54 protein-coding genes, 1 other RNA gene, 1 pseudogene and 1 other annotated feature (2 of these 57 running past the window's edge) are annotated in these 56,148 nt (G+C 56.7%); of the genes and pseudogenes, 29 read left to right on the top strand and 27 right to left on the bottom strand.

Annotated features, from left to right (window positions below):
* Positions 1-1,032: the 5' portion of a PLP-dependent cysteine synthase family protein gene (locus tag V6942_RS04550; protein WP_219906271.1), read on the bottom strand. The gene continues 21 nt to the left of window position 1, outside the view; 1,032 of the gene's 1,053 nt are visible here — the first part of the coding sequence; it begins with the start codon at positions 1,030-1,032; its stop codon lies off the left edge, out of view.
* Between the two features lie 113 nt (positions 1,033-1,145).
* Here V6942_RS04550 and V6942_RS04545 point away from each other — a divergent pair, with 113 nt between their 5' ends.
* The 5 genes from V6942_RS04545 to amtB all read left to right on the top strand — a co-directional run bounded on the left by V6942_RS04545 (position 1,146) and on the right by amtB (position 7,041).
* Positions 1,146-1,604 carry an Lrp/AsnC family transcriptional regulator gene (locus V6942_RS04545; protein WP_106927961.1) on the top strand — a complete coding sequence of 153 codons (459 nt, stop codon included), beginning with the start codon at positions 1,146-1,148 and terminating at the stop codon, positions 1,602-1,604.
* Positions 1,605-1,627: 23 nt separating this feature from the next.
* A complete protein-coding gene (locus V6942_RS04540) occupies positions 1,628-3,403 on the top strand; it encodes a SmdA family multidrug ABC transporter permease/ATP-binding protein (RefSeq protein WP_182965986.1) in 1,776 nt (591 codons plus the stop codon).
* Positions 3,396-5,174, top strand: a complete 1,779-nt coding sequence (locus V6942_RS04535; RefSeq protein ID WP_333500854.1) for a SmdB family multidrug efflux ABC transporter permease/ATP-binding protein — start codon at positions 3,396-3,398, stop codon at positions 5,172-5,174. The genes V6942_RS04540 and V6942_RS04535 overlap by 8 nt, the downstream gene beginning before the upstream one ends.
* Before the next feature lie 208 nt (positions 5,175-5,382).
* The gene (gene glnK / locus V6942_RS04530) at positions 5,383-5,721 is read left to right on the top strand and encodes a P-II family nitrogen regulator (protein ID WP_004858743.1); all 339 of its coding nucleotides are present in this window, start codon (positions 5,383-5,385) and stop codon (positions 5,719-5,721) included.
* Between the two features lie 33 nt (positions 5,722-5,754).
* Complete coding sequence (amtB, locus tag V6942_RS04525) at positions 5,755-7,041, top strand: ammonium transporter AmtB (protein WP_106928191.1); 1,287 nt, start codon at positions 5,755-5,757, stop codon at positions 7,039-7,041.
* Between the two features lie 141 nt (positions 7,042-7,182).
* On the opposite strand, the gene tesB is transcribed toward amtB, so the two are convergent.
* A complete protein-coding gene (tesB, locus tag V6942_RS04520) occupies positions 7,183-8,043 on the bottom strand; it encodes an acyl-CoA thioesterase II (protein WP_106927955.1) in 861 nt (286 codons plus the stop codon).
* 217 nt (positions 8,044-8,260) lie between these two features.
* On the opposite strand from tesB, the gene V6942_RS04515 reads away from it, so the two are divergent.
* Positions 8,261-8,761, top strand: a complete 501-nt coding sequence (locus V6942_RS04515; RefSeq protein WP_106927953.1) for a YbaY family lipoprotein — start codon at positions 8,261-8,263, stop codon at positions 8,759-8,761.
* 56 nt (positions 8,762-8,817) lie between these two features.
* Here the strand turns inward: V6942_RS04515 and V6942_RS04510 are convergent.
* Positions 8,818-9,203, bottom strand: a pseudogene (locus V6942_RS04510) (MGMT family protein).
* Positions 9,204-9,294: 91 nt separating this feature from the next.
* On the opposite strand from V6942_RS04510, the gene ffs reads away from it, so the two are divergent.
* The 3 genes from ffs to V6942_RS04495 all read left to right on the top strand — a co-directional run bounded on the left by ffs (position 9,295) and on the right by V6942_RS04495 (position 10,162).
* An RNA gene (gene ffs, locus V6942_RS04505) (signal recognition particle sRNA small type) lies at positions 9,295-9,391 on the top strand.
* A gap of 310 nt (positions 9,392-9,701) precedes the next feature.
* The gene (locus V6942_RS04500) at positions 9,702-9,950 is read left to right on the top strand and encodes a hypothetical protein (RefSeq protein WP_106927950.1); all 249 of its coding nucleotides are present in this window, start codon (positions 9,702-9,704) and stop codon (positions 9,948-9,950) included.
* Positions 9,947-10,162 carry a hypothetical protein gene (locus V6942_RS04495; protein WP_106927948.1) on the top strand — a complete coding sequence of 72 codons (216 nt, stop codon included), beginning with the start codon at positions 9,947-9,949 and terminating at the stop codon, positions 10,160-10,162. The genes V6942_RS04500 and V6942_RS04495 overlap by 4 nt, the downstream gene beginning before the upstream one ends.
* Before the next feature lie 89 nt (positions 10,163-10,251).
* Here the strand turns inward: V6942_RS04495 and V6942_RS04490 are convergent, their stop codons facing one another.
* Positions 10,252-11,676 (bottom strand): PLP-dependent aminotransferase family protein, encoded by a 1,425-nt coding sequence (locus tag V6942_RS04490; RefSeq protein ID WP_182929380.1) that lies wholly within the window; start codon positions 11,674-11,676, stop codon positions 10,252-10,254.
* Between the two features lie 88 nt (positions 11,677-11,764).
* Between V6942_RS04490 and V6942_RS04485 the strand changes: the two genes are divergently transcribed.
* Entirely contained in the window at positions 11,765-12,379 is a 615-nt protein-coding gene (locus V6942_RS04485; RefSeq protein WP_106927946.1) for a YczE/YyaS/YitT family protein, read from the top strand.
* Positions 12,380-12,390: 11 nt separating this feature from the next.
* On the opposite strand, the gene V6942_RS04480 is transcribed toward V6942_RS04485, so the two are convergent.
* Positions 12,391-13,224 (bottom strand): nickel/cobalt efflux protein RcnA, encoded by an 834-nt coding sequence (locus V6942_RS04480; protein WP_333500853.1) that lies wholly within the window; start codon positions 13,222-13,224, stop codon positions 12,391-12,393.
* 135 nt (positions 13,225-13,359) lie between these two features.
* On the opposite strand from V6942_RS04480, the gene V6942_RS04475 reads away from it, so the two are divergent.
* Positions 13,360-13,632 (top strand): metal/formaldehyde-sensitive transcriptional repressor, encoded by a 273-nt coding sequence (locus tag V6942_RS04475; protein ID WP_106927942.1) that lies wholly within the window; start codon positions 13,360-13,362, stop codon positions 13,630-13,632.
* Here V6942_RS04475 and V6942_RS04470 read toward each other — a convergent pair.
* The 5 genes from V6942_RS04470 to V6942_RS04450 all read right to left on the bottom strand — a co-directional run bounded on the left by V6942_RS04470 (position 13,601) and on the right by V6942_RS04450 (position 18,594).
* Positions 13,601-15,190: an EAL domain-containing protein gene (locus tag V6942_RS04470; RefSeq protein ID WP_106927940.1), complete on the bottom strand. Its 1,590-nt coding sequence runs from the start codon at positions 15,188-15,190 to the stop codon at positions 13,601-13,603. The two genes, V6942_RS04475 and V6942_RS04470, sit on opposite strands and share 32 nt — an antisense overlap.
* Positions 15,191-15,287: 97 nt before the next feature.
* Positions 15,288-15,947: a methionine ABC transporter permease gene (locus tag V6942_RS04465; RefSeq protein WP_181358018.1), complete on the bottom strand. Its 660-nt coding sequence runs from the start codon at positions 15,945-15,947 to the stop codon at positions 15,288-15,290.
* Entirely contained in the window at positions 15,944-16,735 is a 792-nt protein-coding gene (locus V6942_RS04460) for a methionine ABC transporter ATP-binding protein (RefSeq protein ID WP_182929377.1), read from the bottom strand. The genes V6942_RS04465 and V6942_RS04460 overlap by 4 nt, the downstream gene beginning before the upstream one ends.
* On the bottom strand, positions 16,732-17,538 hold the full coding sequence (locus tag V6942_RS04455; RefSeq protein ID WP_106927936.1) for a MetQ/NlpA family ABC transporter substrate-binding protein: 807 nt from the start codon (positions 17,536-17,538) through the stop codon (positions 16,732-16,734). Before V6942_RS04455 ends, V6942_RS04460 begins: the two co-directional genes overlap by 4 nt.
* Positions 17,539-17,562: 24 nt before the next feature.
* The gene (locus V6942_RS04450) at positions 17,563-18,594 is read right to left on the bottom strand and encodes an isopenicillin N synthase family dioxygenase (protein ID WP_106927934.1); all 1,032 of its coding nucleotides are present in this window, start codon (positions 18,592-18,594) and stop codon (positions 17,563-17,565) included.
* 334 nt (positions 18,595-18,928) lie between these two features.
* Here V6942_RS04450 and V6942_RS04445 point away from each other — a divergent pair, with 334 nt between their 5' ends.
* Both V6942_RS04445 and ykgO read left to right on the top strand, forming a co-directional pair.
* Positions 18,929-19,192 (top strand): type B 50S ribosomal protein L31, encoded by a 264-nt coding sequence (locus tag V6942_RS04445; RefSeq protein WP_106927932.1) that lies wholly within the window; start codon positions 18,929-18,931, stop codon positions 19,190-19,192.
* A complete protein-coding gene (gene ykgO / locus V6942_RS04440; RefSeq protein WP_163330438.1) occupies positions 19,192-19,332 on the top strand; it encodes a type B 50S ribosomal protein L36 in 141 nt (46 codons plus the stop codon). The genes V6942_RS04445 and ykgO overlap by 1 nt, the downstream gene beginning before the upstream one ends.
* Here the strand turns inward: ykgO and V6942_RS04435 are convergent.
* Positions 19,329-20,027: a GNAT family N-acetyltransferase gene (locus V6942_RS04435; protein WP_106927930.1), complete on the bottom strand. Its 699-nt coding sequence runs from the start codon at positions 20,025-20,027 to the stop codon at positions 19,329-19,331. The two genes, ykgO and V6942_RS04435, sit on opposite strands and share 4 nt — an antisense overlap.
* 104 nt (positions 20,028-20,131) lie before the next feature.
* On the opposite strand from V6942_RS04435, the gene V6942_RS04430 reads away from it, so the two are divergent.
* Positions 20,132-21,589: a PLP-dependent aminotransferase family protein gene (locus tag V6942_RS04430; protein WP_106927928.1), complete on the top strand. Its 1,458-nt coding sequence runs from the start codon at positions 20,132-20,134 to the stop codon at positions 21,587-21,589.
* On the opposite strand, the gene V6942_RS04425 is transcribed toward V6942_RS04430, so the two are convergent.
* From V6942_RS04425 to acrA, 6 genes are all read right to left on the bottom strand, one after another.
* Complete coding sequence (locus V6942_RS04425; protein ID WP_106927926.1) at positions 21,558-22,028, bottom strand: YlaC family protein; 471 nt, start codon at positions 22,026-22,028, stop codon at positions 21,558-21,560. The two genes, V6942_RS04430 and V6942_RS04425, sit on opposite strands and share 32 nt — an antisense overlap.
* 102 nt (positions 22,029-22,130) lie before the next feature.
* Positions 22,131-22,688 carry a maltose O-acetyltransferase gene (gene maa / locus V6942_RS04420; protein ID WP_333500852.1) on the bottom strand — a complete coding sequence of 186 codons (558 nt, stop codon included), beginning with the start codon at positions 22,686-22,688 and terminating at the stop codon, positions 22,131-22,133.
* Positions 22,689-22,820: 132 nt separating this feature from the next.
* Positions 22,821-23,039, bottom strand: a complete 219-nt coding sequence (locus tag V6942_RS04415) for an HHA domain-containing protein (protein WP_064547995.1) — start codon at positions 23,037-23,039, stop codon at positions 22,821-22,823.
* A 25-nt stretch (positions 23,040-23,064) separates the two neighbouring features.
* A complete protein-coding gene (gene tomB / locus V6942_RS04410) occupies positions 23,065-23,439 on the bottom strand; it encodes an Hha toxicity modulator TomB (protein WP_106927922.1) in 375 nt (124 codons plus the stop codon).
* 534 nt (positions 23,440-23,973) lie between these two features.
* Positions 23,974-27,120 carry a multidrug efflux RND transporter permease subunit AcrB gene (gene acrB / locus V6942_RS04405; RefSeq protein WP_182929375.1) on the bottom strand — a complete coding sequence of 1,049 codons (3,147 nt, stop codon included), beginning with the start codon at positions 27,118-27,120 and terminating at the stop codon, positions 23,974-23,976.
* A 22-nt stretch (positions 27,121-27,142) separates the two neighbouring features.
* A complete protein-coding gene (acrA, locus tag V6942_RS04400) occupies positions 27,143-28,339 on the bottom strand; it encodes a multidrug efflux RND transporter periplasmic adaptor subunit AcrA (RefSeq protein WP_106930570.1) in 1,197 nt (398 codons plus the stop codon).
* Between the two features lie 141 nt (positions 28,340-28,480).
* Between acrA and acrR the strand changes: the two genes are divergently transcribed.
* Together acrR and mscK are read left to right on the top strand one after the other, a co-directional pair.
* Positions 28,481-29,125: a multidrug efflux transporter transcriptional repressor AcrR gene (gene acrR, locus V6942_RS04395; RefSeq protein ID WP_106930568.1), complete on the top strand. Its 645-nt coding sequence runs from the start codon at positions 28,481-28,483 to the stop codon at positions 29,123-29,125.
* Positions 29,126-29,251: 126 nt separating this feature from the next.
* Positions 29,252-32,602, top strand: a complete 3,351-nt coding sequence (gene mscK / locus V6942_RS04390) for a mechanosensitive channel MscK (protein WP_106930566.1) — start codon at positions 29,252-29,254, stop codon at positions 32,600-32,602.
* 122 nt (positions 32,603-32,724) lie between these two features.
* Here the strand turns inward: mscK and rsmS are convergent, their stop codons facing one another.
* Positions 32,725-32,886: a pleiotropic regulatory protein RsmS gene (gene rsmS, locus V6942_RS04385; protein WP_106930564.1), complete on the bottom strand. Its 162-nt coding sequence runs from the start codon at positions 32,884-32,886 to the stop codon at positions 32,725-32,727.
* Positions 32,887-32,896: 10 nt separating this feature from the next.
* Positions 32,897-33,424, bottom strand: coding sequence for a primosomal replication protein N'' (gene priC / locus V6942_RS04380; protein WP_106930562.1), 528 nt, complete (start codon positions 33,422-33,424; stop codon positions 32,897-32,899).
* 67 nt (positions 33,425-33,491) lie between these two features.
* Between priC and V6942_RS04375 the strand changes: the two genes are divergently transcribed.
* The 9 genes from V6942_RS04375 (at position 33,492) to V6942_RS04335 (ending at position 42,958) form a co-directional block, all read left to right on the top strand.
* The gene (locus V6942_RS04375) at positions 33,492-33,869 is read left to right on the top strand and encodes a DUF454 family protein (RefSeq protein ID WP_106930560.1); all 378 of its coding nucleotides are present in this window, start codon (positions 33,492-33,494) and stop codon (positions 33,867-33,869) included.
* Between the two features lie 149 nt (positions 33,870-34,018).
* Positions 34,019-34,570, top strand: coding sequence for an adenine phosphoribosyltransferase (gene apt, locus V6942_RS04370; protein ID WP_052283817.1), 552 nt, complete (start codon positions 34,019-34,021; stop codon positions 34,568-34,570).
* Between the two features lie 92 nt (positions 34,571-34,662).
* Positions 34,663-36,600 (top strand): DNA polymerase III subunit gamma/tau, encoded by a 1,938-nt coding sequence (dnaX, locus tag V6942_RS04365; RefSeq protein ID WP_333500851.1) that lies wholly within the window; start codon positions 34,663-34,665, stop codon positions 36,598-36,600.
* Positions 35,930-35,994: a sequence feature (DnaX frameshifting element), on the top strand. It overlaps the preceding gene by 65 nt.
* Positions 36,601-36,657: 57 nt before the next feature.
* Entirely contained in the window at positions 36,658-36,987 is a 330-nt protein-coding gene (locus V6942_RS04360; protein ID WP_064548013.1) for a YbaB/EbfC family nucleoid-associated protein, read from the top strand.
* On the top strand, positions 36,987-37,592 hold the full coding sequence (recR, locus tag V6942_RS04355; protein WP_106930556.1) for a recombination mediator RecR: 606 nt from the start codon (positions 36,987-36,989) through the stop codon (positions 37,590-37,592). Before V6942_RS04360 ends, recR begins: the two co-directional genes overlap by 1 nt.
* A gap of 107 nt (positions 37,593-37,699) precedes the next feature.
* Positions 37,700-39,574 carry a molecular chaperone HtpG gene (htpG, locus tag V6942_RS04350; protein WP_182929371.1) on the top strand — a complete coding sequence of 625 codons (1,875 nt, stop codon included), beginning with the start codon at positions 37,700-37,702 and terminating at the stop codon, positions 39,572-39,574.
* A gap of 231 nt (positions 39,575-39,805) precedes the next feature.
* The gene (gene adk, locus V6942_RS04345) at positions 39,806-40,450 is read left to right on the top strand and encodes an adenylate kinase (protein ID WP_106930550.1); all 645 of its coding nucleotides are present in this window, start codon (positions 39,806-39,808) and stop codon (positions 40,448-40,450) included.
* A gap of 177 nt (positions 40,451-40,627) precedes the next feature.
* Positions 40,628-41,590 (top strand): ferrochelatase, encoded by a 963-nt coding sequence (gene hemH / locus V6942_RS04340; RefSeq protein ID WP_333500850.1) that lies wholly within the window; start codon positions 40,628-40,630, stop codon positions 41,588-41,590.
* A 63-nt stretch (positions 41,591-41,653) separates the two neighbouring features.
* The gene (locus V6942_RS04335) at positions 41,654-42,958 is read left to right on the top strand and encodes an inosine/guanosine kinase (RefSeq protein ID WP_106930546.1); all 1,305 of its coding nucleotides are present in this window, start codon (positions 41,654-41,656) and stop codon (positions 42,956-42,958) included.
* 114 nt (positions 42,959-43,072) lie between these two features.
* Here V6942_RS04335 and ybaL read toward each other — a convergent pair whose 3' ends face one another.
* Together ybaL and V6942_RS04325 are read right to left on the bottom strand one after the other, a co-directional pair.
* Positions 43,073-44,749 (bottom strand): YbaL family putative K(+) efflux transporter, encoded by a 1,677-nt coding sequence (ybaL, locus tag V6942_RS04330; protein WP_106930544.1) that lies wholly within the window; start codon positions 44,747-44,749, stop codon positions 43,073-43,075.
* 256 nt (positions 44,750-45,005) lie between these two features.
* Complete coding sequence (locus V6942_RS04325; RefSeq protein WP_182929369.1) at positions 45,006-46,226, bottom strand: MFS transporter; 1,221 nt, start codon at positions 46,224-46,226, stop codon at positions 45,006-45,008.
* A 174-nt stretch (positions 46,227-46,400) separates the two neighbouring features.
* Between V6942_RS04325 and ushA the strand changes: the two genes are divergently transcribed.
* Complete coding sequence (gene ushA / locus V6942_RS04320) at positions 46,401-48,053, top strand: bifunctional UDP-sugar hydrolase/5'-nucleotidase UshA (protein ID WP_106930541.1); 1,653 nt, start codon at positions 46,401-46,403, stop codon at positions 48,051-48,053.
* 174 nt (positions 48,054-48,227) lie between these two features.
* Here ushA and ybaK read toward each other — a convergent pair whose 3' ends face one another.
* From ybaK to copA, 3 genes are all read right to left on the bottom strand, one after another.
* Positions 48,228-48,707 carry a Cys-tRNA(Pro)/Cys-tRNA(Cys) deacylase YbaK gene (gene ybaK / locus V6942_RS04315; protein ID WP_333500849.1) on the bottom strand — a complete coding sequence of 160 codons (480 nt, stop codon included), beginning with the start codon at positions 48,705-48,707 and terminating at the stop codon, positions 48,228-48,230.
* A 201-nt stretch (positions 48,708-48,908) separates the two neighbouring features.
* Entirely contained in the window at positions 48,909-49,703 is a 795-nt protein-coding gene (locus tag V6942_RS04310) for a TraB/GumN family protein (protein WP_182929368.1), read from the bottom strand.
* A gap of 89 nt (positions 49,704-49,792) precedes the next feature.
* Positions 49,793-52,294, bottom strand: a complete 2,502-nt coding sequence (copA, locus tag V6942_RS04305; protein WP_106930533.1) for a copper-exporting P-type ATPase CopA — start codon at positions 52,292-52,294, stop codon at positions 49,793-49,795.
* 95 nt (positions 52,295-52,389) lie between these two features.
* Between copA and cueR the strand changes: the two genes are divergently transcribed.
* Positions 52,390-52,800, top strand: a complete 411-nt coding sequence (cueR, locus tag V6942_RS04300) for a Cu(I)-responsive transcriptional regulator (RefSeq protein ID WP_106930531.1) — start codon at positions 52,390-52,392, stop codon at positions 52,798-52,800.
* Between the two features lie 3 nt (positions 52,801-52,803).
* Here the strand turns inward: cueR and V6942_RS04295 are convergent, their stop codons facing one another.
* Both V6942_RS04295 and V6942_RS04290 read right to left on the bottom strand, forming a co-directional pair.
* On the bottom strand, positions 52,804-53,265 hold the full coding sequence (locus V6942_RS04295) for an NfeD family protein (RefSeq protein WP_106930529.1): 462 nt from the start codon (positions 53,263-53,265) through the stop codon (positions 52,804-52,806).
* Positions 53,262-54,179, bottom strand: a complete 918-nt coding sequence (locus tag V6942_RS04290; protein WP_106930527.1) for an SPFH domain-containing protein — start codon at positions 54,177-54,179, stop codon at positions 53,262-53,264. The genes V6942_RS04295 and V6942_RS04290 overlap by 4 nt, the downstream gene beginning before the upstream one ends.
* A gap of 127 nt (positions 54,180-54,306) precedes the next feature.
* Here V6942_RS04290 and fetA point away from each other — a divergent pair, with 127 nt between their 5' ends.
* The gene (gene fetA, locus V6942_RS04285) at positions 54,307-54,978 is read left to right on the top strand and encodes an iron efflux ABC transporter ATP-binding subunit FetA (RefSeq protein WP_333500848.1); all 672 of its coding nucleotides are present in this window, start codon (positions 54,307-54,309) and stop codon (positions 54,976-54,978) included.
* Positions 54,971-55,756: an iron efflux ABC transporter permease subunit FetB gene (fetB, locus tag V6942_RS04280; RefSeq protein WP_333500847.1), complete on the top strand. Its 786-nt coding sequence runs from the start codon at positions 54,971-54,973 to the stop codon at positions 55,754-55,756. The genes fetA and fetB overlap by 8 nt, the downstream gene beginning before the upstream one ends.
* A 146-nt stretch (positions 55,757-55,902) precedes the next feature.
* On the opposite strand, the gene V6942_RS04275 is transcribed toward fetB, so the two are convergent.
* A protein-coding gene (locus V6942_RS04275; RefSeq protein WP_333500846.1) for a co-chaperone YbbN crosses the window boundary here: on the bottom strand, positions 55,903-56,148 show its end. 609 nt of this gene lie beyond the right edge of the window; only the last 246 of its 855 coding nucleotides appear in the window; the start codon falls outside the window, past its right edge; its stop codon occupies positions 55,903-55,905.

Genomic DNA, 56,148 nt, shown 5'->3' with positions numbered 1-56,148 from the left:
AATCTCACGGCGCCACGGCGTTGTATCACCAATATTGTTCGCTACCCATTGCGCGTTGTAATAGGTGTCGAGATAGCGCTCGCCGCTGTCGCACAGCAGCGTGACGATTGAACCGCTTTTCCCTTCGGTGCGCATCTGCGCGGCCAGCTGTAATGCGCCCCACATATTGGTGCCGGTTGAAGCTCCGACCTTGCGGCCTAGCTGGGTTTCCAGCCAGTGTGCGGTGGCAACGCTGGCGGCATCCGGCACTCGCAGCATGTTATCGACCACGTCGGGAATAAAGGACGGTTCCACGCGCGGGCGGCCGATCCCCTCAATTTTACTGCCGATGCTGCCGCGCAGGCTGGCGTCCCGGTTTTGCCAGTAGTCGAGGAACACCGAATTTTCCGGATCGACCACCATCAGCTGCGTTTCATAGCCCTGGCAGCGAATATAGCGACCGATGGTGGCGGAAGTCCCGCCGGTACCGGCGCTCATCACCACCCAGGACGGCACCGGGTGAGGTTCATGGGACATCTGGCGGAAGATGCTGTCGGCGATGTTGTTGTTACCGCGCCAGTCGGTTGCGCGTTCGGCGTAGGTAAACTGATCCATATAATGGCCGTTCAGCTCGCGTGCCAGCGTTTCCGACGCGGCGTAGATTTCGCAGGCGCTGTTCACGAAGTGGCAGCGGCCGCCGTAAAACTCAATCTGTTCGATTTTACGTTTCGCGGTGCAGGCGGGCATAACCGCAATAAACGGCAGGCCCAGCAGGCGGGCGAAATAGGCTTCAGAAACCGCCGTTGACCCCGAAGAGGATTCAATGATAGTCGTCCCTTCCTGAATCCAACCGTTGCACAGCCCGTAGAGGAACAGCGAGCGCGCCAGCCGGTGCTTCAGGCTACCCGTTGGGTGGGTGCTTTCGTCTTTCAGGTACAGCTGAATGCCGGGGAACGCGGGCAGCGACAAACGAATCAGGTGCGTATCGGCGCTGCGTTGATAGTCGGCGTTAATTTCGCTTATCGCATTTTTGACCCAGGTGCTATTCATCATCATTTTTCCGTTTGTCATTTTGTGCCCAGCTTAGCGAAAACGGCAGAAAAAATTGTTGCCATCTGGCCTTTAAAATAGGATGAAGAGAGAAAAACTTTCTCCTGGTGGGTTAAATGTTAGATAAAATTGACCGCAAGCTGCTGTCCCTGCTGCAAAATGACTGCACGCTCTCTTTGCAGGCGTTAGCGGATGCCGTTAATCTGACCACCACGCCGTGCTGGAAACGGCTAAAACGGCTGGAAGATGACGGCGTGCTGCTCGGGCGCGTGGCGCTCCTCGACGCGGAAAAGCTCGGATTAGGGCTGACGGCGTTTGTGCTGATTAAAACCCAGCACCACAGCAGTGACTGGTACAGCCTGTTTGTCAGCGAAGTGACGCAAATGCCTGAAGTGCTTGGCTTCTGGCGCATGGCCGGGGAATATGATTACCTGATGCGCGTGCAGGTTGCGGACATGAAACGCTACGATGATTTTTATAAAAGCCTGGTGAATCGCGTCCCCGGACTGTCGGACGTCACCTCAAGCTTTGCGATGGAACAGATTAAATACACCACAGCGCTTCCCATCGAATAACTCTATCTCTGGAATTTTACTGCGTGCGATTATTTGCTCAACTTAGCTGGTACTTCCGTCGGGAATGGCGTCGCTATCTCGGCGCCGTGGCCCTGCTAATCATTATTGCCATTCTGCAGCTGATCCCGCCGAAAGTGGTGGGCATCGTGGTGGACGGCGTGACGCAACGCCACTTCAGCGCCGGGACGGTGATGATGTGGATAGGCACTATGGTCCTGATTGCCGTGGTGGTTTACCTGCTGCGTTACGTCTGGCGCGTGCTGCTGTTTGGCGCCTCTTACCAGTTGGCCGTTGAGCTGCGTGAAGATTTTTACCGTCAGCTGAGCCGCCAGCATCCGGAGTTTTATCTGCGCCACCGTACCGGCGACCTGATGGCCCGCGCGACGAACGACGTTGACCGCGTGGTCTTCGCCGCCGGGGAAGGGGTGCTGACGCTGGTGGACTCGCTGGTAATGGGCTGCGCGGTGCTGATTGTCATGTCGACCCAATTGAGCTGGCAGCTGACGCTACTGGCGCTGGTGCCGATGCCTATTATGGCGCTGGTTATCCACCGCTATGGCAATCTGCTCCATGAACGCTTCAAAGTGGCGCAGGCAGCGTTTTCCAGCCTGAATGACCGTACCCAGGAGAGCCTGACGAGTATCCGCATGATTAAGGCCTTTGGTCTTGAGGATCGCCAGTCCGCGCAGTTTGCGGCCGACGCGGCAGATACCGGGGTGAAGAATATGCGCGTGGCGCGCATCGACGCCCGCTTTGATCCGACGATTTATATCGCCATCGGCATGGCGAACCTGCTGGCGATTGCCGGCGGTAGCTGGATGGTGATGCAGGGTGAGCTGACCCTTGGTCAGTTGACCAGCTTTATGATGTACCTTGGCCTGATGATTTGGCCAATGCTGGCGCTGGCGTGGATGTTTAACATCGTTGAGCGCGGCAGTGCCGCCTATAGCCGCATCCGTACTCTGCTGGCGGAGGCACCGGTAGTGAACGATGGTTTTCAGCCGGTACCAGCGGGGCGCGGGGCGCTTGAGCTGGCAATTCATCGTTTTTACTACCCGCAAACCGACAAACCGGCGCTGGAAGAGGTTAACATCACGCTGCGGCCGGGCAATATGCTGGGGATATGCGGGCCGACGGGGGCGGGGAAATCGACCCTATTGTCGCTTATTCAGCGCCATTTCGACGTCAGCGAAGGCGACATCTGCTTCCATGATATCCCGCTGCGTCAGCTCCAGCTGGATGCCTGGCGCGGACGCCTGGCGGTCGTTAGCCAGACGCCGTTCCTGTTTTCTGACACTGTAGCCAACAACATTGCGCTAGGGTGCCCCAGCGCAACGCAGGAAGAGATTGAACGTGCGGCGAAGCTTGCCTGCGTGCATGAGGATATCCTGCGTCTGCCGCAGGGCTATGACACGGAAGTGGGCGAGCGCGGCGTGATGCTCTCCGGCGGGCAGAAACAGCGTATTTCCATCGCACGTGCGCTGCTGCTGGATGCGGAAATCCTGATCCTCGACGATTCGCTGTCGGCGGTTGACGGCCGTACCGAGCATCAAATTTTGCATAATCTGCGCCAGTGGGGCGAAGGGCGGACGGTCATTATCAGCGCCCACCGCCTCTCGGCATTGACCGACGCCAGTGAAATTATCGTGATGCAGCACGGGCATATCGTGCAGCGCGGGCAGCATGAGCAACTGGCGGCGCAGGCAGGCTGGTATCGCGACATGTACCGCTATCAACAGCTGGAAGCCGCGCTGAATGACGCGCCGGAAGAAGAAAAGCCGGAGGTGGCAGATGCGTAGTTTCGGACAACTGTGGCCTACGTTAAAGCGGCTGCTGGCCTACGGTTCGCCGTGGCGCAGGCCGCTGTCGATTGCGGTCGTCATGTTATGGATCGCCGCCGCCGCGGAGGTGAGCGGACCGTTGTTGATAAGCTACTTTATCGACAACATGGTGGCGAAGGATATTCTGCCCTTGGGCAAGGTGGCCGGGCTGGCGGCGGCCTACGTCGGCCTTCAGCTGCTGGCGGCCACGCTGCACTATAGCCAGTCGCTGCTGTTCAACCGCGCGGCGGTCGGCGTGGTGCAACAGCTGCGCAGCGACGTCATGGATGCGGCGCTGCGACAGCCCCTGAGCGAGTTTGATACTCAGCCGGTCGGCCAACTGATTTCGCGGGTCACCAACGACACTGAAGTGATCCGTGACCTGTACGTGACCGTCGTCGCTACGGTGCTGCGCAGCGCGGCGCTGATTGGTGCCATGCTGGTGGCGATGTTTAGCCTTGACTGGCGCATGGCGCTGGTGGCGATCGCTATCTTCCCGGCAGTATTGACGGTGATGGTGATTTACCAGCGTTACAGCACGCCGATCGTGCGCCGCGTGCGCGCCTATCTGGCCGATATTAACGATGGCTTTAATGAAGTGATCAACGGCATGAGCGTGATCCAGCAGTTCCGTCAGCAGGTGCGCTTTGGCGAACGTATCGGCGAGGTTAGCCGCTCGCACTATCTGGCGCGGATGCAAACCCTGCGGCTGGACGGTTTCTTGCTGCGGCCGCTGCTCAGTCTGTTCTCCTCCCTGATTCTGTGCGGGCTGCTGATGCTGTTTGGCTTTAGCACGCAGGGCTCCATCGAGGTGGGTGTTCTGTACGCATTTATCAGCTACCTTGGGCGGCTCAATGAGCCGTTGATCGAGCTGACGACCCAGCAGTCGATGCTGCAACAGGCGGTGGTTGCCGGCGAGCGCGTCTTTGAATTAATGGATCGCCCGCGCCAGCAGTACGGCGACGATATTGCTCCACTCACCAGCGGCGATATTGATATTGATAATGTGTCGTTCGCCTATCGCGATGACAAAATGGTGCTGCAAAATATCTCTCTGTCGATTCCGGCGCGCAGCTTCGTTGCGCTGGTCGGGCATACCGGCAGCGGGAAGAGCACGCTGGCCAGCCTGCTGATGGGCTACTACCCGCCAAATAGCGGCGAAATTCGCCTTGGCGGTCGTCCGCTGCCCAGCCTCAGTCACCAGGTGCTGCGTCAGGGCATCGCCGTGGTGCAGCAGGATCCTGTCGTGCTGGCGGACTCCTTTTTTGCCAACGTTACGCTGGGGCGCGACATCAGCGAAGCGCAGGTCTGGCAGGTGCTGGAAACGGTGCAGCTGGCCTCGTTGGCGCGTGAAATGAGCGACGGCATCTATACCCATCTGGGCGAGCAGGGCAATAACCTGTCGGTTGGTCAGAAGCAGCTGTTGGCGCTGGCCCGCGTGTTGGTTGATACCCCGCAGGTGCTGATTCTTGATGAGGCCACCGCCAATATTGACTCCGGCACCGAGCGCGCGATTCAGCAGGCGCTGGCCGCAGTGCGCCAGCACACGACGCTGGTGGTGATTGCCCACCGGCTGTCGACCATCGTTGAGGCAGACACCATTATGGTGCTGCACCGTGGTCAGGCGGTAGAGCAGGGGACACATCAGCAACTGCTTGAAGCCAAAGGGCGTTACTGGCAGATGTATCAACTCCAGTTGGCAGGTGAAGAGTTGGCGGCGTCGGGTCAGGATGACGCGCTGACCGCGTGATGCACCAGCGTTAAGCATTTTTCTAACAGAATGCATTTGTGACACGCATCATGCACCCGCATGGTGCGTTTTTCTTTTCAACGCCACCTTATTGCGCCCGTCGCCCCCGATTTTTCCCGCCTGCGCATCATTTTTCATTTCTGGCACGCCCCTTGCTTTATCTCTTCTGTGTTCGCAGCCACTACCGAATTCTGACTGGAGGGGATCTATGAAGCTGGTTACCGTGGTAATCAAACCATTCAAACTCGAAGACGTTCGCGAAGCGCTGTCTTCAATTGGCATTCAGGGCTTAACGGTGACGGAAGTGAAAGGCTTCGGTCGTCAGAAGGGTCATGCAGAGCTTTACCGCGGTGCGGAGTACAGCGTCAACTTCCTGCCCAAAGTAAAGATTGATGTGGCGATCGCCGACGATCAACTTGATGAAGTCGTTGATGTGATCAGCAAAGCCGCTTACACCGGAAAAATTGGCGACGGTAAGATTTTTGTCGCCGAACTGCAGCGCGTGATCCGTATTCGTACCGGCGAAGCCGACGAAGCGGCGCTGTAATTCCCAGCCAGCACAGTGATAGGGATCGAGATGATGAAAAAAACAATGGTAAAAACGGGGTTGAGCGCGCTGGCGCTGTTGCCGGGTCTGGCAATGGCGGCACCGGCGGCGGTAGATAAAGCCGATAACGCCTTTATGATGATTTGTACCGCGCTGGTGCTGTTTATGACCATTCCGGGGATTGCGCTGTTCTACGGCGGCCTGATTCGCGGTAAAAACGTGCTCTCCATGCTGACGCAGGTGGCGGTGACGTTTGCGCTGGTGTGCGTTCTGTGGGTGGTCTACGGCTATTCGCTGGCCTTTGGCACTGGCGGCAGCTTCTTTGGCAGCTTCGACTGGCTGATGCTGAAGAATATCAAAATTACCGATCTGATGGGCTCGTTCTATCAGTACATCCACGTGGCCTTCCAGGGCTCCTTTGCCTGCATTACCGTTGGCCTTATCGTCGGCGCGCTGGCCGAGCGTATCCGCTTCTCTGCGGTGCTGATTTTCGTGGTGATTTGGTTGACGCTTTCTTACATCCCGATTGCCCATATGGTCTGGGGCGGCGGCCTGCTGGCGAGCCACGGCGCGCTCGACTTTGCGGGCGGCACGGTGGTGCACATTAACGCCGCGGTGGCGGGCCTGGTTGGGGCATACCTGATTGGTAAACGCGTGGGCTTCGGCAAAGAAGCGTTTAAACCGCACAACCTGCCGATGGTGTTTATTGGTACGGCGATCCTCTATTTTGGCTGGTTTGGCTTCAACGCGGGCTCCGCGAGCGCAGCCAATGAGATCGCTGGTCTGGCCTTCGTTAACACGGTGGTTGCTACGGCGGCCGCTATCCTCGGCTGGGTCTTCGGCGAATGGGCGCTGCGCGGTAAACCGTCACTGCTGGGTGCCTGCTCCGGTGCCATTGCGGGGCTGGTGGGGATTACCCCAGCTTGCGGCTACATTGGCGTAGGCGGTGCGTTGATTCTGGGTATCATTGCCGGTCTGGCTGGTCTGTGGGGCGTGACCTCGTTGAAACGCTGGCTGCGTGTTGATGACCCGTGTGACGTCTTCGGCGTACATGGTGTGTGCGGCATCGTTGGCTGTATTCTGACCGGTATCTTTGCTTCTACCGCACTGGGCGGTGTGGGCTACGCAGAAGGCGTCACCATGGGCCATCAGGTGCTGGTACAGCTGGAAAGTATCGCCATCACTATCGTCTGGTCGGGTATTGTGGCTTATGTTGGCTATAAAGTGGCGGATCTGACGGTTGGCCTGCGCGTGCCGGAAGATCAGGAACGTGAAGGTCTGGACGTCAACAGCCACGGCGAAAACGCCTACAACGCCTGATCGTGATGACCGCCCGGCCGCGCATGGCAACGCCGGGCGTTGCCGAAACGAAGTTTGCGCCTCGTTCTGGCAGAAAGCGGGTTATCTCCAAAGCCAAAAAAGCCTCCCAATGGGAGGCTTTTTTGTGCCTTGGAACGAGGTCTAGCCGCGGTTACGCATCACGCCTTCCTGCACCGTAGAGGCGACCAGCACGCCGTCCTGGGTGTAGAATTCGCCGCGCACAAAACCACGCGCGCTGGAGGCCGATGTGCTTTCCACGCTGTACAGCAGCCATTCGTTCATATTGAACGGGCGGTGGAACCACATGGAATGATCGATGGTCGCTACCTGCATGCCCGGCTCCAGGAAGCCGACGCCGTGCGGCTGTAGCGCCACCGGCAGGAAATTAAAGTCGGAAGCATAGCCCAACAGGTACTGGTGAATATGCAGCGAGTCCGGCACGGCGCCGTTGGCGCGGATCCAGACCTGGCGGCGCGGTTCGGCGACATGGCCTTTCAGCGGGTTATGGAATTCGACCGGGCGAATTTCTAACGGTTTATCACAGAGAAACTTTTCTTTCGCCTGCGGCGGCAGCAGATGCGCCAGCGAACGGGCGATGTCGGTTTCCGACGGCAGACCTTCCGGCGACGGTGCGGCCGGCATGGTCTTCTGGTGTTCATAGCCCGGCTCAGGTGCCTGGAATGATGCGGTCATGTAGAAGATCGGTTTGCCGTTCTGAATAGCCGCTACGCGGCGCGCGCTAAAGCTGTTGCCGTCGCGCAGCACTTCAACGTCGTAAACAATCGGCTTCTGACTGTCTCCGGGACGCAGGAAGTAGCTGTGGAATGAATGCACCAGACGGTCGCTGGGGACAGTCTCTTTTGCCGCATACAGCGCCTGGCCGACAACCTGTCCGCCAAAGACCTGACGCAGGCCAAGATCTTCGCTCTGTCCGCGGAACAGCCCTTCTTCAATTTTTTCCAGATTTAATAACGTCAGCAGATTCGATAGCGCCTGGCTCATTGATACCCTCTATATTTTACTGTCACAGCGTCAGGTGAATGTTTCCATTATAACGCAGTTTCGCCAGTGGTCCGATGGGTTCAATTGTCTGAATAATGGTTCGTTTGCAGGTATTAATGTGAATTATGTGCCACACTTAAGCGGTAAAATTTGTTAAGGCGTTGTCACTCAAATGAGAAAACAGCCTTAATTTGAGTGAGCGAAAAGGAGAATGCTAATGAAACTCGTGCCGATCTTAAGTGGTTTGGCGGTTGCACTGACCCTCGCGGGCTGTGCCCAGACTCACCAGCAAAGTCAGAATCAGTCACCTGCGCCAGAAGCAGCAGCCCAGGCCGCGGCAATCACGGGGCCGAACGTCTCCGGTACCGTATGGATTCGCCAGAAAGTGGCGCTGCCGCCGGATGCGGTTCTGACGGTCACCTTGTCCGATGCTTCACTGGCTGATGCGCCGTCTCGCGTACTGTCGCAGAAAGTCACGCGTACGGAAGGTAAGCAGGCGCCGTTTAGCTTCGTTCTGCCGTACAACCCGGCCGACATTCAGCCGAACGCGCGCATTCTGTTAAGCGCCGCGGTGACGCAAAACGGCAAGCTGCTGTTTATCACCGATACCATCCAGGAAGTTATCAACCACGGCGGCACTAAAGCCGATGTGACGCTGGTTCCGGTACAGCAAACCGCGGTGCCGGTGCAGGACACCGCCCCGGTTCAGGTCCCGTAACCCTCAATGCCCTCCACGTGAGGGCATTTTTTTGCCCGATGGCTGGCGATAGCCAGCTAGTACCGCCAGCGATATTTCTGCATATCAATCTGCCCACTTCCTGAAACCTGTACGCCTTCAGCCAGTAGCGCCTGACGCTGGCGCTGGAGATCGGGGCCGGTCAGTGAGATTGCACCGTGGCGGTTCACCACCCGATGCCAGGGCAGGGTTGAGCCTTCCGGCAGTCGTCTGAGCACACCGCCCACCTGACGTGCCGCGCGCGGCGAGCCCGCAAGCCTGGCAACGTCACCGTAGGTGGTCACAGAGCCTTGCGGAATAGAGGCGACGATTTGCCAAACGCGGTGGGGAAAAGTATCAAAAGCGTCCATAGTCGGTTCCTGAGGGCAGAACTTTCAGCATAATCAGCTCGATGGCCGCTGTGAAGGGGCAATTGCGCAAGAATCCAGCAGGCAGAAGCAGATAGCTTGCAATTGCCTGCTTCAGCAGGGATAATGCGCCAGCGCGTTGGGTAACAACGCTCTCAATGGGGGCCCTGTTGGTTCTCCCGCAACGCTACTCTGTTTACCAGGTCAGGTCCGGAAGGAAGCAGCCAAGGCAGATGACGCGTGTGCCGGGATGTAGCTGGCAGGGCCCCCACCCATTTGTGCCTCTCTTCTTTTCGCGATCCCCGCTTTTGTACCCCTTAAATAGTCAGGCCTTTTGCGCTTAACGTTCTGATGTTTAAAATAAACTTCATCTAATTGTAATAAACTTGTCATATATGTGTCATAAATTGCATTTAAATTAATATTGGGTGTTTATATTACCCTGTGTGTTAAAAATATATTTGTGGAATGTGTTGTTAACTTGATGTATTAGTTATTACAGAAATAATACAAACAAGCCGCTGTGAAGCGCTAACACACATTCGCGTCCTGGATGACGCGTGGCGAGGATAAACATGACCATTGCAGTGCTGAACGTAAAAATTGATGAAAGCGTTAAAGAGAAACTTCGCCACTACGCGGAGGCTAATGGCCTGACGTTAGGCGCGGCGGCGGAAAAGCTGCTGCTGCTGGGTTTTGCGGCGGAAGAAGAGGCGGGCGTATGTGAAGATGACATCGACAGCCAGCATACGGAAGAAGATGTCGCACCATTTACACCTAAAGAAATCAAGGCGTTACGTAAAATTCTGAAGAAGAGAAAATGAAACAGCCACCGACCATAGCCTGTAATTACAGTGAAGCCTGCGATTTGTTACGCTCGGGCTACGTAAAGCATGTTCTTCTCAACTGGAACGTGGGTAGCGATGAATTCTTTCGTATTGCCTCCGACTGGTGCGATACCGGGGCGAAGATTAAAAAAGAGGGAGAATCTTTCGTTATTTCGCTAAAAGGTTTTCCGATCCCTCCGCAGCACTAATATATTCTTTGGTTTCATTTTATTTTTATAAAGAATATATCAGCGCCAGGCCCATTCTGTTATTGCGCGCGGCAATGCATCGCGCGCGATTAAATAATTTTCCGCACTTTATTCCCGCTGTGCTGGCCCGCTAATGCGGTCCATACGGGCTGCAAAGTCATAAACGCTTGCCGCAGGGTGTTATCATCCAGCGTGAAGGGAATACGCAGGTTCCGCTCACCGCCACCGGCCAGGCCAAAGCGCGTTCCGACGCCAATATGAATTCCAACCGCCTCCGCGCGGGCGGCAAAACGCGTGGCCATCATGTCCGGTAGCGTCACCCAGAACGATAGCCCTCCCTCCGGCAGCACAAATTTCCACTGCGGAAAGTACTCTTGCATCAGCGTCGCACACATATCACGACGGGCTTTCAGCAGGCGGCGCCTTTCGGGCAGCAGGGTGCGTTCATTTTCCAGCAGCCAGCAGGTGGCCAGCTGTTCCAGCAGCGGAGAACCTAAATCCAGCGTATCGCGAGTCTGAATGAGCGCGGCGATGGTTGTGGTCGACGCGCGAATCCACCCCAGCCGCAGGCCGCCCCAGAAGCTTTTGCCGGTCGAGCCGACGGTAATAATCGGCGCCTCGTGATTGAAGGCCGCCAGCGGTGGCGGTGGCGGGGCGTTGTACCACAAATCGACCATCGTTTCGTCAACCACCAGCGTCGTGCAGGTTCGCGCCGCCAGATCGGCAATGGTTTGACGCGTCGCGCTGTCCATACATTGGCCGGTCGGATTTTGAAAATCGGGCATCAGATAGGCCAGACGCGGCGCGGTTTGGGCGATGATAGCGGCCAGACCATCGGTGTCCCAGCCTTTTTCCGGCAGCGGCAGGGCCACCGGACGGCAGGAGGCGCCTTCGATGGCGGAAATGGCGAGAGGATAGGTCGGGGTCTCTACAACCACGCGATCGCCCGGTCCTGTCAGGTAGCGCAGGATCAGCGCCAGCCCGCTGACCGCGCCGTTAACCAGCATAATTTCGTCGGCGTGTGTTGGCAGGCCGCGCGCGCAGTAGCGCCGGGCGATGGCATCCCGCAGCGTGGGAAGACCGTGCTGATCGTAGCCGGTATTTGCCAGATGTTCCGGTAGTGCCGCCAACGCGTGGCTGTACGCATGATGAATTTCAGCGCCCGCCGCCAGCGCAGCGGTAGAAAGATCTAGCGTGGGGGCGGCATTGGTACGCGGCGCCCGCGGATGACTATTTCCCGCTAGGGTTACCGTGGAGCCGCTTCCCTGGCGGCTTTGCACATAGCCTTCATCGCGTAGCTGCGCTAGCGCGCTGGCGATAGTGGTACGGCTGACACCCAGCGCGCTGGCAAATTCACGCTCGCCAGGCAGACGGGTCCCCAGCGGCAGCCGGCCATCGAGGATCAACAGCCGCAGTGCATCGGTGAGCTGTCGCCACAGCGGTGTGGATGAGGGGCTCTCCTGCCATTGGCCGAGCAGGCGAACTAACGATTGGGTCGCAGAGCGTCGAATCATAGAGCAGTCCACTTCTTTAAAACTGGTCATTAATCATAATGCCATTTTTATCGATGATGAAAGCCTCACATAACAGGCAGAGGTAGTGATGTTACGCCGACTGATTCAACTTTATATTGGGTTAATACTCTACGGCGTTTCAACTGCCGTATACGTCCGCGCCAACCTGGGTGCCGATCCTTGGAACGTATTTCACCTTGGGGTGGCCGGGCTTGCGTCGCTGGATATTGGCCTGGTGATGATCCTCACCGGCGCGGCGGTGCTGCTGCTGTGGATCCCGCTGCGTCAGCGGCCGGGGTTGGGCACCATCAGCAACGTTATCGTGCTGGGGCTGGCGGCTGATGCGACGCTGTCGATCCTGCCACCGCTGGAATCGCTGTGGCTGCGCAGCGCGCTTTTGCTGCTGGCGGTGGTGCTGAACGCGCTGGCGACCGGGATGTACATCGGCGCAGGATTCGGCGCTGGCCCCCGCGATGGGCTGATGACCGGCATTCATGCCCGAACCGGCTGGCCGATTCGACGCATTCGTACCACGATTGAAATCTCAGTGCTGCTGATTGGCGTACTGCTGGGCGGCGCGTTTGGTATTGGTACGGTGCTGTACGCGCTGGCAATTGGCCCACTGATTCAAATATGCCTGCCGTGGTTCCAGCTACCGCGCGTCGCTCAGCGCAAACCGCTAAAAGCCGAACTGCCGTCCTGATCCCGATGACATCAGGATAATCCGCTGATGCCGTGCCCCATCATGTAAAGCCCTACCAGAATGATCAGCGCGCCGGAAAACCACGGAGCCCGGCGTGACAGTTCGCCAAAGCCGCGCCAGCGTGTGCTGACGTGTTTAAGGCCAATGGCGGCGATGGCACCGGAAGCGACTAACGTCAGCGCGAGCCCGACGCTAAAGCTCAGCACCAGCGTTGCGCCCAGCGCGACGTGCTTTAGCTGAAGACAGATCAGCAAAATAGTGATGGATGCCGGGCAGGGGATCAGCCCACCGGTCAGGCCAAACATGACGATCTGCCCGGTCGTGACCTCCTGCCCGGTGAAGCGTCGGTTGATCTCTTCGGCATGCGCGCGCTGGTGGGCATCTTGCTCGTCGACGTCCACCAGATGGTCGTGGTGATGATGAGCGTGAGACGGGTGGTCATGCCCATGTGCGTGGCCATGATCATGGTCATGAGAGTGGTGATGATGATGGTGATGCGCACCGTGCGACTCGCGCCAGGTTCGCCACAGCATCCATAGGGCGATAGCAATAATGATGATACCGGACAGCAGTTGAAACCACGGCTCGGCCGTCTGCGCGTTCCAGCCGCGGCCAAACCACATTCCCGCCATGGCGATAATCCAGACTACCGCCGTGTGCGATAGCGTGGCAGCGAGTCCCAGAAACACGGCCTGCTTGAGGGTACCGCGAATGGCGACGATAAACGCGGCCATCATGGTTTTGGAGTGTCCTGGTTCCAGGCCGTGCAGGGCGCCAAGCGCAATCGCACCGGGGATAAAGAACCAGGCATTGCCCTGTTGTAAGAGCGTGGTGAAGTCGGTCATTGCCGTGAAGATCCTTGTCAAAAAGTGCGCACACTATACTCCTACCCAGTATTTATATACTACCCCCTAGTACAAAAATACGCAGAAAAGGCGGTGCATGGTATGCTTGCGCAGGTGTAGAGAAAGGAACCCGCTATGTCACATACCGTTCGTCACAAGAAGATGTTATTGACCCGCCTGAAGAAAATTCAGGGGCAGAGCGCTGCGCTGGAAAAAATGCTGAACCGCGAGCACGAGTGCGCCGAGGTGCTACAGCAGTTGGCGGCTATTCGCGGTGCGGTTAACGGTATGATGATGCAGGTGATTCAGGGCCATCTCACCGATCACGTGGTGAAAGAGCCCGATGAAACGCAGCGTGAAGCCGACCTGGAGGTGGTCATGCAGGTGATGAAGTCTTACCTGAAGTAGCGTGCGTGCGCAGATTGTTTTCCGACCAGATAATAAAGGCCTCTTTGGGTAAGGCTTTGCTGTAGAGCCAGCCTTGCCCGAACTGCACACCATGTTCGTGTAACCACTTGGCCTGACATGGGGTTTCAATCCCTTCCGCCACCACGTTGAGCTGAAGGGTTTTCGCCATCTCAATGATGTACGGCGTGACCTGCGCATATTCCAGTGCGTCAACGAAAGATTTATCCAGCTTTAAGGTATCAACCTCTAAATCCTGTAGGTAGCTCAGGCTCGAGTAGCCGGTGCCGAAATCGTCGATATAGATGGCGTGCCCGGCCTTACGGTAGGCTTTAATTGCCGGTAGCGTGGTTTTTGGGTCGGCGAAGCCGCGTTCGGTTAGCTCAAGCGCCACCTGCTGCGGCCGCACATTCCAGATACGCAGCTGCTGGTGCAGCAGGGTTTGCAGCACGACCGACTGAAAATCAGCCACCGACAGGTTAATTGAGACGTGCACATCCGGATGCAGGCTTAACCATTTGCCAAGATCGTGGAAGACCGTCTTCACCACGCTTTCCGTCAGGTGCGTAATCAGGCCGGTTTGCTCGGCGAGCGGGATAAAAATTTCCGGCGAGAGGTAGCTCCCGTCGGCTTGCTTCCAGCGGGCCAGCGCTTCGCAGCCCATCACTTTCCCGTCGCTGATTGAGACAATGGGCTGATAGTAAACGGAAATATCGGCGTTGTTCAACGCGTCCAGCATCCGCTGGCGCGGGGACTGCAGGTGTTTCAGAACCCGGATAATCAGCCAGCATGCCAGCAGGCTGAGCAGCACGCCCGCAGGGACCCAGATCATGAGCTGGTGGCGCAAACGCGCCGTCAGGGGCAGCGTGGAGGACCAGGTCATGATCGCCACCTGCAGGTCGGGGAACTGGCGGACGGTATAGACAACGTTGTCGCGGGTCAGGGTCTCGAGATGCTCTTGTTGAATACGCTGCCAGGCTTGCTGATCCAGCGAAGCGCTACTGGCCAGGACGCGGTTGTTATGCGTACTGATTAACGCCACCTGAGTGGTGGAATTGGTAAACGGAATCACGTCGATAAACGAGATAGGGTCGATAATCACCATGTGGTGATCGGAAGCGAAGGCCGCCATATAGCGACGAATACCAAGATCGTTTTGATCGGTGTACCAGGCCCGGTAGCCAGCGGGGATAATGCGGTCGGGTTTCGGGAAGGTAAAATGGGTGCTGTTGCTTTCCAGCGATGAACATTTAACGGTTAAACCGTCGAGGAACAGTACTTCCTGGATATAGCGCCAGGAGTAGGAAAGGCGGCGCATGGCCTGCAGATGCTCCGGGCCGCATCCCGATACCTGCATGGCGTCCATTTCACGCAGCGCGCCTTTCGCCTGGTTCATTACCTGCTCGGTGCGAACAAGCACTCGGGAGGCGTAAGTCTCCTGCTCATCAATAAACTGCTTATGCGCTTCACGCTGGGCGAGCCAGATACTGAGCAGTATGGGTAAAAAAATCGCCATGATAAGCACGCCGGTTATCAGGCCGACCAGATGTCGAGTTGTCACTGCCAGTCCTTATCCAGGGCAAACTACGACAAGTATACCTGACAATCCAGGCGCTTATTATGCGAAATCGCTTTGGCCTACCCGAATTGTCAGGAAACTAGCGCCGGTGTGCCAGCGAACGCACCAGCCGGTCACCGCCCATTTGTACACCTTGTACCATCAGCACCAGAATCAACACCGTTCCTACCATAATTTGATCGTTAAATCGCTGATAGCCATAGCGAATCGCTAAATCCCCCAGTCCGCCGCCGCCGATGACGCCGGCCATTGACGAGAAACCGATCAGCATGACGATGGTCAGCGTGGTGGCGGCCAGCAGCGCGGGCAGGGCCTCCGGCAGCAGCGCTTTGCCGATGACGTGCCAGGCGTTACCGCCCATTGACAGCACGGCCTCGATGCGTCCGTACTCCACTTCATCGAGCGCGCTTTCGGTCAGGCGCGCGAAGAAGGGGATGGCGCCGAGCGTAATCGGTACAATCGCCGCGGTGCTGCCGAGCGTGGTCCCCACCAGTAGCCGGGTAAAGGGGATAAGCGCAATCAGTAGTACGATAAACGGTAGCGAACGGCCGGTGTTAATGACCGCCCCCAGCACGGCGTTAAGATGCGGCATCGGCACCAGCCCCTGACGGCGCGAAATAAACAGCAGTACGCCCAGCGGCAGACCAATGAGTACGGTAAACAGGGCCGCCAGTCCGACCATATACACGGTTTCCAGCGTGCCATCGACCAGCAGCGGCCATAATTCTTCCCAGCTCATGCGACTATGCATAGCGGCCTCCCGTCCAGACCATGACGAGCCAGGAAGCGGCGTTCTTCGTCGCCGTCACCCAGCAAGATATCCCGCAGACGCGACCAGGGCGAGACCAGCAGATCGGCAATTTTACCGCTCTCCTGCAGTTCTCCGCCTTCCAGCAGCGCCACGTGGTCACACAGATTTTTAACGACCTCCAACTGATGGGTGATCAGCACAATCGTCAGCCCCAGTTGGCGGTTAATGCTTTCCAGCAGCGCCAGTACGCTGGCGGTCGTTTCGGCGTCCAGCGCGCTGGTGGCCTCGTCACACAGCAGCACATCCGGCTCGGCGGCCAGCGCGCGGGCAATGCCCACGCGCTGCTTCTGCCCACCGGACAGCTGAGAAGGAAAGGCGTCCGCTTTGTTGCTCAGTCCCACCAGCGCCAGCAGTTCGGCGACGCGTTTTTGCCGCTGCGCCTTGGGTACGCCGGCAATCTCCAGCGGCACCGCCACGTTGTCGGCGACGCTGCGGGCGTGCAGCAGGTTGAAGTGCTGGAAGATCATGCCGGTGCGCAGGCGATGTGCGCGCAGCTGCGCTTTGTCATAGTGCGCAATATCCTCGCCGTTGAACAAGATGCGGCCCGCGCTGGGCCGCTCCAGTAAGTTCAGGCAGCGAATCAGCGTGCTTTTGCCCGCGCCGCTGCGCCCCAGGATGCCGTAAATCGCCCCCTGCGGAACGCTAAACGACACGTTATTCAGCGCCGGTTGGCCTCCTCCGGCATAGTGCTTACTCAGCCCTTCAATGACGATCATGACTGCGGCGCGCTGACCGGGATGACCGAACCGTTGTAATGCTGGCGAATAAATTCCGCCACCTGAGGTGACGTTAAATCTTTTGCCAGCGCTTTAATCCGTGGGTCATTCGCCAGCTGCGGATTGGTGACCAGGATATTGGCGTACGGGTTATGCTCGGCGCTCTCCAGCCCCAGCGCATCTTTGGCTGGCGTAAGTCCGGCTTCCAGGGCGTAGTTGCCGTTGATCACCGCCAGGTCGACGTCATCCAGCGAGCGGGGGATTTGCGGTGATTCCACTTCAAGGATCTTCAGCTTGTGCGGGTTCTCGACAATATCTTTTGGCGTCGCCAGCGTGGTTGCCGGGTCGGTAAACTTGGCCGCCAGCTTGATCAGGCCTTTGCTTTGCAGCAGGAACAGGGCGCGGCTCAGGTTGGTGGTGTTATTCGGCACCGCGACGGTCGCCCCTTCCGGCAGCGATTGCAGATCCTTGTGTTTGTGCGAGTAGATGCCCAGCGGCTCAATATGTACTGTGGCGGCCACGGCGAAGGTTTTACCCAGCGCTTTTTCCTGATCTTTCAGGTACGGCACGTGCTGGAAATAGTTGGCGTCGACATCGCCATTCGCCAGCAGCTCATTGGCATTTACGCCGCTGGTCAACTCGACGATTTTCAGATCGAGCTTTGGATCTTGCTTCTGAATGAACTTCAGAATTTCGGCGTGCGGAACCGGGTCGGCAGCGACGCGCAGCGGCTCGGCGGAAGCGTTCCAGGCCAGAGCGAGAGACAGTGCAACCCCTGCCAGTTTAAAAGCAGCATATTTCATGGTGTGTTTCCTTATTGTTTTAGGTCAGGCAATGAGTTGTTCGCTGCGCGCACGCAGCACGTCACGGTAATAGCGTTCCGCCACGTCTGGATGGGAGCGCAGGCGGCCTTTGAGATAATTCCAACCCACATCCCGCAGCAGCGGATTTTGCGGATCGCTTTGCGGCCCGTTGGCTTCCCGCGCCAGCGCCTCCGGCAGCGAGTACACCGGGACGACGGCATCCAACTGGGCGCCGAGGAAAAAGGCAATCGACAATCGCTGGCTGTTAGCCGGCGGGGTGATCACCCGGTGCACGGTCGCGCGCAGGTAACCGTTGGTCGCCAGCTCAAGCAGTTCGCCGATGTTCACAACAAAGCTGCCTGGCAGCGGCGCGGCGTCGATCCACTGGCCGTCGCTGACCTCGACCTGCAGGCCCTTTTGTTCGTCCTGCAGCAGAAAGCTTAGAAAACCGGAGTCTTTGTGGGCACCGACGCCCTGAGTGCTGTTTTGCGTATCCTGCTGACCCGGATATCGGATCAGCTTGATGTGTTCGTTGGGCTTTTCGCCATACAGGGTGTCAAATGCTTCACGCGGCAGGTGCAGGGCCTCAGCAAAGGCGCGCAGCAGCGTCATGGCCATATCGGTCATCGCATGCTGCCATTGCAGCAACACCGGGCGCAGGGTGGGCAGCGCTTCCGGCCACAGATTGGGCCCTTGTAGCTGCAGCCAGCGCGGATCGTGCTCGCGTAAAGTGATGGCCTGGCGCTCAGCGCCGACATCAAACTGTTCCCGCCAGTCAGGCTGCCCGCGCGTCAGCTCGGCGGCGCTGCGGTTATAGCCGCGAAAGTGCGGGGAGTGGATCATCGCAACCTGCTGTTTTTGTTCGTCGGACAGGGCGAAAAAACGGCGGGACTCTGACTGTAGCGCACGCTGTAGGGCATCGTCGATGCCGTGATCGGTCAGATAGAAAAAGCCGACGTCGCGGGCGGCGTGGCGAAGCTGTTGCAGAAATTCAGCGCGCTCAGACGGCCGGTGGTAGTGCGCCAGGCTGAGGACGGGCAGGGTGGTCAGACTCATTGTGTTCTCCGTATTGCCAATTAATGCCGTGATGTTCAGGTGGTGCGAATGCGGGATGACAACAACAGCGCTGCATGGGATATCTCCTTCGGGTTGATGGAGACAGCCTGCCAGAGGGCAATTCATGCGACCAATAACGTTATTGTCTAATTTATATTCGCGGACGGGTCTGAGCTTTTGCGAAAAATCGCTAAGGTGTGCAGCATCGGGCTCGAGCGCCAGGAGAGAGGTGCTCGGCGGGGAAAACGGTTATACCTGCAAACGGTGGGGTTGCATTACGCTTTCTGACGGCGTATTTTAATTGTTATGTTATAACATATCTATTGAGGTCGAGATGAAAGCGAATATCCATCCCCATTACCGTACCGTGGTATTCCACGACACCAGTGCCAATGAGTACTTTAAAGTGGGTTCTACCATTAAAACGGAGCGCGAGATTACGCTGGAAGGCGTGACATATCCGTATGTCACCATTGATGTGTCGTCCAAATCGCATCCGTACTACACCGGCAAGCAGAGAAGCGTGTCGGCGGAAGGCAGCGTTGCCCGCTTTACCCAGCGCTTTGGCCGCTTTGTTGATATAAAAAGAGGTGAATGATGCAGGTACTGAACTCGCTGCGCAGCGCAAAACAGCGCCACCCTGACTGCCAGGTTGTTAAACGCAAGGGGCGTCTGTACGTCATCTGCAAGTCAAACCCCCGCTTTAAAGCCGTGCAGGGGCGTAAGAAACGCCGCTAACGTAAAGACGCCAGGGACCGGCGTTGCTTGCCGTCGGTGGTAAAGTTATCGGCGGCAAGCCAGGCGCGGAAGGCGCTATCCAGCGCTGGCCACTCGCCGTCAATGATGGAAAACCAGTCGGTATCACGGTTGTGCCCTTTAATCACCAGCGCTTGACGAAAGCGCCCTTCAAACTGGAAGCCTAAGCGCAGCGCCGCCTGGCGCGACGGTTCATTCAGGCTGTTGCACTTCCACTCATAGCGACGATAGCCGAGCGTATCAAAGGCGTAGCGCATCAGCAGCCACTGCGCTTCGGTGGCCGCCGGTGTGCGGCTAAGCCGTGGCGAAAAGTGCACATGGCCGACTTCCACCACGCCATTTTTGGGGTCTATGCGCATCAATGCCAGCGAGCCAACGGGCTGCTGGCTGTGCGCATCTATTACCGCAAAATGCATCGGATCCTGCAGCGTTTCAACGCTGGCGATCCACTGACGATAAGCTTCCGGCGAATCATCCGGCTCGCGCAGTAGCCACGTCCAACTGCGGGTATCCGCGGCCTGCTGATGCGCGGCGAAGAGCGCCTCAGCGTGCTGTTGTTGCAACGGCTCCAGACGACAAAAACGCCCCTCAAGTACCGTACGCTGTGGGTGTGCGCGCGGCTGCCAGTCCGGCAGCGCATCGCCAATTAATTGACCAAATTGATTGAGCTGACTCATAACCTCTCCTTCGGGAAAAAAAGCAATGCCCCGAGCGTAGGCGTTTACTGGTTCCATAAAAAGTGCCACCAGGCTATCTTTTGATGGTGCCACAAGGAGCCGTAATGAATATTCCCGACGATCCCTTTTTTGCCTTGCTGTCTACCGCGCTGAGCGCACGCGGCGAGGAAACGCTGCAACGAAGCCTGTACGCTACGCTCAGAGATGCCATTCTGCAGGGGCAGCTGCGCGCAGAGAGCTGGCTGCCCGGATCGCGTACCGTGGCCCTGCGGCTGGGGATTTCACGCAATACCGTCAATGCCGCGCTGGAGCAGCTGGCGATGGAAGGCTACCTGCGCCGCGATCGCCGCGGCTCGCGCGTGGCGCGATTGCCGCAGACGGCGGCCGATGAAGGGCCGGTTGAGGTACCGATCGCGCTCTCGGCACGTCTTTCCGCCCTGCCACAGGTGCTGCCGCGTGATCATCCGCCGCTGTTATTTACGCCCGGTACTCCGGCGATCAACTATTTTCCTTTGCCGCTCTGGCGGCGTCTGCTCGATCGCGTGCTGCGCGAAGAGGGCAGTAGCCTGCTGGGCTATGGTGACTCGGCAGGCGAGTGGCCGCTGCGAACGGCAATTGCCCGCCATCTGGCGCTGTCGCGCGGGATTGACTGCGACGCGCGACAGATAGTCATCACCGAAGGGGCGCTGGAAGGCGTGAATTTGTGCACCCATCTGCTGAGCGAGCCTGGGCAGTCGGCATGGGTTGAAGAGCCTGGCTATTTCGGTGCCAAAAGCGCATTTCTGACCGCCGGGCTAAAGCTGGAGGGGGTGGCGGTGGATCGAGAGGGCATGAAGATTGACGCCGGGTTAGCGCCACCGAGGCTGATTTTTACGTCACCTTCTCACCAGTATCCCACCGGCAGCGTGCTCAGCGCGGCGCGACGTCTGGCGCTGCTGGAATATGCTCGTCAGCACGGTTGCTGGATCGTGGAGGATGATTACGACAGCGAGTTTCGCTTTAGCGGCGAGCCGATTCCCGCGATGCGCGGCATGGCCCCTAACGCGCCGGTGGTCTATCTTGGCACCTTTAGCAAAACCTTATTTCCGTCGCTGCGCCTCGGATTTATGGTGCTACCCTCAATGCTGGTGGAAAGCGCCCAGCCGGCTATCCGTGCGCTGCTGCGCGGCGGTCATCGTGCAGAGCAGCGCGCGCTGGCCTGTTTTATTGAGGAGGGACATTACGCTCGCCATCTGGCGGCGATGCGGCGTTTGTACCGTAAACGGCAGATACAGCTGTGTGAGGTACTGGAACAAGAACTGATCGTGCCGCACGAGTTGATGGCGGGCGAGGGCGGGCTGCATATGACGGTGGCGATTGACGGCATTGATGATGTGACGCTGGTTCGCCAACTGCGCGCGCACCAGATGGCGCCTGGTGCGCTGAGTAGCTTTTACCTTAACCGTCAGCACGCGCGTTCAGGGCTGGTACTGGGCTATGGCAATACGTCCGCATCGCAGTTTGCACCGGCGATACGGACTTTACAGCGGCTTATTGCGCCGCTTCGGCGCGGGCGAGAGTGAAAACGTCGTAGAACGACAGTTCGCCTTTGGTGGTGACCATTTTTTGCAGCTGAGTTTTGTACTGACCGTCGACGCGGCTGGAGTGCAGAATTTTTTCAATCAGCTGCGGTGGGACGAAGCGGGTGTTGTACCACTCGCCGTTGTAGCACACGCGGAAATCCAGGACGTCGATATCTTCGTAGCGGTAGCGCGGGTAGACGTCGAAAAAGAAAAAGCCGTTCAACAGCGCGAACAGCAGCCACAGTAGCCAGACGGAGTCGGCCAGCGTCTCTGAGCGCATCATCACCACCAGGGTGGCGAAGAAGGCAAGGTACATGGCGACAAACAGTCCGGGATGGTTGCGGATAAAGCTGATGCTAAAGCGCGGCCGGTTGTCGCGCTTTTCACGGGCGTTCAGTTCATCAATGGTTTGCGTGAGTAATCGCTGGATCTCTGACATCTTTTGCTCGGCAACGTAGGGCGGAATAGCCTATTGTATGTTGCGTTAATCCATGCAAAAAGTAACAGATCGGTTGCAAAAAACCATAACAGTCTGCCGCTGTTATTTTGATAACATTTTAATGATGCGCGCCGGGTTGCCGCCGACAACGGCGTTAGCCGGGACATCTTTGACGACTACCGCGCCTGAAGCGATGACGGCATTATCACCGATGGTCACACCGGGGTTGACGATCGCTCGTCCGCCGATCCATACGTTGTGGCCGATGGTGACCGGTTTGCCGAACTCCACGCCGCTGTTACGTTCGTCGGCATCCAGCGGATGCGTGGCAGTGTAGATATGCACACCCGGCGCCAGCATACAGTTGTCGCCGATGTGAATCGGGCAGACATCCAACATCACACAGTCAAAGTTGGCGTAGAAGTTAGCGCCAAGGTGAATATTGTAGCCATAATCGCAGCGGAAGGTGGGTTCAATATAGGCGCCATCCCCTTTACCGAGCAGCGCTTTCAGTAACGCTGTGCGTTCGGCTTTTTCATCCGGTGCCGTATGGTTATAACGGTGGATAAGCTGCCTGGCGTGAATCCGGTCCGTTCTTAGCGTTTCATCTCCCGGACGATAGGGTTCGCCGGCAATCATTTTGCGTTTTTCATCACTCATCGGTGCCTCCTGTTAGCGGAGCCACCACCTTAAAAGGTGATACATGATTTGGGAACGTTCCCAGATCATCGCTGTGACGTTATTCACAGAATCTAATCGTATCCAGAGGAGAGTCGCGCACGAAAAAAGAAATTAGCGAATGTACTTCCACACGGTTGAAGGGATCTTATCGTAGAGTTTATTCATGGTCAGTTCAGCCAGACGATGATCGGCCGCTGAGTAAAATACCGCCAGTTCATTGTCGGACAGCTCATATTTATTTTTTTCAATTACGCGTTCGAGCGTGTCAATAGACTGGCAGCGTCGCAGGCGCATCAAATAATCAGTTTTAGTTAGTGGTTTATCAGACATAATTCACCCATTGATTGTAATAATTTTAACAAGAAAGACTGACGGGGTTTGCGCGGCTCGCATTGACAAAACAACGGAAGAGTTTGTTCCCTGACTTCCGCCATTTTTGCAGGTCGACGCTATTAATGCCGTAGTTACTGAATAACATAAAAGTATCATCCAGATATTCGTCAATCTGTGCAATCAGTTTATTATCTTCGTCGTACTTAATTTTATAATTAAGTGCGAACGTTGCTATATGTTCTATCAGCTCATTAAGCTGCAGGTTAACCGCCGAGGTGGGATCGTTCACCCAGCCATGGTTACTCTCTTCGAGCGTGGCAAGACAATCATGATACAGGGTTTCGCAGAGAAACTTAAGCTGTGCGATATCATGTCTTTTTGGTGAGTATTCGTCCATAACGCATCCCCCTGTTCGTAGTACAGACAACGAGTAACAAATACCGGTGCGGGATGGTACTGCTGGCAAACCTGAAACATGCACGTGTTCCCGATCTGTTGTAACTATAATCCACTGCGCAAAAGATTTCATCGCGCTATTACGAAAAATTACAATTAAATCTCAGAGGGTTAAATTTTTTCTGCTCTCACCCATAAGACTGAACATAAAAGCTAACATCTTGTTTCTGCATAGAAACGGCGGGTGAAAAATGCAGGTTTCATAGCTTTGACCGCGGTGATGTGTGGAAAGTTCTTAGGCTTGACTAGGAATAATCCTAAAATCATTGAGTAAATACTCATTAAGAAAATGATGCAAAATAAATTAAAGAAAAATCTTAATTCTAGTATTGGCGTGGTTAAGGCTATTTTTATTATCAAAGGGAAGTAATGATTTCATTTATTAATAAATGATTAAATAGTAATCAATCGATGGCGGCGGGTGATGGCGATATAAAAAAAGGGCCGCATGTGCGGCCCTTGAGGTAAGACGTTTTTAGTGATGCTCAACCTTGTGGCTGTGCTCAATGTCTTCGTTCTTACGGCTGAAACGACGACGAACCACGACGAAGAACACCGGGACAAAGAAGATAGCCAGCACGGTCGCTGTTACCATTCCGCCCATTACGCCGGTACCTACGGCGTTCTGCGCACCGGAGCCCGCGCCAGAGCTGATAACCAGCGGCATAACGCCGAGGATAAAGGCCAGCGAGGTCATCAGGATAGGACGCAGACGCATACGTACGGCTTCCAGCGTTGCTTCGATAAGCCCTTTACCTTCTTTATCCATCAGGTCTTTGGCGAACTCGACGATCAAGATGGCGTTTTTCGCCGAGAGACCGATGGTGGTCAACAGGCCTACCTGGAAGTACACGTCGTTGGTCAGACCGCGCAGCGTTGCGGCCAGCAGCGCACCGACAACCCCCAGCGGAACCACCAGCATGACCGAGAACGGAATAGACCAGCTCTCATACAGTGCGGCCAGACACAGGAAGACGACGATCAGCGAAATCGCGTACAGGGCAGGGGCCTGGTTGCCGGAGAGGCGTTCCTGATAGGACATGCCCGTCCAGTCGTAGCCGATACCCGCGGGCAGTTTACCCGCCAGCTCTTCCATCAGGCTCATTGCCTCACCGGTACTCTTACCTTCGGCTGCCTGGCCCAGGATTTCCATGGACGGCAGACCGTTGTAACGTTCCAGACGCGGCGAACCGTATTCCCAGCGCGAGCTGGAGAAGGCCGAGAACGGCACCATCTGACCATCGCTGCCGCGAACGTACCACTTACCAATATCTTCTGGCAGCATACGGTATTTCGCTTCGGACATCAGATACACCTTCTTCACACGACCGCGGTCGATGAAGTCGTTGACGTAGCTACCGCCCCAGGCCGTGCCCAGCGTGGTATTGATGTCACTGATAGAAACACCCAGCGCCTGGGCTTTTTCCTGATCGATGTCGATTTTGAACTGCGGCGTATCTTCCAGACCGTTAGGACGCACGCCGGTCAGCACGTCAGGGTGCTGGGCAATCATGCCGAACAGTTGGTTACGCGCCTGCGTCAGTTTTTCGTGACCCAGACCCGCCTGATCAATCAGCTGGAAGTCAAAGCCGGTTGCCGTACCCAGTTCTACAATCGCCGGCAGGTTAAAGGCGAACACCATCGCATCTTTAATCTGTGAGAAGTAGCCCATTGCACGGCCGGTGATCGCTTCCACTTTGTTCTCGGCGCCCGGACGTTGACTCCAGTCCTTCAGCGAGACGAACGCGATACCGGTGTTCTGGCCGCGACCCGCGAAACCGAAGCCGTTTACGGCGAAGACGGACTCAACGTTGTCTTTCTCTTTGGTGAGATAGTAGTTGGTCATCTCATCCAGCACTTTCTGCGTACGTTCCTGGGTCGCACCGGCAGGCAGCTGCGCCATGCTCAGGAATACGCCCTGGTCTTCGTCCGGCAGGAAGGAGCTTGGCAGACGTACAAACAAAAACGCCATGCCGACGACGATGATCAGATACAGCAGCAAATAACGACCGGTGCTGCGCAGAATATTGCCTACGCTATCGGTGTAGTGGTGCGTGCTCTTCTCAAACATCCGGTTGAACCAGCCGAAGAACCCGGTGGTTGCGCCGTGGCTGCCTTTTTCGATTGGCTTCAGCATGGTGGCGCAGAGCGCCGGCGTCAGGATCAACGCAACCAGTACCGACAGCGCCATCGCGGACACGATAGTGATGGAGAACTGGCGATAGATTGCCCCGGTAGAACCGCCGAAGAAGGCCATCGGGATGAACACCGCGGACAGGACCATCGCGATACCAACCAGCGCCCCCTGAATCTGGCCCATTGATTTACGCGTCGCTTCTTTTGGCGGCAGACCTTCTTCCGCCATGACGCGCTCGACGTTCTCTACGACGACGATGGCGTCATCCACCAACAGGCCGATGGCAAGCACCATCCCGAACATGGTCAGCGTGTTTATCGAGAAGCCGAATGCCGCCAGCACCGCAAAGGTCCCGAGCAGTACCACCGGCACCGCGATCGTTGGGATAAGCGTCGCGCGGAAGTTCTGCAGGAACAGATACATCACCAGGAACACCAGAATGATCGCTTCGACCAGCGTTTTCACCACTTCGTGAATTGAGATCTTAACGAACGGGGTGGTGTCATACGGATAAACGATTTTCATCCCTGACGGGAAGAACGGCTCCATTTTTGCCAGTTCAGCGCGAATGGCGCTCGCGGTGTCCAGGGCGTTGGCGCCGGTCGCCAGTTTAATCCCCAGGCCGGAAGCCGGCTGGCCGTTAAACTTCGCGATAACGTCGTAGCTCTCGCCGCCGAGCTCAATCTTGGCGACGTCGCGCAGGCGAACCTGCGAGCCGTCCTGGTTCACCTTCAGCAGGATGTTGCCAAACTGCTCGGTGTTGGTCAGACGGGTTTGCGCCACGATAGAGGCGTTCAGCTGCTGGCCTTTCACCGGCGGCGTACCGCCTAACTGACCGGCCGCCACCTGGGCGTTCTGTGCTTTCAGCGCGGCGATCACGTCAACCGGCGTCAGCTGGAAGTTGTTCAGTTTGTTCGGGTCCATCCAGATACGCATCGCGTACTGGGAACCAAACAGCTGAACGTCGCCCACGCCGCTGGTACGGCTAATGGCGTCCTTCATGTTCGCTGCCACGTAGTCCGAGATATCGTCCTGGTTCATGGTGCCGTTGGTGTTGATAACACCGACAACCATTAGGAAGCTGCTGGACGCTTTCTCAACGCTAATACCCTGCTGCTGAACTTCTTGCGGCAGCAGTGGAGTGGCCAGCGCGAGTTTGTTCTGCACCTGAACCTGCGCGATATCCGGATCGGTACCGGATTCGAAGGTCAGGGTAATGGTTGCGGTACCGGTGGAGTCGCCGTTGGAGGACATGTACATCAGGTGATCGATACCGTTCATGTTCTGTTCGATAACCTGAGTTACTGTGTTCTGCACCGTTTCGGCGTCAGCACCGGGGTACATGGCCGTGATCGAAATTGCTGGCGGCGCAATCGTCGGATATTGCGCTACCGGCAACTTGAGGATCGATAGCCCCCCTGCCAGCATGATAATGATGGCGATCACCCACGCAAATATGGGGCGATCGATAAAGAAATTAGGCATGTCTTAACGGCTCCTGTTTAAGTTAAGACTTGGTTTGTTCTGACTGAGCAGCGCCCGCTGCGGCTTGCTGTTTGTCGTCAGAAGTGACTTCCTGCGCTTTGACCTGCACGCCCGGTTTCACTTTTTGCAGACCGGTAATAATGACGCGATCGCCATCCTTCAGGCCCTCGGTGACCAGCCATTTGTCGCCAATGGCCTGTGCGGCAACAATCTGGCGGGTTTCGACTTTATCGTCAGCGCCAACAACCAGCGCGCTCGCATCGCCGCGCGGCGTACGGGTCACGCCCTGTTGCGGAACCAGCAGCGCGTTCGGGTTGGTCCCTTCTTCCAGACGTGCGCGAACGAACATGCCCGGCAGCAGCGTATGGTCTGGGTTCGGGAAAATAGCGCGCAGCGTGATAGAACCGGTGGTCTGATCAACGGTCACGTCAGAAAACTCTAAGGTGCCGCTCTGCGGATATTTGATGCCGTCATTGGTCACCAGATCCACTTTCGCTTTGCCGTTTTCCTGTTTCAGCTTGCCGTCCGCCAGCTCCTGCTTAAGGCGCAGGAAGTCGTTGCTGGACTGGGTAACGTCAACATAGATAGGGTCCAACTGCTGAACGGTTGCCAGCGCGGTGGCTTGCCCGTTCTGCACCAGCGCGCCCTCGGTAACCGAAGATTTGCCAATGCGCCCGCTGATAGGGGAGGTCACTTTGGTATAAGCCAGGTTGATACGTGCGGTTTCTACCGCCGCTTTGGCAGCGACTACCGCAGCGTTAGCCTGCTGCGCATCGGCAACAGCCGTATCGTAATCCTGTTTGCTGATGTACTGCGTACCCAACAGTTTGGAGTAACGATTCACGGTCAGCTTTGCGATGTTGGCCGCGGCCTGCGCTTTGGCTAAATCACCTTTGGCGCTTTCGTAAGATGCCTGATACGTTGCTGGATCAATCTGATAAAGCGACTCACCGGCGGTGATTTCACCCCCTTCCGTAAAGTTGCGCTTCAGAATAATACCGCTGACCTGCGGGCGTACTTCTGCAATGCGGAAGGCGCTGGTGCGGCCCGGCAGTTCCGTCGTGATTACAAGAGGTTCAGATTTGAGCGTCACGACGCCAACTTCTGGTGCGTGTTGTGCTCCTTGCTGAGCTGGTTTGTCGTCACATCCTGTTAGCGCTAAGCTGCCTGAGAGCATCAGAACGACCGCCAGAGGCGTTAACCCTCTGTTTTTGTTCATATGTAAACCTCGAGTGTCCGATTTCAAATTGATCAATGAAGCAAGCGTCACAAACCCATTGCTGCGCTTGTATTATCGTCATACTATGGTACATACATTCATAAATGTATGTAAATCTAACCCCTGCAATTTCACCGACCTATGGCACGAAAAACCAAAGAACAAGCGCAAGCTACGCGTCAGCACATACTGGATGTCGCCCTACGGTTGTTTTCGCAGCAGGGGGTATCATCTACCTCACTTGCCGAGATTGCAAAAGCGGCCGGGGTGACGCGTGGCGCAATCTACTGGCATTTCAAGGATAAGTCGGATCTCTTTAACGAAATCTGGGTGTTATCAGAGTCCAGTATTAGCGATCTTGAGATTGAGTATCGGGCAAAATTCCCAGGTGATCCACTCTCAGTTTTGAGGGAAATACTGGTTTACATTCTGGAAGCGACCGTTATCGAAGAACGCCGACGCCTGATGACGGAAATTATTTATCACAAATGTGAGTTTGTCGGCGAAATGGCCGTTGTGCAACAGGCACAGCGGAGTTTATGTTTGGAAAGTTACGATCGCATTGAACAGACGTTAAATGACTGTGTCATCGCCGGGGTATTACCGACCAATCTGCTCAGCCGTCGGGCGGCCATTTTGACCCGCAGCTATATTTCCGGGCTGATGGAAAACTGGCTATTTGCGCCCGACTCCTTTGACCTGCGCGGCGAAGCGCAGGCTTATGTCGCTATCCTGCTCGAAATGTATCAATTTTGCCCAACGCTGCGCGCCGAAACACAGCCTTAATCACGGGCTTATTACCAGGAATAATCCTGGCGTCTCTGACTGTTCGCCTGTACCCAGAAGTGCTATTCTGCGCGGGCGTTTATCCCCGGTTCTTCACCGGCTTTAACAACCACTCACGTTAACATTATGCTGCATAATATCCGCCCACGGGGCACGATTTCCGCATTTATCATTATTGCTGTCTGCTTTCTGTTTACGATGGCCGCGGCGCAGGCGCGCGCGATTAACGGCAATGATATTCCTGACCGCGCCGATGTCCAGGATCAGCTGACCGCCCTCAATAATAAGAAAGACCTGACGCCGCAAGATAAGCTGGTACAACAGGATCTCACGGAAACCCTGCAACTTCTCGATAAAATCGACGCGGTGAAGGCGGAATCGACCGCACTGCAAAAGCAGATCGATCAGGCGCCGATGAAGCTGCGCCAGGCGACCGATAATCTCAACGCCCTGAGCGACGTCGACAATGACGATGAAACGCGCAAGACGCTGAGCACGCTCTCGCTGCGCCAGCTGGAAGCTCGAGTTTCCCAGTCGGTTGACGATCTGCAAAATGCGCAAAACGATCTCGCGACTTACAACAGCCAACTGGTCTCACTACAAACCCAGCCCGAGCGCGTCCAGAACTCGATGAACGCGGCCTCGCAGCAGCTGCTGCAGGTGCGCAACAGCCTCAACGGCAGCACCGTCGGCGATGCGCTGCGCCCCACGGAGCAGGCCAAACTGCTGGTGCAAAAATCGCTGCTGGATGCCGAAATTGAACTGCAGCGTAAGAGCCTTGCGGGGAACACCGTGCTGCAGGATACGCTGCAAAAGCAGCGCGACTATGTGACCGCCTACAGCAACCGTCTTGAACATCAGCTTCAGCTGTTGCAGGAGGCTGTGAGCAGCAAGCGTCTCACGCTATCGGAAAAAACGGCCGCCGAAACCGCCTCGCCGGAAGAGACCGCCCGTATTCAGGGCAATCCGCTGGTGAAGCAGGAGCTGGAAATTAACCACCAGCTAAGTCAGAAACTGATTACCGCCACTGAAAGCGGCAACCAGCTGGTGCAGCAAAATATTAAGGTGAAAACCTGGCTTGACCGCGCCCTGCAGTCTGAACGTAACGTGAAAGAGCAAATTGCCGTACTGAAGGGGAGCCTGCTGCTGTCGCGTATTCTCTACCAGCAGCAGCAGACGCTACCGTCGGCCGACGAGCTGGAGGATATGACCACCCGCATCGCCGACCTGCGTCTTGAGCAGTTTGAGATCAACCAGCAGCGTGATGCCCTGTTTCAGAGCGACGATTTCGTTGCGAAACTGGAAGAGGGGCACAGCAGCGAAGTCGACAGCGAAGTGCACGACGCGCTGCTGCAAATTGTTGATGCGCGCCGCGAGATGCTCGACCTGATCAACAAGCAGTTGGGTAGCCAACTGATGATGGCCATCAACCTGCAAATTAACCAACAGCAGTTGATGAGCGTATCGAAAAGCCTGAAATCAATCCTTACCCAGCAAATCTTCTGGGTAAACAGCAACAAACCGATGGACTGGGACTGGATTAAATCGTTCCCGGAAGCGCTGAAAGATCAGTTTAAGTCGATGAAAATCACCGTCAACTGGGAGAAAGCGTGGCCCGCGGTGTTTATCGCCTTCCTCGCGGGGCTGCCGCTGTTGCTGATTGCCGGGCTGATACGCTGGCGGCTACAGTGGCTGCGCAATTACCAGGATAAGCTGGGCGACCAGGTGGGTAATCTGCGTAACGATAGCCAGATGCACACGCCAAAGGCCATCTTCATCGATCTTATTCGCGCGCTGCCTGTGGTGCTGCTGATTCTGGCGGTCGGCCTGATCCTGCTGACCATGCAGCTCAATATCAGCGCACTGCTGTGGGCGTTTTCGAAAAAACTGGCCATGTACTGGCTGGTGTTCGGTCTGTGCTGGAAAGTGCTGGAGAAAAACGGCGTGGCCGTGCGGCACTTTAATATGCCAGAGCAGCTCACCAGCCACTGGCGTCGTCAAATTGTGCGTATCAGCCTGGCGCTGCTGCCGCTGCATTTCTGGTCAGTGGTGTCTGAACTTTCGCCGCTGAACCTGATGGACGATGTGCTGGGGCAGTTTGTTATTCTGCTTAACCTGCTGGTGATTACGGCACTGATGTGGCCAATGTGCCGCGAAAGCTGGCGTGACAAAGAGTCGCATAGCCTGCGTCTGATCACCATGACCGTGCTGGCGCTGGTGCCAGTGGGGCTGATGGTGCTGACCGCCACCGGCTACTTCTATACCACCCTGCGTCTGTCCGGTCGTTGGATTGAAACCGTCTACCTGGTTATTTTCTGGAACCTGCTGTACCAGACGGTCCTGCGCGGATTAAGCGTGGCGGCGCGTCGTATCGCCTATCGCCGCGCGGTCGCCCGTCGTCAGAATCTGGTGAAGGAGGGGGCCGAAGGGGCCGAACCGCAGGAAGAACCCGCGATTGCCCTGGAGCAGATCAACCAGCAGACGCTGCGTATCACCATGCTGGTGATGGTGGCGCTGTTTGGCGTGATGTTCTGGGCCATCTGGTCTGACTTAATCACCGTCTTTAGCTACCTCGACAGCATCACCCTGTGGCACTACAACGGCACCGAGGCCGGGGCCAGCGTGGTGAAAAATGTCACCATGGGCAGTTTGCTGTTTGCCATTATCGCTTCAATGGTCGCCTGGGCGTTGATTCGTAACTTACCGGGTCTGCTGGAAGTGCTGGTGCTCTCACGGCTGAATATGCGTCAGGGGGCGTCGTATGCCATCACCACGATCCTGAACTACGTGATTATCGCCGTGGGCGCAATGACCGTATTCGGCTCGTTGGGGGTATCGTGGGATAAACTGCAATGGCTGGCTGCCGCGCTGTCGGTTGGTTTAGGTTTCGGCCTGCAGGAGATTTTCGGTAACTTTGTGTCCGGCCTGATTATTCTGTTCGAACGCCCGGTACGTATTGGCGATACCGTGACCATTGGCACCTTCTCCGGGACGGTTAGCAAGATCCGTATTCGCGCGACCACCATCACCGACTTTGACCGTAAAGAAGTGATCATCCCGAACAAGGCCTTCGTCACCGAACGGCTGATCAACTGGTCTCTGAGCGATACCATCACCCGCGTGGTGATCCGTCTTGGCGTGGCCTACGGATCGGATCTGACCAAGGTGAAAGAGGTGTTGCTCAAAGCGGCGATGGAACATCCGAAAGTGATGCACGATCCGGAGCCTTCGGTGTTCTTTACCGCCTTCGGCGCCAGCACCCTCGATCACGAACTGCGTCTGTACGTACGTGAACTGCGCGATCGCAGCTACACCGTTGACGAACTGAACCGCACAATCGACCGTCTGTGCCGCGAAAACGACATCAACATTGCCTTTAACCAGCTGGAAGTGCACCTGCACAACGAGAAGGGCGATGAAGTGACGGAAGTGAAGCGCGACAGTAAAAATGACGGCAAAGACTTGATTGCTGATTAATCGGTAGGCCGGATAAGCGCTGCGCCATCAGGCGCGCCGCCGTATATTGCCGCATGGCGGCATCGTCTTATCCGGCCTGCGGAGAGGGCTAGCTGTTGTTCCCTTGCTGCCTGGCGTTGGCGCTATGGCGCTTCGTCCGGGCGGCTTTTCAGCTTGTTGATGTAATCTTTGCGCACCATCTCCAGCGCGCTGAGCACAATTTCCGGGGCGATATGGTTGCTCTCCAGCAGTTCGATCAAATCGACCGCTAGCTTGACGTCATCGGGCGCATTTTCCAGCGACATAGCTTCTCCTCTAGCGCGCGATACGCGCCAGTATTCGTTCAATTTCCTCGAGCGCCTGGCGGCAGCGGGTAAGGCGACCGTCAAAGGCAGTGATTTCGCGCGCCAGACGCTGCTGATCCTCAAGCGTTGTAGCCTGCTGATATTGCTGCTGGCGCTGCTGCTTCATCTCCAGCAGGCGACGTTCAAACTCCTGCGTTTCCAGCCTTTTACGCTGCCAGCGGCGCAGGCCGGGTGAGGGGCTATCCCACATGCGCAGTGACCAGGCTTCGCTCTCGCGGCTGATGGCCTCAATTTGCGCCGCCAGGCGTTCGGCGAGCCAGGCGACCTGCGGCAGCTGCTGCCGATCAACGGCGTGCTTAAGCTCCTCAAAATGCGCTTGGGCTTCATCGAGGTAGGCCTGCATTCTGGTGCTGCGCGTCTGGAAAAGCTGGCGGTCAAAGCGCGCGCTCAGCGTGGCGTGCGCAGCAAGGGGCGCAATGCGCGTCTGAAGCCGCGCAAGCTGTTGTTCCAGCGTTTGTAAAAGCAGGGCCGTTTTCACCGGATTCTCCGTTTTCTTGTTATCGGCTATGCTACAGTAGCAGACTCATTTGATAACGATTCGCATTATGCAGCGTACTATTTTAATCATTATTGGCTGGCTGGCGGTAGCCCTCGGCACCATCGGGGTGGTTCTGCCGCTGCTGCCGACGACGCCATTTATTCTGCTGGCTGCCTGGTGCTTTGCGCGCTCGTCGCCGCGCTTCCATCACTGGCTGCTTTATCGCTCCTGGTTTGGCGGCTACCTGCGCCACTGGCAGCGCTATAAGGCGATGCCGCCGGGGGCCAAACCGCGCGCCATCGCGGTGATTTTGCTGACGTTTGGCGTTTCTCTGTGGCTGGTGGAGATGACGTGGGTGCGCGTGCTGCTGCTGATGATCCTCGCCGGGTTGCTGGTTTTTCTTTGGCGAATCCCGGTGGTTGATGCAGAACAACAAAAGTCATGAAGCGCATTAATGGTGTTGCATTTCTGCGAGCTAGCCAGTAAATTCTGGCGTTTTCGAGCACAGGCGCGCCTGGTTAAAAGTTATCCAATTGTTGCTTTTAACCCATTTTGCTCGCCTTGAGTAACACTGTTTCAATCAGGCACAAACCTATGACCGCAACTGCACAGCAGCTTGAATATCTGAAAAACAGCATCCAGAGCATCCAGGATTATCCGAAACCTGGCATTCTTTTCCGCGATGTCACCAGCTTACTGGAAGACCCGAAAGCCTACGCGCTCAGCATTGAATTGCTGGTTGAGAAATACAAAGACGCCGGTATTACCAAAGTGGTGGGTACCGAAGCGCGTGGTTTCCTGTTTGGTGCACCTGTTGCGCTGGCAATGGGCGTAGGTTTTGTCCCGGTGCGCAAACCGCGCAAGCTGCCGCGCGAAACGATCGCCGAAAGCTATGAACTGGAGTACGGTACCGATCAGCTGGAAATCCACGTTGATGCAATCAAACCGGGCGACAAAGTTCTGGTGGTTGACGATCTGCTGGCTACCGGCGGGACTATCGAAGCGACGGTTAAATTGATCCGCCGTCTGGGTGGCGAAGTGCACGATGCGGCCTTCATCATCAACCTGTTCGATCTGGGCGGCGAACAGCGCCTGGAAAAACAGGGTATCACCAGCTACAGTCTGGTGAATTTCCCGGGTCACTAAGCATTTCCCGATACATGGCCTCGCCGATCCGGCGGGGCTGTGGTAGCATTACCCCCTCGTGAATCCACCTTCCAGCGTTTCAGAGCCTGCCAATGAGTTATCAGGTCTTAGCCCGAAAATGGCGCCCACAAACCTTTGCTGACGTCGTCGGCCAGGAACATGTGCTGACCGCACTGGCGAACGGCTTATCGTTAGGGCGCATTCATCACGCATATCTCTTTTCCGGCACCCGTGGCGTCGGGAAAACCTCTATCGCCCGTTTGCTGGCGAAGGGGCTGAACTGCGAAACCGGCATTACCGCCACGCCGTGCGGCGTGTGTGATAACTGCCGCGAAATTGAACAGGGGCGTTTCGTCGACTTAATTGAGATCGATGCCGCCTCGCGAACCAAAGTTGAAGATACCCGCGACCTGCTGGATAACGTCCAGTACGCGCCCGCGCGCGGCCGCTTTAAGGTGTATCTCATCGATGAAGTGCACATGCTCTCCCGCCACAGCTTCAACGCGCTGTTGAAGACGCTGGAGGAGCCGCCTGCGCACGTCAAATTCCTGCTGGCGACGACCGATCCGCAAAAGCTGCCGGTGACTATTCTGTCGCGCTGCCTGCAGTTCCACCTGAAGGCGCTGGACGTTGAGCAGATTCGTCATCAGCTTGAACATATCCTCGATGAAGAGCATATCGCCCACGAGCCTCGCGCCCTGCAGCTGCTGGCGCGTGCGGCGGATGGCAGCCTGCGTGACGCCTTAAGCCTCACCGATCAGGCGATTGCCAGCGGCGAAGGCCAGCTAACGACCGTCTCCGTCAGTGAGATGCTCGGTACCCTGGACGACGACCAGGCGCTGTCACTCATTGAAGCGCTGGTGGCCGCCGACGGCGAGCGGACGATGGCGCTGGTCAACGAGGCCGCGCTGCGAGGCGTTGACTGGGAGGCGCTGCTGGTTGAAATGCAGAGCCTGCTGCACCGTATCGCGATGGTTCAGCTGTCGCCTGCGGCACTGGGTAGCGATATGGCGGCCATTGAACAGCGGATGCGCAACCTGGCGCGCACCGTGCCGCCGACCGACGTGCAGCTGTACTACCAGACGCTACTGATTGGTCGCAAAGAGCTGCCGTACGCGCCGGACAGGCGTATGGGCATTGAAATGACTCTGCTTCGCGCGCTGGCGTTCCATCCGAACGCGCCGCTGCCGGAGCCGGAAAGGCCGCAGCAGTCCTTTGCGCCTGCCTCTACGCCGGTTACGCAACCGTCAGCGCCGATGCCTGCTTCTGCGCCAATGACGCCGCCGCCTGCTGCTCCGCTTCCTGATTCAACGAATCAGGTGCTGGCTGCGCGCCGTCAGCTGCAACAGCAGCAGGGCAATCAGGGAGCAACCACCCCAAAAAAGAGTGAACCGGCAGCCGCTTCCCGCGCGCGGCCGGTGAATAACGCCGCGCTGGAAAGACTGGCTTCGGTGACCGATCGCGTTCAGGCGCGCCCGGCACCGTCCGCGTTGACCCAACCGGCGGCGAAGAAAGAGGCTTACCGCTGGAAAGCCACCACGCCGGTTGCAGAGGTGAAAAAAGAGGAAGTCGCCACGCCGAAGGCGCTGAAGAAAGCGCTGGAGCATGAGAAGACGCCTGAGCTGGCGGCTAAGCTTGCGGCGGAGTCTTTAGAACGCGACCCGTGGGCAGCGGAGGTGAGCCAGATGGCGCTGCCGAAGCTCGTCGAACAGGTGGCGCTCAACGCGTGGAAGGAACACAACGGCAACGCGGTATGCCTGCACCTGCGCCCGACTCAGCGACACCTTAATTCGCCCGGCGCCAGGCAGAAGCTTGCCGAAGCGATGAGCACTTTATACGGTGTGCCTGTTGAATTGACCATCGTGGAAGATGATAATCCGGCGGTGCGTACGCCGCTGGAGTGGCGGCAGGCTATTTATGAAGAGAAACTCGCGCAGGCGCGCGAGTCGATCATCGCGGATAATAACATTCAGACCCTGCGTCGATTCTTCGATGCCGATCTGGATGAAGAGAGTATTCGCCCCATTTGACCGCAAGCGATGCTGACGGTCGTTATTTTTTAACGTGACCTACTGAGAGAGAAGCCTATGTTTGGTAAAGGCGGTCTGGGTAACCTGATGAAGCAGGCCCAGCAGATGCAAGACAAAATGCAGAAAATGCAGGAAGAAATCGCCCAGCTGGAAGTCACCGGCGAATCTGGCGCAGGTCTGGTCAAAGTGACCATCAACGGCGCGCACAACTGCCGTCGCGTTGAAATCGACCCAAGCCTGCTGGAAGACGACAAAGAGATGCTGGAAGATCTCGTTGCTGCGGCGTTCAACGATGCGGCGCGCCGTATTGATGAAACCCAGAAAGAGAAAATGGCCTCTGTATCCTCCGGTATGCAGCTGCCGCCAGGCTTCAAGATGCCGTTCTGATGCAAACCAGTCCGCTGTTAACTCAGCTGATGGAAGCGCTGCGCTGCCTGCCGGGCGTTGGCCCGAAGTCAGCGCAGCGCATGGCGTTTACCCTGCTGCAGCGCGATCGCAGCGGGGGAATGCGCCTGGCGCAGTCCTTAACGCGTGCGATGTCGGAAATCGGCCACTGCGCTGATTGCCGCACCTTCACCGAACAGGACGTGTGCAATATCTGTGCGAACCCGCGTCGCCAGGAAAACGGCCAAATCTGCGTGGTGGAGAGTCCGGCAGACATTTACGCCATTGAGCAGACCGGGCAGTTCTCCGGCCGCTACTTCGTGCTGATGGGCCACCTGTCGCCGCTCGACGGCATCGGCCCAGACGATATCGGCCTCGATCGTCTGGAGCAACGTCTGGAAACGGAGCAGCTCACGGAAATCATTCTCGCCACCAACCCCACGGTGGAAGGGGAAGCCACGGCCAACTATATTGCCGAGCTGTGCGCGCAGTATGGCGTTGATGCTAGCCGTATCGCCCACGGCGTGCCGGTTGGCGGCGAGCTGGAGATGGTTGACGGCACCACGCTGTCGCACTCGCTGGCCGGGCGCCATAAGATTCGTTTTTAAGCAAACGAGAGCAGGATTTTCTGCTCTCGCTTGAAATTCTCGCTACCCATCCCCATTTTCCTCTCATCGCTTTTTTTACCTTGTAATCACCATTGAGGTATTTTGCAATGAAAGGACAAGAAACACGTGGCTTTCAGTCAGAAGTAAAACAGCTTCTGCACCTGATGATCCATTCTCTGTATTCCAATAAAGAAATTTTCCTGCGTGAGCTTATCTCTAACGCTTCAGATGCTGCCGACAAGCTGCGCTTCCGCGCGCTGTCCAACCCGGATCTGTATGAGGGCGACGGCGAACTGCGCGTGCGCGTCTCCTTCGATAAAGATAAGCGTACGTTGACCATCGCCGATAACGGCGTGGGTATGAACCGCGACGAAGTGATTGACCACCTGGGGACTATCGCAAAATCCGGCACCAAAGCCTTCCTCGAGTCCATGGGCTCCGACCAGGCGAAAGACAGCCAGCTTATCGGCCAGTTCGGCGTCGGCTTCTACTCGGCGTTTATCGTCGCGGATAAAGTCACCGTGCGCACCCGTGCGGCGGGCGATAAGCCGGAAAACGGCGTGTTCTGGGAATCTGCCGGTGAAGGTGAATACACCGTCGCGGACATCACCAAAGAAGACCGCGGCACCGAAATTACTCTGCACCTGCGTGAAGACGAAAGCGAGTTCCTCGACGACTGGCGCGTGCGTTCAATTATCAGCAAATATTCCGACCATATCGCGCTGCCGGTAGAAATTGAAAAATCCGAAGAGAAAGACGGTGAAACCGTTGTCTCCTGGGAGAAAATCAACAAAGCGCAGGCGCTGTGGACGCGTAATAAAGCTGAGCTTAACGACGACGAATACAAAGAGTTCTACAAGCATATCGCCCACGACTTTACCGATCCGCTGACCTGGAGCCACAACCGTGTGGAAGGGAAGCAGGAGTACACCAGCCTGCTGTATATCCCGTCGCAGGCGCCGTGGGATATGTGGAACCGCGATCATAAACACGGCCTGAAGCTGTACGTGCAGCGCGTCTTTATCATGGACGATGCCGAACAGTTTATGCCGAACTACCTGCGCTTCGTGCGCGGCCTGATAGACTCCAACGATCTGCCGCTGAACGTTTCACGTGAGATCCTGCAAGACAGCACCGTCACCCGAAATCTGCGCAACGCGCTGACCAAACGCGTGCTGCAAATGCTGGAAAAACTGGCGAAAGACGATGCCGAGAAATACCTGACCTTCTGGAAACAGTTTGGCCTGGTACTGAAAGAAGGCCCGGCGGAAGATCACGGTAATCAGGAAGCGATTGCCAAACTGCTGCGCTTTGCTTCTACCCATACCGACTCTTCCGAGCAGAGCGTGTCGCTGGCCGACTACGTCTCGCGTATGAAAGAAGGGCAGGAGAAAATCTACTACATCACCGCCGACAGCTACGCCGCGGCGAAAAGCAGCCCGCACCTGGAGCTGCTGCGTAAGAAAGGCATCGAAGTGCTGCTGCTTTCTGACCGCATCGATGAGTGGATGATGAACTACCTGACCGAGTTCGACGGCAAACCGTTCCAGTCAGTGGCGAAAGCCGACGAGTCTATCGACAAACTGGCGGATGAAGTCGACGAAAGCGCGAAGGAAGCGGAAAAAGCGCTGACGCCGTTCGTTGAACGCGTGAAAACCCTGCTGGGTGATCGCGTGAAAGAAGTGCGTTTGACCCATCGTCTGACCGACACGCCGGCGATTGTCACTACCGATGCTGACGAAATGAGCACCCAGATGGCGAAACTGTTCGCCGCGGCGGGCCAGGCTGCGCCGGAAGTGAAATACATCTTTGAACTGAACCCGGATCACGTACTGGTGAAACGCACTGCCGATACCCAGGACGACGAGCAGTTTAAAGAGTGGGTTGAACTGCTGCTTGACCAGGCGCTGTTCGCCGAGCGCGGTACGCTGGAAGATCCTAACCAGTTTATCCGCCGTATGAACCAGCTGCTGGTGTCCTGATAGCCATAATGTAATGCCGGATGGCGCTAACGCTTATCCGGCCTACAGCTTCTCATCGATCGTAGGCCGGATAAGGTGTTTACACCGCCATCCGGCATTTTCTCTCCTTATTATCAATTTTCCCACCGTTAACCGTTTCAGCGTAGCCCGCTTCCTTGAGCCAATGCCGCGTTGGTGGTATCTTTTAGCGCTTTTTAAAAAATATTGACAACCTTTGAGGGGATTTTCGCAATGCGTATCATTCTGCTTGGCGCACCTGGCGCGGGTAAAGGAACTCAGGCACAGTTCATCATGGAGAAATATGGCATTCCGCAAATCTCCACCGGTGATATGCTGCGCGCGGCCGTTAAATCTGGCAGCGAGCTGGGCAAACAGGCTAAAGACATCATGGATGCCGGTAAGCTGGTGACCGATGAGCTGGTTATCGCGCTGGTGAAAGAGCGCATCGCCCAGGAAGACTGCCGCAACGGTTTCCTGCTGGACGGCTTCCCGCGCACTATTCCGCAGGCTGACGCCATGAAAGAAGCGGGCATCAACGTTGACTACGTGCTGGAATTCGACGTACCGGACGAACTGATCGTTGACCGTATCGTAGGCCGTCGCGTACACGCTGCTTCTGGCCGCGTTTACCACATCAAATTCAACCCGCCTAAGGTTGAAGGTAAAGACGACGTGACCGGCGAAGAGCTGACCACGCGTAAAGACGATCAGGAAGAGACCGTGCGTAAGCGCCTGGTGGAATACCATCAGATGACCGCGCCGCTGATCGGCTACTACTCTAAAGAAGCGCAGGCGGGTAACACCCAGTACGCCAAAGTTGACGGTACTCAGGCCGTGGCTGACGTTCGCGCAGAGCTGGAAAAAATCCTCGGCTAATACCGAGGCGTGCCGGATGGCGGCATAAATGCTTTATCCGGCCTACGATTATTTTGTAGGCCTGATAAGCGCAGCGCCATCAGGCAAAAATTCTCGCCTTACCTCTCACAGCAATTAGTTTTTCTTCCCTGCTTTTCCGCTACAATTATCAACAATTTGAATCGATAAGAGGCGGTAATGCATCATAAAAAACCCGGTATTCTGCTGGTTAACCTCGGGACGCCCGATGCCCCCACGTCTGAAGCCATTAAACGCTATCTGAAACAGTTTTTAAGCGATAAGCGCGTTGTTGATACGCCGCGTTTGCTGTGGTGGCCTTTGCTGCGCGGCGTGATTCTGCCTATTCGCGCGCCCAGGGTAGCAAAGCTGTATCAGTCCGTGTGGATGGAAGACGGCTCGCCGCTAATGGTTTATAGCCGTCGCCAGCAGCGCGCGCTGGCCGCACGCCTGCCGGATGTGCCGGTGGCGCTGGGCATGAGCTACGGCACGCCGTCGCTACAAAGCGCCGTGGATGAACTGCTGGCACAGGGCGTCGATCAGCTTGTCGTGCTGCCGCTTTACCCGCAGTATTCCTGTTCGACCGTGGCCGCCGTATGGGATGAACTCGCCCGTATACTGGCCAGCAAACGCGCCATTCCGAGCGTGTCGTTCATTCGCGACTATGCTACCGATCGCGGCTATATTGAGGCGCTGGCCGCTAGCGCACGCGCATCGTTCGCGCGCCACGGCGAGCCGGATCTGCTGCTGCTTTCCTATCACGGCATTCCGCAGCGCTACGCGCATGAAGGCGACGATTATCCGCAACGCTGTCGCGACACGACCCGCGAGCTGGTTTCCGCGCTGGGTATTTCACCGGACAAGGTGATGATGACCTACCAGTCGCGCTTTGGCCGTGAACCGTGGTTGACGCCGTATACCGATGAGACGCTGAAAATGCTCGGAGAAAAGGGCGTGAAGCATCTTCAGGTGATGTGCCCGGGCTTCTCTGCTGATTGCCTGGAAACGCTGGAAGAAATAGCGGTTCAGAACCGTGAAGTGTTCCTGGAGGCGGGTGGGCAACAGTATGAGTATATTCCCGCGCTTAATGATGATGATGCGCATATTGAGATGATGGTGAATCTGACCGCGTCGTATCGCTAATCGCCTGCGGGTAGGGGAATATGCTACTATTCCCCGCCTGTTAACTGCCAGCCAAAAATCACCATGAAATTTCCCGGTAAACGCAAATCTAAACATTACTTCCCGGTGGACGCTCGCGATCCGCTGCTCAAGCAAATTCAGCCCGAAAGTGAAACCAGCGCCGCGTGGGTCGTCGGTATCGACCAGACGCTGGTGGATATTGAGGCGAAAGTCGACGATGCGTTTATTCAGCGCTACGGCTTGAGTGCCGGGCATTCGCTGGTGATTGAAGACGATGTAGCGGAAGCGCTGTATCAGGAACTGGTGCGCGAAAACCTGATTACTCATCAGTTTGCCGGTGGCACTATCGGTAACACCATGCATAACTACTCGGTGCTGGCGGATGACCGCTCGGTGCTGCTCGGCGTGATGTGCAGCAATATCGAAATTGGCGGCTATGCCTACCGCTACCTGTGTAATACCTCCAGCCGCACCGATCTTAACCATTTGCAGGGCGTTGACGGGCCGATTGGCCGCTGCTTTACGCTGATTAGCGACAGCGGCGAGCGGACCTTTGCCATTAGCCCTGGGCACATGAACAAGCTGCGCCCGGAGAGTATTCCTGAGTCGGTTATCGCCGGCGCATCTGCGCTGGTGCTCACCTCCTACCTGGTGCGCTGCAAGCCGGGCGAGCCGATGCCGGATGCCACCATGCAGGCCATCGCCTATGCCAAAAAGCATGATGTACCGGTAGTGCTGACGCTGGGCACGAAGTTTGTTATCGCCGATAGCCCGGAATGGTGGCAGCGTTTTATCAAAGAGCACGTGTCGATTCTGGCGATGAATGAAGAAGAAGCGGAAGCGCTAACCGGCCTCAGCGACCCGCTGCAGGCATCGGATAAAGCGCTGGACTGGGTGGATCTGGTGCTGTGCACCGCCGGGCCGACCGGGCTGTATATGGCAGGCTTTACCGAAAATGAGGCCAAGCGTAAAACCCAGCATCCGCTGCTGCCGGGTGCCATTGCCGAGTTTAACCAGTATGAGTTCAGCCGCGCGGTGCGTTTTAAAGATTGCCGGGAGCCACTGCGTATCTACTCGCACATTGCGCCATTTATGGGCGGGCCAGAAAAAATCATGAACACCAACGGCGCGGGTGACGGTGCGCTGGCGGCGCTGCTGCATGATATTACCGCCAACGCCTATCACCGTAGCAACGTGCCGAACTCCAGCAAGCATCAGCACGCCTGGCTGACCTATTCGTCACTCGCGCAGGTGTGCAAGTATGCTAACCGGGTAAGCTATCAGGTGTTGAACCAGCATTCGCCGCGTCTGACGCGCGGCCTGCCGGAGAAAGAAGATAGCCTCGAAGAGGCGTACTGGGAACGTTAATTCGTTCGAGGCCTACAACGATGACGTGCCGTTGTAGGCCTGATAAACGCAGCGCCATCAGGAAGATGGCGCAGATTTCCGGATGGCGGCTTCGCCTTATCCGGCCGAAGAAAGTTACCCGCTTACCGCCTCACTCAACGGCGGCGAGCTCAGCAGCCCCAGCATGGTTTTGGCAATCTCCCGCTCGCCCATCACCACTTCATTGGCTCCGCGTTCGCTAATGTACGCCACTTCGTCGTCATAATGCGCACGGGCAATGATCTCGAGGTGCGGACACTTCTCGCGAGCGCTGGCAACAATCTCCCCGGCCTCGTAGCCGTTGGGGATGGTCAAAAGCAGCCAGCGGGCGCAGTCGAGGTGCGCCAGATTCATGATCTCTTCGTTAGCGGCGTTGCCCAGTACCGCGCGAATACCGCGTTCACGTAGCTCATCCACGCGGGTTCGCGACGTTTCAATGACCACCAGTGGAATGCCCTGCGCCATCAGCTTCTCACCGAGCAGGCTGCCGACGCGGCCGTAGCCGACCAGCAACGCATGATTGCAAATATCCACCGGGATCTGCGTTTCATCTTCCAGCGCCTCTTCCAGCGTCTGTTCCTCAAGCGTTTCCGTTTTCTCGAGGTATTTCTCCAGCAGGGAGAACAGCACCGGGTTAAGCATAATGGAGAGAATCGCGCCCGCCAGCACCAGGTTTTGCCCGGCCTGCGGCAGTAGCCCCAGCGCCATCCCCAGACCGGCCAGAATAAAGGCAAATTCGCCAATCTGCGCCAGGCTGGTGGCGATGGTCAGTGCGGTACGCTGGGAGTGACCGAACAGGCGCACCAGGCCAAACGCCGCCAGCGATTTACCGAAGATGATAATGGCCAGCGTTGCCAGCACCGCCAGCGGTTGCTCAATCAGAATCAACGGATCGAACAGCATGCCGACGGAGACGAAGAACAGTACCGCAAACGCGTCGCGCAGCGGCAGCGTATCGTGCGCCGCGCGGTGGCTCAGCTCGGATTCGTTCAGCACCATTCCGGCGAAGAATGCGCCCAGCGCGAAGGAGACGTCGAACAATTCGACCGCACCGAAGGCAATGCCCAGCGCCAGCGCCAGTACCGAGAGCGTGAACAGTTCGCGAGACCCGGTGGCGGCGCTGCGTGAGAGGATCCACGGCACCAGACGACGGCCAACCAGCATCATGATGGCGATAAACGCCACAACTTTGCCGATGGTGATGGCCATATCGATAGCCAATGAGGCAAAACCGATATTTTCTTTTTCCATCATTCCGGCGACGGCGGGGAGCAGAACCAGCGTTAATACCATCACCAGGTCTTCAACAATCAGCCAGCCGATGGCAATTTGCCCCCGCTGGCTATCAATAAGCTGCCGTTCCTCCAGCGCGCGTAGCAGCACCACGGTACTGGCGGTAGAAAGACACAGACCAAACACGATACCGGTCATCATTGACCAGCCTAAGAAAGTGGAGAGCAGCATCCCCAGCAGCGTGGCGACGGCTATTTGCGCGATGGCGCCGGGGATGGCGATAGACTTTACCGCCATCAAATCTTTGAGCGAAAAATGGAGACCGACGCCGAACATCAGCAGAATAACGCCGAGTTCTGCAAGCTCAGGCGCCAGTTTGGTATCAGCGACAAATCCTGGAGTAAACGGTCCGGCCAGCACGCCCGCTAATAAATAACCTACCAGTGGTGAAATTCTTAACTTATTGGCAATCATGCCAAGGAAAAAAGCGAGCACAAGGCCACCAACAATGGTGGTGATTAGCGGTGTGGCGTGATGCATTCCGTCTCCTTTCGTCGTGATGCGTGGTCCCATTTTTGGCGCAGAGTGCCGCAACAGCCTGAAAACCAAAAAACCTCGTAATAGTTTATGACAATTTCCGTGATTGTGTTTGTGAATAATTCTTGAATTTAGCTAAAAAATTGAATTTTTGAGAGTAAATGGCACAAAAATGAAAATTGGCTGAGCAAAGCCAGATAAGACGCGCGCTTGCGGGGAGGGGAGCGGCAGCCAAAACAAAGGTTTGGCTGCCGTAAATTCAGTGTTTTTGGCGGTTATCAGGTAAGAATATGGTCAACATCCCAATAAGTGGTAGGAAAGCACATATTTTATAAACCAACTCGATACTGGTATGGTCGGCAATCAGCCCCAGTACCGCAGCCCCAAGGCCACCCATGCCAAAAGCGAAGCCGAAGAATAGCCCGGAAACCATCCCGATACGGCCCGGCAATAGCTCCTGCGCATACACCAGAATGGCAGAAAACGCCGATGCGAGGATAAATCCAATGATCACCGTTAAAATCCCCGTCCACCACAGGCTGGCGTAGGGTAAAAGGAGAGTAAACGGTGCAACGCCGAGGATAGAGCCCCAAATAACATATTTACGGCCAATCTTGTCACCTACAGGCCCGCCAATGACGGTGCCCGCAGCCACTGCAAACAGGAAGGCAAATAAGTGAATCTGCGCGTTTTGTACCGATAATCCGAATTTTTGCATCAGATAAAAGGTGTAGTAGCTGCTGATACTCGCCATATAGAAATATTTCGAGAAAATCAGCATCAGCAGGATGCTCACGGCCAGAATAACCTTGTTTCTCGGCAGCGGATTGATAATCACCGCTTTAGGTTTCCCCTTCGCCAGACGATGCTGCGCGGCGTACCAGCGGCTGACCTGCGCCAGCACGACAATCGCCAGCAGCGCGGCCAGGACGAACCAGGCAACGTTACCCTTACCGTACGGCGCGATAATCACCGCCGCCAGCAGCGGCCCAAGCGAGCTGCCGAAGTTACCGCCGACCTGGAAAATAGACTGCGCCAGCCCGTGGCGACCACCGGAAGCCATGCGCGCCACGCGGGAGGATTCCGGATGGAACACGGATGAGCCGGTACCGACCAGCGCAGCGGCCAGCAGCACCGTCCCGAAGCTACCTGCCAGCGCCAGCAGCACCAGGCCGCTTAGGGTAAAGCACATGCCGACGGGGAGTGACCACGGCATCGAACGCTTATCGGTGATGTAACCGATCACCGGCTGGAACAGCGATGAGGTCAGCTGGAAGGTAAGGGTGATCATCCCTATCTGCACAAAGGTCAGAGAAAACTCGGACTGCAGCAGCGGGTAGATGGCCAGAATCAGCGACTGAATCATGTCGTTGAGCAGGTGGGAGAGGCTTATTGCTCCCAGGATACCGAATGAGGTGCGGCCCTTTTGCGAAGACGCAGTCGGGCCAGGCCGCGTAGGGCTGGTTTCAGAGATTGCCATAGATTCCACTTATATTTGGTAGTGCGATATTGGGGATAAACGCTTTAATAATTATTATCAGACTAAGATACCTGTCTAAGACGTTTGAAGGAAGTCTCAATTCTGAAAACAAATTAGACTAATATTTCATAGCGTTGTAATTTCTGCGGTTGTTATTCACTCAGGGAGAGAATCATGCATTTCGTCAAACGAGGCGTGGCGCTGGCGATGCTGGCTGCACTATCTTTAGTCAGCCTGCCCTCACAGGCTTATCAGCAAGATAAAACGTATAAGATAACCATTCTGCATACCAACGATCACCACGGGCACTTCTGGCGCAGTGAATATGGTGAGTATGGCCTGGCGGCGCAAAAAACGCTGGTTGACGGCATTCGTAAAGAAGTGGCAGCAGAAGGCGGCAGCGTGCTGCTGCTCTCGGGCGGCGATATTAACACCGGAGTTCCGGAGTCGGATCTGCAGGATGCCGAGCCGGACTTCCGCGGCATGAATCTGGTGGGCTACGACGCGATGGCCGTCGGCAACCATGAGTTTGATAATCCGCTGAGCGTTCTGCGCCAGCAGGAAAAGTGGGCTAAATTCCCGTTCCTCTCCGCCAATATTTACCAGAAAAGCACCGGCGAGCGCCTGTTTAAACCGTGGGCGATTTTTAAACGTCAGGATCTGAAAATTGCCGTCATTGGTTTAACCACCGACGACACCGCCAAAATCGGTAATCCGGAATACTTTACCGATATTGAATTCCGCAAACCGGCGGAAGAGGCGAAGCTGGTGATTCAGGAGCTACAGCAGAAAGAGAAGCCTGACCTGATTCTGGCGACGACCCATATGGGGCACTACGATAACGGCGAACACGGCTCCAATGCGCCGGGTGATGTTGAAATGGCGCGCAGCCTGCCGGCCGGCGCGCTGGCGATGATTGTAGGCGGTCACTCGCAGGATCCGGTTTGCATGGCGTCGGAAAATAAAAAGCAGGTTGATTACGTACCGGGTACGCCCTGCGCGCCGGACAAACAGAACGGTATCTGGATAGTTCAGGCCCACGAGTGGGGGAAATATGTCGGCCGCGCGGACTTCGAATTCCGCAACGGTGAGCTTAAGCTGGTGCACTACCAGCTGATCCCGGTCAACCTGAAGAAGAAAGTCACTTACGATAACGGGCAGAGCGAGCGCGTGCTTTACACGCCGCAGATCCCGGAAAACCCGCAGATGCTCTCGCTGCTGACGCCGTTCCAGAGTAAAGGCAAAGCGCAGTTAGAGGTAAAAGTTGGCAGCGTGAATGGGCATCTGGAAGGCGATCGCAGCAAGGTTCGCTTCGTGCAGACCAACATGGGGCACCTGATTCTGGCGGCGCAGATGGCGCGCACCGGCGCCGATTTTGGCGTCATGAGCGGCGGCGGCATTCGCGACTCCATCGAGGCGGGTAATATCACCTATAAGAGCGTGCTGAAGGTGCAGCCGTTTGGCAACGTGGTGGTGTATGCCGATATGAGCGGGAAAGAGGTGATTGAGTATCTGACCGCTGTAGCGCAGATGAAGCCGGACTCCGGGGCCTATCCGCAGTTTGCCAACGTCAGCTTTGTGGCGAAGGGCGGGCAGCTTCAGGATCTGAAAATCAAAGGTGAACCGGTCGATCCGGCGAAAACCTATCGTCTGGCGACGCTGAGCTTTAACGCTACCGGCGGCGACGGCTATCCGAAGATTGATAACAAACCGGGCTATGTGAATACCGGCTTTATCGATGCCGAGGTGCTTAAACAGTATATTGAGCAGAACTCGCCGCTGGATGTGAATGCTTACGAGCCGAAAGGGGAAGTGAGCTGGCAGTAAGCTCGGCGCAGCGCCATCAGGCAGTTGGGTGCACATTGCCGGATGGCGGCGTAAACGCCTTATCCGGCCTACCCTTCCGTAGGCCTGATAAGCGCAGCGCCATCAGGCGGTTCAGCGCACATTGCCGGATGGCGGCGTACGAGGCTATCAGAGGGGTAACCGAAAATCGCGTTATTAATCCCGGCGCGCAATGTCCGCAAACGTCGCGCCAAGAATTTTCGCTAAATCCACCGCCGCCAGCTCAATATCCAGCCCGCGCTTGCCGCCGGAAACATAGATAGAGGCAAACTCCTGCGACGGCGCGTCAATCACCGTTGGCAGGCGCTTCTTCTGCCCCAGCGGGCTGATGCCGCCGACCAGATAACCGGTGACGCGCTGTGCCACCATCGGATCGGCCATATCGACCTTTTTCGCGCCCAACGCCTTGGCGACTTTTTTCAAATCCAGCTGCCCGGCGACCGGCGTGACCGCCACTGCCAGCTGTCTCATATCGCCATTCATCGCGACCAGCAGCGTTTTGTAAACCTGATCGGCGTTTAGCCCTAATTTGCGCACGACCTCATCGCCAAAGTTCGTTTCATTCGGATCGTGATCGTAGGTATGAATGCTAAATGGGATCTTGTTCTTTTCGAGTAACTTAACTGCGGGAGTCATAACGTTCCTTCTTACTACAGACAGGGTATACCGTCAGCATACGCCCTAAAACGGACTAAAAAATAGTATAATCTTGCGCAATAGGTATTGGCAGTTGTAGCAACTTTGAGCGACAATCGGAGGATCCGGAGTGAAAACTTCGGGATAATAATAATGATGAAATTCCTCTTTGACGGGCCAATAGCGATATTGGCCATTTTTTTATTTCAGCATCTGTGGCAGGTTGCCCTCTCCGTACAAATGCAGCGCGCCTACCGCGACCACATAGCGTCCCGGCGGTAGCGCCAGCAGCGCATCTCGCCAGGCAATATTGCGTTTCACCATCAGCACATCATAGAGCGACTGGCTAAACGTATTGGGCAGCGATGTTCCACCGCGGGTCGGGGGCTGATCCAACCACCAGCCGATCATGACCTGCAGCAGCCGTGCGTTGGTGTGCCAGTGCGTCAGGGTATCATCAAGTAGCGCCATGCCGCCGTCGGGCAGATGGCATAACAGGTCAATCTGGCTATCTGCCCCTTCCAGCTCCTGCACCGGCAGCGCGGCATCGTGTGCGGCCGCGAGCAGCTGATAATCAATACCGTAGTCCGGACGCAGGCCTAAACGTTGAGCCTGAGTGGCCTGTAGCACCATCGCGATTTGCCACAGCGGCTGGTTATCCACGCGGGCGAGCGACATTCCCTGCTCATCAAGCCGTTTTTGTAACGCGCTAAGCTGCTCTGCGCTCAGCCGTTCGGCCAACGGCGGGTATTCGGGAAGATCGCTGAACGGGGTTTCGCTGCCGGAAATATCGGCTTCAACAATCAGCGCATCGGCCTGACGTAGCTTCTTTAGCAGCTTTGGCGGCAGGGGGGACATATCGCGTGTGCCCATATGAATGCTGCCGACCAGGTGCAGATGGCGACCGCCGGGAAGGGTGACATCCAGCGCCGGCCAGCTGTACGGCGAGCCGCGCAGGGTCCGCCACAGGCGTTGTAGTTGATGTAACAGGCTCATCCGCGCTCCCTGGAAGGAAAATGTCATGCTAGCGCGCCGGAAGGAAAGGTGCAAACGCGCCCCGTCCGAAAACGGGCGGGGCGCGAGGATCAGGCTTTAGGTTTAAATCGCAGCAACCGGTTAGCGTTGCTGACCACCGTAATGGATGAGAGCGCCATCGCCGCCCCGGCGACCACCGGGTTAAGCAGCGTGCCGGTCAGCGGCCAAAGGATCCCTGCGGCAATCGGAATACCGAGCGAGTTATAGACAAAGGCGCCAAGCAGGTTCTGCTTCATGTTGCGTAGGGTGGCGCGGGAAATGGCCAGCGCATCGGCAACGCCCACCAGGCTGTGGCGCATCAGCGTGATAGCCGCCGTTTCAATCGCCACGTCGCTGCCGCCGCCCATCGCGATGCCCACATCGGCCTGCGCCAGCGCCGGGGCATCGTTGATGCCGTCGCCGACCATCGCCACTTTTTGCCCTTGCGCCTGCAGATCTTTAATGGCCTGAGCTTTACCGTCCGGCAGCACGCCGGCAATCACCTCATCGATACCGGCTTCTTTGGCGATAGCGTTCGCAGTCACCGGATTATCGCCCGTTAACATCACCAGACGATAGCCTTCCTGATGCAGACGCTGTAGCGCGGCGACGCTGTCGCTGCGCAGCGGATCGCGAATGGCAAACAACGCGGCGGCTTTACCGTCAATGGCCAGCAGTACCGGCGTTGCGCCCTGAGCCGCCTGGCGGGCCAGTTCGTCGTCCAGTTCACGGGTATCGATCTGCTGTTCATGCATCAGCGCCTGGTTGCCGAGCAGCAGGCGATGCCCTTCGGCTTCACCGCTAACCCCCAGGCCGCGCAGCGTGCGGAAGGCGTTAACCTGCGGGAGCGTGTTGTTGGCGGCTTTCTCCAGAATAGCGCGTGCCAGCGGGTGATTTGAACCTTGCTCCAGCGCAGCGGCCAGGCGCAGCGCGACGGCCTCATCAATATCACGTTGCGTGACGATCGCGACAACCTGCGGTTTGCCTTCGGTCAGCGTGCCGGTTTTATCAAATACCAGCGTGGTCAGTTCGCTGGCACGCTGTAAGGCATCGGCATCGCGAACCAGCACGCCGTATTCGGCAGCGCGGCCTACGCCCGCAATAATCGACATCGGCGTCGCGAGGCCGAGGGCGCACGGGCAGGCGATGATAAGCACCGTGGTCGCGATCACCAGCGTATAAACAATCTGCGGCGCCGGTCCGAAGACGTACCAGATGGCCGCGCTGAATAGCGCAATCGCCACCACGACCGGTACAAACACCGCCGAAATTTTATCCGCCAGCTGGCCAATTTCCGGTTTACTGCTTTGTGCCTGGCGGACCATTTTAATAATGCGTGACAGCGTGGTATGGCTGCCGACGGCGCTGGCGCGGAATAAGACAGAACCATCCTGCACTACCGTACCGGCGTGAATGCTGTCGCCATCGCCTTTCTGCTGCGGAATGGGCTCGCCGGTAAGCATGGCTTCGTCAAACCAGGCTTCGCCCTGGCTGATTTCCCCATCGACCGGTACCCGGTCACCGGTGGTCAGGCGCAGGATCATGCCCGGCTGCACGTCGGCCAGCGGCACGGTTTTTTCACCGTCCTCGGTGACTACCCGCGCGGTGGGCGGCGTCAGGTCGAGGAGTTTTTCCAGCGCGCGCGACGAACGTTGACGCGCTCGTGCTTCCAGCATATGGCCGAGGTTAATCAGACCAATAATCATGGCGCTGGCTTCATAATAAAGGTGGCGTGCTTCCATCGGGAACCACTGCGGCCACAGGTTAACGCTCATTGAATACAGCCAGGCTACGCCGGTCCCCAGCGCCACGAGCGTATCCATTGTGGCGGTACGATTCTTCAGGCTTTTCCATGCGCTGCTATAGAAATGGCCGCCCGCAAATACCATGACCGCCAGGGTGACAAGGCCAATAGCCAGCCACAGCGAGCGGTTATCGTCGGTGACCATCATGTTGTCGCCAATCATCCCCCAGACCATCACCGGCACGCCGACCAGCAGGGCTACAATGGCCTGCCAGCGAAAACGTTTCATGGTGGCCAGCGCGGTTTGCTGCTGACGTTCGCGACGTTTAAGGTCGTCTTCAATGGCCTCCGCACCGTAGCCCGCTTTCTCTACGGCATGGACTAAATCACCGGCGGAGGCGCTGCCCATGACCAGGGCCGTGCGCTCCGCCAGATTTACCCGTGCCTGTACCACGCCCGGCACCGCCTGGAGGGCGTTTTGTACTCGGGAAACGCAGCTGGCGCAGCTCATACCGTTGATCAGCAGCTGTTGGCTGTCATCCAGTTCCTGTGCTGCCGGAAGCTCAGGGGCGGCCGCTGTCAGTGCTTCCGACGGGAGTGATGACTCTGCCAGCGGTTTAGCCTTTGGGTGGCTGAGCTCCGCGCCGTAACCGGCTTGTTTAATGGTTTCAATCAGCGCATCGGCGCTGGCGCTGCCGGTGACGTGCGCCGCTTCGATGGTGACTTCCGCATGATCAACGTCCGGGCGCTGTTCCAGGCTCTCTTTAACGCGTTTGACGCAGTGGCCGCAGGACAAACCGTCCAGCGCCAGATCGATGGTATGAGACATATTCCTCTCCTCAATTGATGGGTGACCAAATTCACCTTTTGGTCTACAGTGAGAAAGGTTAAACCTTCCAGCAAGGGGAAGGTCAAGGGGGAAATGTGAATATCAGTGATGTGGCCAAAAAAACCGGCCTGACCAGCAAAGCCATTCGCTTTTATGAAGAGAAGGGGCTGGTAACGCCGCCGCTGCGTAGCGAGAACGGCTACCGCAGCTATACGCAAAAACACCTGGATGAGTTTACGCTGCTGCGCCAGGCGCGGCAGGTGGGATTTAATCTTGAAGAGTGTGGCGAGCTGGTCAATCTGTTTAACGATCCGCAGCGTCACAGCGCCGATGTGAAGGCCTACACGCTACAGAAGGTGGCGGACATTGAGCGCCACATCAGCGATTTACAGGCGATGCGCGATCAGCTGCTGTCGCTTGCCGCCTCCTGCCCGGGGGATGACAGCGCCGATTGTCCGATTATTGATAACCTTTCCGGCTGCTGCCATCGTAAGACCCTGGCGTGAGGGTTAGCGAGGCGGGGTAAGCCTGATACGCAGGACGATCCCTTCCACCGCAATGACTTCAACTTTGCTGCCGGCCGGCAGGTCATCATCGGCCAGCACGGGCCAGGAACTGTCGCCAACGCGCATATGGCCGCGGCCGTTGACCAACGCGTTATCCAGGGTAAAACGCTGGCCCAAAAGCTGCTGACCGCGCTGGTTGAGCTGACCTTGCGCCGGGCGCTGTCTGTCACCCCGACGCGAGAGCCATTTCCACCACAGCCAGGCCGCCAGCAGGGTCAGCGCCGCGAACAGCGCACCTTGCCACGCCCACGACAGCGGCAGCGCCCAGGTTATCAGCCCCGTTGCCGCTGCTGCCACACCGCTCCACAACAAATAGCCGCTGCCGCCGAGCATTTCTGCAGCCAGCAGCAGGCCGCCGAGGCTCAGCCAGAAAAAATGCGGGTGCGCCAGCACCAGGGCAATCATGACGGTTTCCGATCGCGGCTGCTGTCTTTAATCAGCTCAGCAACCCCGGCAATAGAACCCATCAGGCTGCTGGCATCCAGCGGCATCATCACCACTTTGCTGTTATTGGCCGCGCCAATTTGTTGCAGTGCGTCAGTGTATTTCTGGGCGACAAAGTAGTTAATGGCCTGAATATCACCGGCGGCGATCGCTTCCGACACCATTTTAGTGGCGCGGGCTTCCGCCTCTGCCGAACGTTCACGCGCTTCTGCCTGGAGGAACGCCGACTGACGTTCGCCCTCGGCGGTAAGAATTTGCGCCTGCTTTTCACCTTCGGCTTTCACGATCTGCGCCTGGCGGATCCCTTCAGCCTCCAGAATGTAGGCACGCTTGGTTCGTTCCGCTTTCATCTGAGCATTCATCGCGTCGATAAGTTCTGCCGGTGGGCGCACATCGCGAATTTCGATACGGGTGATTTTAATCCCCCACGGGTTGGTGGCTTCGTCGACAATATGCAGCAGTCGGGTATTGATGTTATCGCGCTGAGAGAGCATCTCATCAAGCTCCATCGACCCGAGTACGGTACGAATGTTGGTCATCGTCAGGTTGATAATGGCCAGCTCGAGGTTGCTGACTTCATATGCCGCTTTTGGCGCATCAATGACCTGAATGAAACAGACGGCGTCGATGGCGACGTTGGCGTTGTCTTTTGAGATCACTTCCTGAGAGGGAATGTCGAGAACCTGCTCCATCATATTGATTTTGCGCCCGATCCGGTCCATGAACGGCACAACGAGACTTAGCCCTGGATGCAGCGTTTTGGTGTAGCGGCCGAAGCGCTCTACCGTCCACTGATAGCCCTGCGGCACAATTTTGACCCCGGCGGCAACCACCACCAGCGCGACAAAGATAAGAATGGGGATAAATACCAGCATAAAACCTCCTGTTTTACTCTCCGTAACCTCAACAAGTATATCGGCTCTGCACGGGAAATTCGCCCCCTGAAATTAATTGGCGTTACACTTAGAGGGGCAAAACGAAAAAACAGGATAAAGAAAGGCAATGACGGAAAATAGCGCGATTTTACAGATTAAGCAGGTGAGCTTTCATATTGGCGAGAAGACGATCCTTGAGAATATAAACCTGAACGTGGCTCCCGGCGAATTCAAGCTGATTACCGGCCCGTCCGGCTGTGGAAAAAGCACCTTATTAAAAATTATCGCTTCGCTGCTCTCACCGAGCGCAGGGCAGATATTGTTTGGCGGCCAGGATATTAACACCCTAACGCCGGAAGCTTATCGCCAGCAGGTGTCCTACTGCGCGCAGACTCCGGCGCTGTTTGGTGACACGGTGTACGACAACTTTATTTTCCCCTGGCAAATTCGCGGCCAACAGCCGGACCCGGATCGTTTCCTGGGGCAGCTAACGCGCTTTGGTCTGGCCGAAGATACCCTGTCTAAATCAATCAACGAGCTGTCGGGAGGCGAAAAACAGCGGGTATCGTTAATTCGCAATTTGCAATTTTTACCCAAGGTGCTGCTACTCGATGAAATAACCAGCGCGCTGGATGAGCAGAATAAAGGGAACGTGAATGAAATTATTCATCAGTACGTACGCGATGAGCAGGTTGCCGTGCTGTGGGTGACCCACGACAAAGATGAAATTAGCCATGCCGATGAGGTGATTATGCTGCCTTCGCACCCACAGAGCGTCAGGGAGTCAGATCATGAATAACGAACACATCATCACTAACGAGTCGCTGGCGCTGTCGATGGTGCTGGTATTGATTGCCATTGTGGTGAGTTACCGGGAAAAGCTGGCGCTGGAAAAAGACATTATCTGGAGCATTTGCCGCGCGGTGGTGCAGTTGGTTATCGTTGGCTATGTACTGAAGTATATTTTCAACGTCAACCATGCGGTGCTGACGCTACTGATGGTTCTGTTTATCTGCTTCAACGCCGCCTATAACGCGCAAAAGCGCAGTAAATATATCGACAAAGCGTTCGTGTCATCGTTTATCGCCATTACCGCCGGAGCCGGTCTAACGCTTGCGGTACTGGTCTTTTCCGGTTCGATCGCTTTTGTGCCGATGCAGGTCATTCCTATTTCCGGGATGATTGCCGGTAACGCGATGATTGCGGTTGGGCTGTGCTACAACAACCTGGGCCAGCGCTTTAGCGCTGAACAGCAGCAGATTCAGGAGAAGCTGAGCCTGGGGGCAACGCCGAAAATGGCCTCCGCCCGTCTTATTCGCGAAAGCATTCGCGCGTCGTTGATTCCGACCGTCGACTCGGCGAAAACCGTGGGGCTGGTGAGTTTACCGGGGATGATGTCAGGGCTGATTTTTGCCGGTATTGACCCGGTGAAGGCAATTAAATATCAGATAATGGTGACCTTTATGCTGCTTTCTACCGCCAGCCTGTCAACCATTATTGCCTGCTATCTGACCTATCGGAAGTTTTACAACGCGCGCCACCAGCTGGTGGTGACGCAACTGAAAAAACACGATTGACGCTGCCGCATGTCGCAGAAGGCCTGATAAGCGCAGCGCCATCAGGCACGTTCGTTGCACATTGCCGGATGGCGGCGTAAACGCCTTATCCGGCCTACCTGTCTGGCTACCGCTTCGGGCAGTAGGCCTGATAAGCGTTGTGCCAATCAGTACAGCAATGAATACAGCTGGCGGCGGTATTTCGATGCCAGCGCATCGCCGGTGCCGAGCGCTGCCAGGATTTCCTGCAACATTTTGCGCGCCTGGCCGTCAGCCGCGCCCAGGTCTTTGCGCAGGTGGCTGAACAACAGCTCCAGCGCTTCTTCATTACGCCCGACCTGATGCAGCTGAAGTGCCAGCTTTGAGGCCAGCGCCGCGTCGTCCGGGTTTTGCTCAACCTGCTGCTGCAGCTG

The sequence above is a fragment of the Kluyvera genomosp. 2 genome, from assembly GCF_036759865.1.
Taxonomy (GTDB): Bacteria; Pseudomonadota; Gammaproteobacteria; order Enterobacterales; family Enterobacteriaceae; genus Kluyvera; species Kluyvera ascorbata_B.
The sequence above is the reverse complement of the archived record's forward strand: the minus strand, read 5'-3'. Positions and strand labels throughout refer to the sequence as shown.

Bases quoted from the DNA above. Each gene is read 5' to 3' on its own strand.
- V6942_RS04545 (WP_106927961.1), top strand. From the start codon at position 1,146: ATGTTAGATAAAATTGACCGCAAGCTGCTGTCCCTGCTGCAAAATGAC.
- V6942_RS04535 (WP_333500854.1), top strand. From the start codon at position 3,396: ATGCGTAGTTTCGGACAACTGTGGCCTACGTTAAAGCGGCTGCTGGCC.
- glnK (WP_004858743.1), top strand. From the start codon at position 5,383: ATGAAGCTGGTTACCGTGGTAATCAAACCATTCAAACTCGAAGACGTT.
- amtB (WP_106928191.1), top strand. From the start codon at position 5,755: ATGAAAAAAACAATGGTAAAAACGGGGTTGAGCGCGCTGGCGCTGTTG.
- tesB (WP_106927955.1), bottom strand. From the start codon at position 8,043: ATGAGCCAGGCGCTATCGAATCTGCTGACGTTATTAAATCTGGAAAAA.
- V6942_RS04515 (WP_106927953.1), top strand. From the start codon at position 8,261: ATGAAACTCGTGCCGATCTTAAGTGGTTTGGCGGTTGCACTGACCCTC.
- V6942_RS04500 (WP_106927950.1), top strand. From the start codon at position 9,702: ATGACCATTGCAGTGCTGAACGTAAAAATTGATGAAAGCGTTAAAGAG.
- V6942_RS04495 (WP_106927948.1), top strand. From the start codon at position 9,947: ATGAAACAGCCACCGACCATAGCCTGTAATTACAGTGAAGCCTGCGAT.
- V6942_RS04490 (WP_182929380.1), bottom strand. From the start codon at position 11,676: ATGATTCGACGCTCTGCGACCCAATCGTTAGTTCGCCTGCTCGGCCAA.
- V6942_RS04485 (WP_106927946.1), top strand. From the start codon at position 11,765: ATGTTACGCCGACTGATTCAACTTTATATTGGGTTAATACTCTACGGC.
- V6942_RS04480 (WP_333500853.1), bottom strand. From the start codon at position 13,224: ATGACCGACTTCACCACGCTCTTACAACAGGGCAATGCCTGGTTCTTT.
- V6942_RS04475 (WP_106927942.1), top strand. From the start codon at position 13,360: ATGTCACATACCGTTCGTCACAAGAAGATGTTATTGACCCGCCTGAAG.
- V6942_RS04465 (WP_181358018.1), bottom strand. From the start codon at position 15,947: ATGAGCTGGGAAGAATTATGGCCGCTGCTGGTCGATGGCACGCTGGAA.
- V6942_RS04460 (WP_182929377.1), bottom strand. From the start codon at position 16,735: ATGATCGTCATTGAAGGGCTGAGTAAGCACTATGCCGGAGGAGGCCAA.
- V6942_RS04455 (WP_106927936.1), bottom strand. From the start codon at position 17,538: ATGAAATATGCTGCTTTTAAACTGGCAGGGGTTGCACTGTCTCTCGCT.
- V6942_RS04450 (WP_106927934.1), bottom strand. From the start codon at position 18,594: ATGAGTCTGACCACCCTGCCCGTCCTCAGCCTGGCGCACTACCACCGG.
- V6942_RS04445 (WP_106927932.1), top strand. From the start codon at position 18,929: ATGAAAGCGAATATCCATCCCCATTACCGTACCGTGGTATTCCACGAC.
- ykgO (WP_163330438.1), top strand. From the start codon at position 19,192: ATGCAGGTACTGAACTCGCTGCGCAGCGCAAAACAGCGCCACCCTGAC.
- V6942_RS04435 (WP_106927930.1), bottom strand. From the start codon at position 20,027: ATGAGTCAGCTCAATCAATTTGGTCAATTAATTGGCGATGCGCTGCCG.
- V6942_RS04430 (WP_106927928.1), top strand. From the start codon at position 20,132: ATGAATATTCCCGACGATCCCTTTTTTGCCTTGCTGTCTACCGCGCTG.
- V6942_RS04425 (WP_106927926.1), bottom strand. From the start codon at position 22,028: ATGTCAGAGATCCAGCGATTACTCACGCAAACCATTGATGAACTGAAC.
- maa (WP_333500852.1), bottom strand. From the start codon at position 22,688: ATGAGTGATGAAAAACGCAAAATGATTGCCGGCGAACCCTATCGTCCG.
- V6942_RS04415 (WP_064547995.1), bottom strand. From the start codon at position 23,039: ATGTCTGATAAACCACTAACTAAAACTGATTATTTGATGCGCCTGCGA.
- tomB (WP_106927922.1), bottom strand. From the start codon at position 23,439: ATGGACGAATACTCACCAAAAAGACATGATATCGCACAGCTTAAGTTT.
- acrB (WP_182929375.1), bottom strand. From the start codon at position 27,120: ATGCCTAATTTCTTTATCGATCGCCCCATATTTGCGTGGGTGATCGCC.
- acrA (WP_106930570.1), bottom strand. From the start codon at position 28,339: ATGAACAAAAACAGAGGGTTAACGCCTCTGGCGGTCGTTCTGATGCTC.
- acrR (WP_106930568.1), top strand. From the start codon at position 28,481: ATGGCACGAAAAACCAAAGAACAAGCGCAAGCTACGCGTCAGCACATA.
- mscK (WP_106930566.1), top strand. From the start codon at position 29,252: ATGCTGCATAATATCCGCCCACGGGGCACGATTTCCGCATTTATCATT.
- rsmS (WP_106930564.1), bottom strand. From the start codon at position 32,886: ATGTCGCTGGAAAATGCGCCCGATGACGTCAAGCTAGCGGTCGATTTG.
- V6942_RS04375 (WP_106930560.1), top strand. From the start codon at position 33,492: ATGCAGCGTACTATTTTAATCATTATTGGCTGGCTGGCGGTAGCCCTC.
- apt (WP_052283817.1), top strand. From the start codon at position 34,019: ATGACCGCAACTGCACAGCAGCTTGAATATCTGAAAAACAGCATCCAG.
- dnaX (WP_333500851.1), top strand. From the start codon at position 34,663: ATGAGTTATCAGGTCTTAGCCCGAAAATGGCGCCCACAAACCTTTGCT.
- V6942_RS04360 (WP_064548013.1), top strand. From the start codon at position 36,658: ATGTTTGGTAAAGGCGGTCTGGGTAACCTGATGAAGCAGGCCCAGCAG.
- recR (WP_106930556.1), top strand. From the start codon at position 36,987: ATGCAAACCAGTCCGCTGTTAACTCAGCTGATGGAAGCGCTGCGCTGC.
- htpG (WP_182929371.1), top strand. From the start codon at position 37,700: ATGAAAGGACAAGAAACACGTGGCTTTCAGTCAGAAGTAAAACAGCTT.
- adk (WP_106930550.1), top strand. From the start codon at position 39,806: ATGCGTATCATTCTGCTTGGCGCACCTGGCGCGGGTAAAGGAACTCAG.
- hemH (WP_333500850.1), top strand. From the start codon at position 40,628: ATGCATCATAAAAAACCCGGTATTCTGCTGGTTAACCTCGGGACGCCC.
- V6942_RS04335 (WP_106930546.1), top strand. From the start codon at position 41,654: ATGAAATTTCCCGGTAAACGCAAATCTAAACATTACTTCCCGGTGGAC.
- ybaL (WP_106930544.1), bottom strand. From the start codon at position 44,749: ATGCATCACGCCACACCGCTAATCACCACCATTGTTGGTGGCCTTGTG.
- V6942_RS04325 (WP_182929369.1), bottom strand. From the start codon at position 46,226: ATGGCAATCTCTGAAACCAGCCCTACGCGGCCTGGCCCGACTGCGTCT.
- ushA (WP_106930541.1), top strand. From the start codon at position 46,401: ATGCATTTCGTCAAACGAGGCGTGGCGCTGGCGATGCTGGCTGCACTA.
- ybaK (WP_333500849.1), bottom strand. From the start codon at position 48,707: ATGACTCCCGCAGTTAAGTTACTCGAAAAGAACAAGATCCCATTTAGC.
- V6942_RS04310 (WP_182929368.1), bottom strand. From the start codon at position 49,703: ATGAGCCTGTTACATCAACTACAACGCCTGTGGCGGACCCTGCGCGGC.
- copA (WP_106930533.1), bottom strand. From the start codon at position 52,294: ATGTCTCATACCATCGATCTGGCGCTGGACGGTTTGTCCTGCGGCCAC.
- V6942_RS04295 (WP_106930529.1), bottom strand. From the start codon at position 53,265: ATGATTGCCCTGGTGCTGGCGCACCCGCATTTTTTCTGGCTGAGCCTC.
- V6942_RS04290 (WP_106930527.1), bottom strand. From the start codon at position 54,179: ATGCTGGTATTTATCCCCATTCTTATCTTTGTCGCGCTGGTGGTGGTT.
- fetA (WP_333500848.1), top strand. From the start codon at position 54,307: ATGACGGAAAATAGCGCGATTTTACAGATTAAGCAGGTGAGCTTTCAT.
- fetB (WP_333500847.1), top strand. From the start codon at position 54,971: ATGAATAACGAACACATCATCACTAACGAGTCGCTGGCGCTGTCGATG.